Source organism: Mesorhizobium sp. M1066, assembly GCF_040318635.1.
Classification (GTDB): Bacteria; Pseudomonadota; Alphaproteobacteria; order Rhizobiales; family Rhizobiaceae; genus Mesorhizobium.
Genome location: NZ_JAMYMR010000005.1, coordinates 1 through 55353 on the forward strand (window position 1 = coordinate 1; position 55353 = coordinate 55353).

The following is a 55353-nucleotide window of genomic DNA, read 5'->3' on the forward strand; positions in this document are numbered from 1 at the left end:
CCCGCTCGGAACGCTGGTAGCGCTCGAACAGCTCGGTGGAGAAACGACCGGCCCGGTCCTGCGGAACCCGCAGCTCAAGCTTGCCCACCCGGGTGACCAGGGTGCGGCCGTAGTAACCCGAGCGATACCCAAGGCGCTCGGGCGTCCGTTCGCCCTTCGAAGCACCCAGCGCCTCCTCCATCTCGGCCTCGAGAACCTCCTGCATTACTGCACGGATCACTTCGTGCAGCCCCTCCGGGTTCGAAAGCAGAATGTCTTTGACGGCAGCGCTGGTCGATTTACCTTCTGTCTTGGTCATGGTGGCGTTCCTTCGCGGGAATCGGTGACGTTGAACATCACCAGCCTGCCATGACCGCCCTCTCTCAGCGAATTTGCAGAACTCTCAGCACACTACCCAAAAAGGCTGACAGGCCTATGGGACAGCGCCCCCCTCTGCCCTGCCGGGCATCTCCCCACATGGGGGGAGATTACGCGCTCACTCCGCCGTGCCTTCCTCATACTCCGCCGACATGGACAGCCACTTTTCCTCGTGGCCGGCCAGCGTCTGGGCCAGTTGCGAGCGCTCCTTGGCCAGCCGTGTCGCCGTCGAGGGATCCTTTTCGTACACCGCCGGATTGGACAGTTCGTCCTCGATGCCGTCGATGCGCTTGCGAATGCGGTCCATCAGCGCTTCGGTGGCGCGGATCTCCTTGGCCAGCGGCTCGAAGGCGGCGCGGCGTGCCGCTGCATCGCGGCGGCGATCGGCCTTTGACGCCTTGTCCGCCTCGCGCTTGCCGCGGCGGTCGCCGGACACGCCGGTGACCAGCGTCTTGTAGTCTTCGAGGTCGCCATCATACGGGTTGACCGCGCCGTCCTTGACCAGCCACAGCCGGTCGGCGGTCGCTTCGAGCAGATGGCGGTCGTGCGAGATCAGGATGACGGCGCCGGGAAACTCGTTCAGGGCATGGATCAGCGATTCGCGGCTGTCGATGTCGAGATGGTTTGTCGGTTCGTCGAGGATGAACAGGTTTGGACCCTCGAAGGCCGACAGCCCCATCAGCAGGCGCGCCTTCTCGCCGCCCGACAGATCCTTGGCGGCGGTGTTCATCTTCTCGGTCGTGAGGCCGAACTGGGCGACGCGGCCGCGTACCTTCGATTCCGGGGCCTCCGGCATCAGCCGGCGGACATGCTCGTAGGCGTTTTCGTCCGGCCGGAGGTCGTCGAGCTGATGCTGGGCGAAGATCGCCACCTTCAACCCGGGCGCCACCGTCATGGTGCCACTCTCCTGCTTCAGCCGGCCGGACAGCAATTTGGCGAAGGTCGACTTGCCGTTGCCGTTGGCGCCGAGCAGCGCGATGCGGTCGTCGGCGTCGATGCGCAGCGTCATCTTCTTGAGGATCGACTGACCCTCGGTGTAGCCGACATTGACGTTGTTCAGCGCCACGATCGGCGAGGCCACCGTCTTCACCGGCTCGGGGAAGGAGAACGGCCGCACCGAATCGTTCACGAGGGCCGCGATCGGTTTCATCTTCTCCAGCGCCTTGATGCGCGACTGCGCCTGTCTCGCCTTGGAGGCCTTGGCGCGGAACCGCTCGACGAAGGATTCCATGTGCTTGCGCGCGGCCTCCTGCTTGACCCGGCCCTTCTCCTGCAATTCCTTCTGCTCTGTATATTGACGCTCGAACTGGTCGTAACCGCCGCGCCAGAAGGTCAGCTTCTTCTGGTCGAGATGGACGATCGAGTTGACGGCGCGGTTGAGCAGATCGCGATCATGCGAGATCAAGAGCACCGTGTGCGGGTATTTCGATACATAGTTTTCCAGCCACAGCGTGCCTTCGAGATCGAGATAGTTGGTCGGCTCGTCGAGCAGCAGCAGGTCGGGCTCGGCAAACAGCACCGCAGCGAGCGCCACGCGCATGCGCCAGCCGCCGGAGAAGGACGAGGCCGGACGCCTCTGCGCGGCGTCATCGAAGCCAAGGCCTGCGAGAATTGTGGCGGCGCGGGATTCGGCTGAGTGCGCGTCGATATCGGCCAGCCGCATATGGATGTCGGCGATGCGGTGCGGATCGGTCGCCGTCTTTTCTTCTTCGAGCAGCGCCGTGCGTTCGAGATCGGCCTTGAGCACGATCTCGATCAGCGGATCCTCGGTGCCTGGCGCTTCCTGCGCCACCTGGCCGATGCGGGTGCTCTTGGGCAGGCTGATCGATCCTGTCTCTGACGGGAAATCGCCGGTGATGGCCTTGAACAGCGTCGTCTTGCCGGTACCGTTGCGGCCGACAAGGCCAGCCTTGGTGCCAGCCGGCAACGTCAGCGAGGCATGGTCGAGAAGCAAGCGTCCGGCCATGCGGAGCGATAGGTCGTTGATGATCAGCATGGCCGCGCTTTTGCACCGGACATCAACGCTTCGCAAGGCCTTGCGGGCCAGTTGGCCGCACAAGGCCTCGAAACGACGCCCGCGAGGGCGTCGTCAAAGCAGCCGAACAGTGGCCTGCCTGCTCTCAGGCAGTCGCCTTGCGCTTCGTTGCCTTGGCGACAGCGGCCGGCGCTGCTGCCGGCTTGCGGCCAAGTCCCGTCGACTTTGCCAGCGCCGATCGCGTCGCCGAATAGTTTGGCGCTACCATCGGATAGTCCGGCGGCAAGCTCCATTTGGCCCGGTAGTCGTCCGGGCTCAGGCCGTAGTCGGTCCGCAGGTGCCGCTTGAGCGACTTGAACTTCTTTCCATCCTCAAGGCAGATGATGTAGTCGGGAAACACCGACTTCTTCGGATTGACGGCCGGAACCAGGTTTGGGACTTCCGCGACAGCCGCACCGGCGAGCTTGCGAACCGAGGCGCTGACGCTGGCAATCAGCTCGGGCAGGCCGGCAGCCGGAAGCGGATTGTTGCCTACATAGGCCGAGACAATATCGGCCGTCAGCTCGATAACGGTCTTATCATCGATATTTGACAATTCTTTCACCTTATTTGCGACAAAATCATCCACCCCAGCGAAGACTTGTGTCGATGTATCTCTTTAACCGCGTCCCCCAACGGACCGCCAAGCCTCATAAAAGAATCAAGAGTCGGCAAAAATAGCATTCATGCAAAATCGACGCTGTGCAAATTAGAAAATCTAATACTTGGAACCAGAAGACTTAGCGGCAGGACTTTCGTCCAATATCTCCAGAATACGCTTCCACCGGGCGCAACGCGCAAAATCCTTTTGTTCTATCGCCTTTTCGGCCCTCATCGCGGCGTAAAGCGGTGCCTCGGCGCCGAATTCATCGATCAGCCAATTCGCTTCCTGAATAGCCAGACGCTCATTCTCGTCAAACATGGTTTTCGGCCTCCGAACGTTCCACACCGACCGCGACACAACTGCCGATGACGAGGATGGCTCCGACAATGGCCGTCACCGTCAGCCGCTCGCCGGACAAGGTCAAAAGCAGGGTCGAGGCGATCGGCGTGAGATAGGCGACCACCGCGACCCTGCCGCTGCCTTCAAGCTTCAAGGCGCGCGACCAGAAATAGTAGCCCAAGCCCATCGGACCGGCGCCGAGATAAAGGCCGAGAGCCAGGTCCGCGCCGACGGGCCAGGTGAAACCGTCGCGAGCGCTCCATAGAAACGTCAAGGCGACGCCGATCAAGGACGATGGCAGCAACAGGCGATCCGCTGGGGTGGCGACCCGTCCCACCATGATCGAGTAAAAGGCCATGCACAGCGCGGACCCGAATGCGGCGAGATAGCCGGCCAGATCGCCCTGGAGCCAGGATTGGCTGCGTCCTCCCGAAATCACCAGTGCGACGCCGATGAAGCCTACCACCGCGGCGAGACCCAACAGGGCCGGATGCCGCGGATTTTCCAAGGCGATGACTGCCGCCGCGACCATCAAGGGCCAGGTGTAGGCCATCAGATTGGCCTCGATGACCGGCATCGAAGCGAAGGCGATGTATTGCAGCACCATGGTGCCGACCAGACCGATGAAGCCGACCGCGACAGAGATGAGCGCCGCCCCGGGCGTGACCGGTGCTACTCTTTCCCGGCTCATCAATCGGATGGCGGCGAAGACGAGTGCAGCGCCTGCAAATTGCAGGAACTGGACCTGCGACACCGGGTGACTGGCCAGCAGGGATTTGCCGACCAGCGCATTGGTGGACCACAACGCCACCGCACCGGCAGCGAAGACCAACGCGGATATCGAGCCGGATCCCTGCCGAAACAATCGGCATGGGATTCTATTTTGCTGTTCGACCATGATCCTGTCCGAAAACCGGTTCCGACTTTTCGGGATCTTGGTTCATTACCATGATTCCCTGGCGCCGCCCGGAACCGGTGCATCGACGGCGGCGGGCACGGGATGCTCTGCCTCGAACCGACGATAGGCCGGCAACTGGTTGTTCCAGACATCTTCGGCCAGTTCGCTGATCCACTCACGGTCGTGGTCATTGTCGGCGGCGAGATAGAACATTCTGTTGTCGTCGACATAGGGCTTGGCCACCGAGCGCTGGTTGAGCACCAGCGTGACGCGCTCGCCGAACCGGATCGGAGCGGTGCGATGCAGGACGCCCAGGAATTGCCCGAGCGTCGCGTAGTTCATCTTGTGATCGATGCGCATGACACTGTTGCGCGGGATCTCGCGGCCGGCTTCGAGAATGGCGCGGCCGGTTTCGGAGTCGTCGCAGTAGATTTCGAGGTGGCCGCCGACCAGCGGATTGCTGATCGACAATGGAATGAGCTCGGTGACCGGAACGCCATCGCAATGCCACTCCACGGCGCCGTCCTTGGGATTCATGAAGGTGACCGTCGAACCGACGATCGACAGCGGATAGGGCTCCAGCTTGGTGCCCATCATGTCGGACAGCCGCTCCAGGCGCAGCTTGTCATGCAGCAATTCCTTGATCTCGGGGATGAAACGGTCGGCCCCGGTGATGAAGGTCAGATCGAGGTGCTTGTGCACGGCATGGCTGGCCTTGAGCTTCAGGGCAGCCTCCTCGATCGCGGCAAGCAGTGCCGGGTCATAGCCGTGCAGATATTGCGCGACACCGAAACTCGACACTTTCCAGGCGGTTTCATGGCCTATAATGGCTTCGCGGCTCATCGCATAACGCAGTTCGGGAATGGTATGGGCGTTCATTGTACTTCTCCAGGATGGGGGCAACACTTGGTAAACAGTCGATTAATTCACCCACCCCTGTAAAATTAGGAATGCTGGTGCTAGTGTAAGCCAAGCTTAAGGTCGAAACCGTGCGTCTGCTCAGTCAGGTCAACCTCAATTCGCTTAAAATCGTGGAGAGTGCTGCAAGGCACGGTAATTTCACGCGTGCCGGCGAAGAACAGTTCATTACCGCCTCGGCGGTCAGCCAGCGCGTGAAAAGCCTGGAGGATCAGCTTCGTTTCAAGATTTTCCAGCGCGGCGGCAATGCGGTCTCGTTGACGCCGGAGGGTGAGACCTACGTCTCGCGCGTTCGCGAGGCGCTGGAGCGAATCGTCGCCGCCAGCATGGAAGCGACCGGGCAATCGCAGGAGCATGTGCTAAAAATATCGGTGCTGCCGACCTTTGCGGCACGCTGGCTGTTTCCGCGCCTGCCGCTGTTCCAGCAGCAATATCCCGATATCGTGATGCGGGTCTCGACCTCCTACGCGACGCATGAGTTCACTGCCTCGGAATTCGATCTCGAAATCCGTTATGGCGACGGTCACTTTCACGGGCTGCAATCCGATCTGCTGTTTCGCGAAGACCTGACACCGGTGTGCAGCCGCAAGCTGTTCCACGAAGTCCTCGGCGACAAGCGGCTGTCGAAGGTGACACCGGACGACCTCAAGCACTTCACCCTGCTGCATTCCGACACCTGCACCCAGAATTGGCAATCCTGGCTTGGTTTCGCCGGCGCCAGCTTCGTGCTCAGCGAGACCAAGAGCATCTATTTCGACTCGTGCATGATGTCCTACGAGGCAGCCAATTCCGGGATGGGATTTGCGGTGGCCAACCGTGCCTATATGGCCAGCGACATCCGCGCCGAAAGGCTGGTGGCTCCCTTCGCCGTCCACCATCCGAACACGGCTGGCTGGTATTTCGTCTCTCCGCAGAAAGGCCTTGCCGCACGCAAGGTCCAGTTGTTCAAGCAGTGGGTGATGGCGGAAGCGGCTCTGACGCAGTGTCAGCTGGACAGCGAAATCAGGGGCGAAGCTTCGACGGCTGCCTGAATCTCGGGCAAGCATCCGGTGTGCCCGCTAATTTCTGATGTAAAGACAATGCTGCAGCACAAAATGCAGAGATGAGCGCGGGGCTCTTCAACCTCGGACTGACTATGCAAAACGCCACTGGATCAGGCGAAAGCCCTGCCCTCCTCGGTCCGCTGGAAAAGCATCAAATCCAACCCCAGGCTTGGCCGTCCCAGGATGGTCAGAATCGTATGCGCCTGGCCGCGATGGTGGGTCTGGTGGTTGAAGACATGATCCAGCGCCGGCGCCAGCCTTTGCGAGACGGTGCGCATGTCCGAGACGGTCATGTAGGTGAAGCGGCCCGTCAACGCCTTGTCATTGAGGCCGCCGACCCAATCGATGATCCTCCTGTCCTCGGCTTCACGCGCCGCCCGCAGGCCGGCCAACCCCCGATGCAGGATGGCATCCAGTGTCGTCGGCGCGTCGCCCTCGCCGGTGAAGCGCTTCATCCAGATGCGGTCGGCAGTCAAAAGGTGGTTGAGCGTGCCCATCATCGAGCCGAAGAAGGCACCGACATCGCGGTTGAATTCCTCATCATCGAGCTCGGCGGCGGCCTCATAGATGCGGCCATTGGCCCATTGATTATAGGCCGCAAACATCATGAAATGCTGTCTCATGGCTTCCCCTCGGCTCGCGTCGATGCGGGGTCTACCTAACGCTTGAAGGGCCTGCCGCCAATGACCATTCTGCTCTATGATCTCGTCGGACGCGACACCACACGTCCGTTCAGCCCGCATTGCTGGAAGGTGGCGATGGCGCTTGCCCACAAGGGGCTTGACATCTCGACCGTGCCGACGCGCTTTCTCGATGTGCCCGCCGTCGAGGGCGGCGTTTCGAAAACCGTTCCGGTGATCCGAGACGGCGAGACGGTCGTCGGGGATTCCTTTGCCATCGCGCTCTATCTCGATGAAGCCTATCCGGACCGGCCGACGCTGTTTGGCGGTGAAGGCGGCAAGGCGATGGCTCGTTTCATCGAGCGCTGGTCGCAACTGACCATCCATCCCTACGTGACCACCGCCGCGATCATCGACCTCCACACCATGCAGGACGAGGAGAACGCCGCTTATTTCCGCCGGAGCCGCGAGCAACGCTTTGGCAAGACGCTGGAGGACGTCGTCACCGCGCGCGACGCCGGCCTGGCGACATTCCGCGCCGCGCTGGAGCCGCTGCGTTCAATGCTCGGCTATCAGCCATTCATCGGCGGCGCGTCGCCGCTGTTTAGCGACTATATCGTCTTCGGCGCCTTGCAATGGGCGCGCATAGCCTCTCCCTACCAACTGCTCGACGACGGCGACGTGGTGGCGCAGTGGTTCGCTCGCTGCCTCGACCTGCATGGCGGGCTGGGACGAAAGGTCGCCGCCGCGGCTTGACGCCGTAAAGCAGTAACTTACTTGGCCGCCTTCTTTGGCTTGCCGGCCTTCGTGGCAGCCTTTGCCTCCTTGGGGGCGGCCTTTGCCTTGCCTGCGCCAGCTGCCTTCCTGGTTGGCTTTTTGGCTGCCGACTTGCCCGCGGCGTCCTCCTGGTCGACATCGGTGGCCGCCTGATGCCAATGGCGCTCATGATGGCCAGCCGGCTGGCCCTCCTGCAGCCAGATCTGGTGCGCACGGTTGCGAATGCGTTCCTGACGATCGTCTGTCATGGTCATGGTGTCTCCATACGGCCCGACCTCAGCGCGGCGCCGACACGCGACTATAGCAAGCAAAGCGTTGCTGTGCAGCCGTCTGAACGGGGCCGGCTTGCCGCAGAAACGCGCAGCCGTCCGGCCCTTCGCTCTCGCTCCGGGCGTTCGTCACTCGGAAAGCCAAGCAGTTGGCTTTCCGTCCGCTGCGCGGACCGTTCCTCACCCCTTGGCAATGGGCCGGGCGGCTTGTATAGAGCCCGCCACTCTCAATTCCATTCTCAGACAAGGACGACCCATGGCGCTCGAACGCACATTTTCCATGATCAAGCCGGACGCGACCCGGCGCAATCTCACCGGCGCCATCACCAGGATGCTGGAAGAGGCAGGCCTGCGCGTCATCGCCTCGCGCCGGGTCTGGATGAGCCGCCGCGAAGCGGAAGGCTTCTATGCCGTCCACAAGGACCGTCCTTTCTTCGGCGAATTGGTTGAATTCATGTCGTCGGCACCGACCGTCGTCCAGGTTCTGGAAGGCGAGAACGCCATTGCCAGGAACCGCGAAGTGATGGGCGCCACGAACCCGGCCAACGCCGCCGAAGGCACCATCCGCAAGGTTCATGCGCTGTCGATCGGCGAAAACTCCGTGCACGGCTCCGACGCGCCGGAGACCGCCGCCGAAGAGATCAAGTATTGGTTCTCGGACACCGAGATCGTCGGCTGAGCCGACGATCCAAACCCTTGAATTCCGTTAAAAGGCCGGCGTTACGCCGGCCTTTTTTCATGACCCAGCTATCGGGTTCCCTTGCGAACTGCTTTTACTAGGGTGAGACATTGAACTGATGTGACCGACAATGGAGCGGACCTCAGCATGACCAGTGCCATTCCGGGCTTCTTTCAAGGCACAGAGATGCCGGACAGCGGCTGGTGGGAGGCGCTGTGGCCTAACCCTGCCGCGGTGCTTTCGGCAACGGGGATCAAGTCAGACATGGAAGTGATCGATCTCTGCTGCGGCGATGGCTGGTTCACGCTGCCGATCGCCAAAGTGGCCCGCCATGTCGTAGCCATCGATATCGATGCCAACCTGCTCGCAGCCGCCAGACACAGATTGGTCGAAGGCGGCGCGACGAATTGCGACTTTGTCGCAGGCGACGCCTACGAGCTTGCAGGACTTGTGCCTCGACCTGTCGATTTCATCTTCATGGCCAACGCCTTTCACGGCGTGCCTGACCGGCCGCGTCTCGCCCGTGCCGTACGCGCGACGCTTAACCCGGCCGGCCGTTTCGCCATCGTCAACTGGCACCAGTATCCGCGTGACAAAACCACCGTGCTGGACGGACCGCGCGGACCGAAGACCGAATTGAGGCTGTCGCCAGAGGAGACTATAGCAGCCGCCGAGGCGGGTGGCCTCAGGCTTGCCGAACTGGTCGAGGTGCCGCCCTATCACTACGGCGCCGTATTCGAACAAACAAAAGTTTGAGAGGCCCGCCGCCCCTCCGGCGGGTTCTTGGTCATTTCGGCTGGCGATCTTTTACGTTCGCATGGTCATTCGCCGCCGCCGTATCGGTGGCCGGTGTCTGTGTATCCTCACCGGCAAACGGGCTACCCTGCCCAGGCGCGAGGTCGCCGCTGTGGCCGGCCTGGTTGGTCTGGAACGGGTGGCCATCGTCGCTGAGACCATGCTGCAGGGCGTTGACCAGATGGTCGTCCGCCTTTGCGAGGCCGGTGAGAGCAAGGAGCGATGCGCCTGTGACAGCGAGGATAAGCGCGTGCGTTTTCATGTCTGGACTCCTTTGAGTTAAGCCAGAACGAGCCGCAGCAGGTCTGGCGGCTTCAACGAAGGGACATTCGAAAATATCCCTTTGCCTTGCCCGCCATATCTGAGAGAAACGCTTCCCTTGCCCGAATTATTCCGGAAAAGTGTTGGAGATCGAAATACGCTGGACTAGCTCGCGGCGCTAAAGCGCAGGATCTCGCGGCCGTCGTTGTCCGATATGATGAGCTTGCCGGCCTCGACACGGTATGACGCCGCCTTGGCCAGCGCATCGAACAGCGCCTTTTCCTCTGCCATCACTTCGGGCGCGCAAGCCTTGTAGGTCGAACCGATGTCTCTGATCGCGATCGTTTGCCCATCGAGTTTGGCGGTGGCGAAGTAGGTGTTGCAGGGGCCGCTGCCGCCCGCCTTGCCGGCCCCGCTGACCCTGAATGTCGCTTGCGGGGCAGCAATGGCGCCGATGCCGTCGACATAGTCGACCAGCCAGAGCTGGTCGAAGACGGAAGCCGTCGGCTCGGCACTCGGGGTGACCATCTTCAGCATGATGGTCTGCGGCACGTCGGCCAACGGATCGACCTGATGGCGCATATCGGAGATGAACAGGAGCTTGTCATCGACGGTGATGCGGGCTTGCAACGCGTAAGTCATCCGCGACCGGATGACGGAAGGGTCGAATTTGATCTCGAAGCTGATCGGCACCTGGCCGGCCGGCTGCACTTTCTGCTCGCCGATGATGGTGGCAGGCGCATCGGCCAGCGACACATCGGCAAGTTGTACGGAGAGCACGGCACTGGGCGGCAAGGCAATGCGCTCGCGATAGATCACCTCGCCTCTCACGGCCTGTTCGGCGGCAACAGACTGGTCCGGAACGGCCAATATGCCGACGACCAGCGGCACGAAACCGAAGATGAAGAACTCCGCGATCCTGTCCAGCATGACCATCTCCCTCACCCCGGGCTGCCAATGCCCCGGGCTGCCAATGCCCAGGCTGACCAATCCTGCCAATTGGCCAAAGGATTGCGGTCAATGCATGGCTGCGGCGGATCTTATTCGGACTGATACCAGCGTTGCGCGGCCTTTGCATCGGCTTCCTTGGCCTCGACCCAGCCACCCTCCGAGCCGTCAGCGCGATGCTCCTTCTTCCAGAAGGGCGCGCGCGATTTGAGATAATCCATGAGAAAGTTCGCCGCCTCGAACGCCGCCTGGCGATGCGCTGACGCAGCTACCACCAGCACGATGTTCTCGCCGGGCGCGATCTTGCCGTGGCGGTGGATGGCGGTGAGCCCCTGCAATGGCCAACGCTCGACCGCTTCAGCAGCGATGCGGGCGATTTCCGCTTCGGCCATGCCGGGATAGTGTTCGAGCTCGAGCGCCGAGAGCGCGCCCTCCTCGTCGCGGCAAAGGCCTGAGAAGGTCACCACGGCTCCGATATCGGCGCGGCCTTGCGTCAGTCTGGCGATCTCGGCGGCGACGTCAAAATCCTGGCGCTGAATGCGAACCACAGGCAAGACCGCGCCGCTCACGTCAGCCCCCGGTCATCGGCGGGAACAGCGCGATTTCGCGGGCGCCAGCGATCTTCTCGCGGTGCTCGACATGTTCCTGGTTGATGGCGACGCGGATCACGTCGGGATATTGCAGAGCGTGCTCGTAGCCCTCGCCGCGCGATTTCAGCCAGCGCAGGAGATCGGTCACCGTCTCGATGCCGGCAGGCAGGTCGACATCCTCCTCAGCCATGCCGATGCGTTCGCGCACCCAGGCAAAATAGATGAGCCGGGTCGTCATCTCACTCGTCCATGATGTGCTTGAGGCCGGCGCGGAAATAGTCGTAGCCGGTATAGAGCGTCACCAGCGCCGCGATCCACAGCAGTACCAGTCCGGTCTGGGTGGTCAGCGGGAAGATCTTGTCGCCGGCCGGCCCGGCCAAGAGGAACGCTATGGCGACCATCTGGATGGCGGTCTTCCATTTTGCCAGCTGCGTCACCGGCACCGAGACCTTGAGCGCCGCCAGATATTCGCGCAGGCCCGAGACGAGGATTTCGCGGCACAGGATGATGATCGCCGCCCACAGCGACCAGCCGGCGATACCGGCATGGCGATCGGTATCGGCGGCCAGCAGCAGCAGGCAGGTGGCGACCAGCAGCTTGTCGGCGATCGGGTCGAGCATCTTGCCGATGTTGGAGGTCTGCTGCCAGGCGCGCGCCAGATAGCCGTCCAGATAATCGGTGATCGAGGCGAGCAGGAAGATGATCAGCGCCGACCAGCGGGCAAAGTCGCTCGACTTCAGATGTCCTTCGAGAAAAAAGCATAGCACCACCAGCGGCACCGCGACGATGCGGGCATAGGTGAGCATATTGGGCAGGTTGAACGCGCGCTTGGCCATATCTGGGAAACTCTTTCTGCCTGCCTACTCAAATCAGAAGCGAATGTAGGGGGTCAACAGGCGAGAATCGATTGACCAGACGAAAATAGCATCCTTGCTGTCAGCTCTCATGGAAATGATTGTAGACCAGTTTCGCCACCTGCTCGGAAATACCGTCGACTTTCCTCAAATCCTCGATGGCGGCGCGGCTGACCGCCTTGGCGGTGCCGAAGGCTAACAACAAGGCGCGTTTGCGGCCTGGACCGATACCGCTGATCTCGTCGAGCGGGCTCTTGACCATCTCCTTCTTGCGGCGCGCCCGATGCGAACCGATCGCGAAACGATGGACCTCGTCGCGCAGCCGCTGGACGAAATAGAGCACGGGATCGCGAACCGGCAGCGAAAACGAGTCCCTGCCTTTGACGAAGAACCGTTCGCGGCCGGCGTCGCGGTCCTGGCCCTTGGCGATGCCGATGGCAACCACGCGGTCCTCGATGCCGAGATCCGAAAGGATTTTGCGCACCGCGGTCATCTGGCCCTGGCCACCGTCGATCAGGATGACATCGGGCCAGGCCGGAAAGCTGCCGGAGATGTCGTCCTCCATATCGTCTGCCGAACCATCAACCCCATCCCCAGCCGGGACATCGCCATGCTCCTTGAGCAACCGCGAAAAACGTCGCTCCATCACCTCGCGCATCATGCCGAAATCGTCGCCAGGCGTGATCTCGGTCGAGCGGATGTTGAATTTCCGGTACTGGTTCTTCACGAAGCCTTCCGGTCCGGCGACGACCATGGCGCCGACCGCGTTGGTGCCCATGATGTGCGAATTGTCGTAGACCTCGATGCGCACCGGTGGCTTGGCCAGGCCGAATGTCTCGGCGAAACCGGCAAGCAAGCGTCCTTGGGTGGAGGTTTCAGCCAACCGGCGTCCGAGCGCCTCGCGGGCATTCTGCAGGGCGTTGTCGGTCAGGTCTTTCTTTTCACCGCGCTGCGGCACGGAGATCGCGACCTTGCGGCCAGCGCGGGTGGAGAGCGCCTCGGCCAGCAGTTCCTGATCCTCGACGCCATGCGACAGAAGAATGTTCCGCGGCGTCGGCTTGTCGTCATAGAACTGCGCCAGGAACGAACCCAACACCTCGGCTGCTTCCAAGGCCGGATCGGCTTTGGGGAAATAGGCGCGGTTGCCCCAGTTCTGGCCGGTGCGGAAGAAGAACACCTGGATGCAGACCTGGCCGCCTTCCTGATGAATGGCGAAGACATCGGCTTCGTCGACGGTTGCCGGATTAATGCCCTGGTGGCTCTGCACATGCGACAGGGCCGCAAGTCGGTCGCGATAGATCGCGGCGCGCTCGAAATCGAGAGCTTCCGACGCCTGCTGCATGGCGGCCGAGATTTCCGTCTTCACCTTCTGGCTGCGGCCGGACAAGAAGTCCTTCGCCTCATTGACCAGTTCGGCATAGTCCTGGTGCGAAACCTCTCCGGTGCAGGGGCCGGCGCAGCGCTTGATCTGATAAAGCAGGCATGGCCGCGTGCGGTTCTCGTAGAACGAGTTGGTGCAACTCCTGAGCAGGAAGGCGCGCTGCAGGGAATTGATGGTACGGCCAACGGCACCGGCCGAGGCGAAAGGCCCAAAATAATCGCCTTTGCGCGAGCGCGCGCCGCGATGCTTGTAGATGCCCGGCGAGACATGGTCGCCGGTCAAGAGGATATAGGGAAACGACTTGTCGTCGCGCATCAGGACGTTGAATCGCGGCCGCAAGCGCTTGATAAGGTTGGCTTCGAGCAGCAGCGCTTCGATCTCGGTGCGGGTGACGACGAACTCCATCGTCGACGTTTCGCGCACCATGCGGCCGATGCGGGTGGTGTGGAAGCGGCCTTGCGCATAGTTGGTGACGCGCTTCTTCAGGCTGCGCGCCTTGCCGACATAGAGCACATCGCCGGCAGCGTTCATCATGCGGTAGACGCCGGGCGCGTTGGGCAGCCGCTTGACCAGCGTCTGGATCACCTCGGCGCCGATCATGCCTTCCGCGTCGCCGGCATGCGGCGTCCAGTCGATGGCGGTGAAGGCGACATCGGGACCGACGGTTTCAACGATCTCCTCGACCGCCTCGTCCTCGAGGTCGATATCGGGGGGCAGATCGTCGGCGCCGCCGCGCGGCTTGCTTTTGTGGTCTACAGGACTCATTCCGTCATGCCTGTCACATCGGGCGTCTGCCACGCAAGATGCTGGCCGCCATCAAGGGCGATCATCTGGCCGGTGACCGAGCGCGCTTCCCAGAGATAGCGGATCGTGGCGCCGAATTCCGGCAATTCCGGGCCGCGCTTGAGGATCAAGCCATCGACCTGTGCGGCAAAATCGCTGTCGTCCTGACGCGCGTTCTTCAGTGTCGGCCCCGGGCCGATGGCATTGACGCGGATGCGGGGACCGAGCGCTTGCGCCATCATCTGGGTGGCCGTCCACAGCGTCGATTTGGACAGTGCATAGGAGAAGTAGCGCGGCGTCGGCCGCCAGACGCGTTGATCGATCATGTTGACGATCAGGCCCTCCTGCCCTGCCGGCAACGCCCGGGCGAAATTCTGCGCCAGGAGCGCGGGCGCTTTCACATGGACGGCAAAGTGCCGGTCCCAGGCCCGCCAGTCGAAATCCAGAACCGAATCGTCCTCGAACAGCGACGCATTGTTGACCAGCAGCGGGATCGGTCCGAGCGCTGCTTGCGCCTGGCCGACGAGATCGCCAACGGCGTCTATATCGGTCAGGTCGGCGGCGACCACGGCGGCGCGGCCACCTCCGGCGATGATTTCGGCAGCCAACGCATCGGCCTCGGTGCGCGAGCGGTTGCAATGGATGGCGACGGCAAAACCGTGGGCGGCGAGATCCTCGACGATCGCCCTGCCGATCCGCCTGGCCCCGCCCGTCACCAGCGCCGTGACAGTGGCTTTGCTCATATGGTGTCAATCCTCAATTTCGGCCCGAAAAAGCAGTGCCGGCGAAATATGGCCCGGCATGCGTTAAATGGTGTTCGCACCTTGGGCAGCATTGTGGCGAAACGGCCGTTTGGATATCCCGGCCCGCCCTGGACTCAGGTGTGCCCGACCGCAATATAGGGTGCTGGAGTCCTTGCACCAAGCGGTGTGCAGCGCAGCACGGGATGGTTCCTGCCATTTCGCTGTTGCGAAGATGCAACGTCAAGGTTCTGCCTCATTCGTGCCGGGGAATGACCCAAGTTCAGGTTCGCTTCAGCCGCATTTTGACACGACATTTGGAACCGACGAACGCCAGATCCGTTTCACCCCCCGGACGGGTCGATGGCGATCGTGAGAAACAAGCCTGTGTCCTGTGGCTTAAGGAGTAAAGAACAATGCAAGCCAATCTAAAATTCGCACGGCCGCTGGCCGTCGCGCTCGGGCTCTTCGCCCTCAGCGGAACTGCCTATGCTGCTGACGTGGTTTCGGAAGAGCCGCCGGCACCTGCGCCGATCGCTGAACTTCCGGTCGCTTCGTGGGCCGGCCCCTACGCCGGTCTCAACGTGGGCTATGGCTTCAGCGGCCGGACCAAGGAAAAGGATTTCGACGTTGAAACCGATACCAAGGGTTTCGTCGGCAGTGTCTTCGGCGGCTATCAGTGGCAGCAGGAGAACTTCGTCTACGGCGCTGAAGCCGAACTCGGCTACAACGGCGTCAAGGGCGACGACAACGGCATCGACTCCAAGGCCGGCTTTGAAGGTTCGCTGCGTGCCCGTCTCGGCTACGCGGTCAGCCCAGAAATCCTGCTCTATGGCACCGGCGGTCTCGCCGGCAGAAGCCTGAAGGTGGAAGACACCGTCCTTGGGGCCAGCGATCGCGCAACGATGCTCGGCTGGACCGCCGGTGTTGGCACCGACATCAAGTTGACCGACAATGTCTTCGGCCGCGTCGAGTACCGCTACACCGACTTCGGCAGCAAGAGCTTCGACGGCATCGGCAAGGTCAAGGCCACCGACAACCGCGTCACCTTCGGCGTTGGTATGAAGTTCTAAGTCGTTCAAGCCACGACACGAAAAAGCCGGGCCTCGCGCCCGGCTTTTTTATGCCCGCGTGATTTCCCCGGGTGGGCGGTCAACCGGGAATGCAGGGCTTCAGTTCCGGAAACTTCTCGTCAAAGCGCGCAGCCCACCGTGTCAGCCGGGCACGACCCTTCTCCCATTTTCCGGCAAAGCGCAGCGAGAGATAGCCAAGGCAGGCGCGCAGCGCCATCTGGCCGGCGGTGATCTTCTTCGGCAGCTTCGGCGGGTTGGCATTGAGCAGGTCGAGTGCCGCCGTGATCTTCGCCCACTGGCGATCGAGCCAAGGCTGATAGACCATCTCGTCGGGCCGCGTGCGCCGTTCATAGACCATCGACAGCGCGCAGTCGCAAATGCCGTCGGCCAATGCCTCCAGCACTTCCGCCTCGAGCCGCTTGTCGGGATTGCGTGGAAAAAGCGCGCTCTTCGACAAACGGTTGAGATGCTGGGTGATGGCGCGACTGTCATGGATGGAGCGACCGTCGTCGAGCACCAGAACCGGGATCTTGCCGAGCGGGTTGGCGACCATCAAGTCGGCCGGCTTCTCCTCGGTCTTGATCGGCACCAGATCGACAGCGATGCCGGCATAGGCTGCTGCCATTCGTACCTTGGAACTGTAGGGAGAAGACGACGCATAGAGCAGTCTGGGCATGGATCGGTTTCCTGTTTTGCAGGCGGGCAGTGTTGACCGATCGGGCGCGATCGAGCAATGGCCAGAAGCGGAAAACCCAGCCGCCAGCGAGCGGCGCATCGGCCAGGGCCGTTTAGCGAGCGCTCCATGAAGACGGCGCTTCATCACCATGGTCGCCGAGTTGCCGGGATCGCATGGATCAGCCAGCCGACAGGCAGACCGAAGAGCCTCGCGCCGATATTTCATCCGCATGAATGACACAAAAAAGGCCCCACCGGACTTCGCCCTGTGGCGAAGTCCTGGGAGCTGCGAAAAGATATCCTCCGTCCGCCTCTGTTCTCGCCTTCCGACTGCCTAAACAGCGAGCGGGGCGCCTGTCAGGCACCCGCCCTTGACTGTTTCGGCACCGCCCCGGCGAGGGAAGACGCGACTACTTCTTGCCGGCCTTGGCAGGCGCTGCCTTCGGCTTGGCCGCAGGTGCCGCTTTCTTCACCGGTGCTGAAGATTTCGCTGCCGCAGCCTTCTTTGCCGGAGCAGCCTTCGCAGCCGGCTTCTTGGCAGGTGCAGCCTTGGCAGCCGGTTTCTTGGCGGGTGCTGCTTTCTTCGCTGCGGGTTTCGCCGCGGCTTTCGCTGCAGGCTTCTTGGCCGGTGCCGCCTTCGCAGCCGGCTTTGCCGCTGCCTTGGCGGGCGCTGCCTTCTTCACTGCCGGTTTCGCAGCAGCTTTCGCTGCCGGCTTCTTGGCCGGTGCTGCTTTTGCCTTGGCCGCCGCGGCCTTCGGCTTGGCAGCGGGTGCTGCTTTCTTCACTGCAGCTGCGACCTTTGCCGTCGCTGCTTTTGCGGGTGCTTTCTTTGCCGGTGCCTTGGACGCCGGCGCTTTGGATGACTGCTTAGCCATGCGATGCCCCTTCCTTTGTGCCGACGGCCGTAATGACCCGGCACGCTCATGCATATCTGACTCGCGGCTTGCTAGCCAGCGAAGCAATAGACTGATTTTCGCAGCTTAAATTTCGGTTACGATCGGCACATGATCGTGCTGATCGTCGCAGAAATTTACTGCTGATCTTCGACCAATGGCTAGAATGTGCCACCGACATTCTTCACACTCCGCTGGACCGCTCCTCTCGTGAAGCTCCGAAGATCAGCGAGCAGCTTTGGGTGTCGATCGTCGGCGCCGATATCATGACCGCCGCCTCATCGGTGCGATCATCTCCTGCAGGCGCACGATCTATACTGCAATGCGACAGCCGGTCGATGCATCGTCTTGTCAAGCACGATCGCAGACCGGCTTGCTCATGAATTGACAGACAACTCTACATGACAGAGTATTCTGCACAGCATGCCGGAGTACTTCGATGTCGATCGCACAGGAGCAAACGGCGCTGTCGCCGTTCGAGATTGCCAAGACGGTCCGCCACGGCGGCGGCATGGTTGTCGGTGGCCTCCGGCTCGGCTGCACCGGAGCCGTTCGATGAGTGCCGACGAAATCATCCACCAGAGCACTCGGCTCAGGATCATGGCCGCGCTGAACATGCTGGAAAGGCGCCAAACGCTGGACTTCACCGGGCTGAAGGCCATCGTGGACGTCACCGACGGCAATCTCGGTGCGCATCTCGATACGCTGGCCAGGGCCGGTTATGTCGACATCGAAAAGCTGTTCGTCGGCCGCCGGCCGCAGACGCGCGTCAAGGCGACGACGAGCGGACGGCGCGCGTTCCGCGGCCACGCCGCATTCCTGCGCAAGATCCTCGATCAGGCCGAGGCGGCGCCGCGCAGGAAATAGCGTGGTGACCGGGCAATCCTGCGCGATCCGCAGTTCCGTCACGGCTGATAGCCGAGGCAGATGGCGCCGAGCGCGACGATGGCGCAGGCGCCGACCCGCCGCGGCGTCAGCACCTCGCCGAGGAACAGGCGTCCGATGAAGGCCGCGAAGACGACGCTGGTTTCGCGGATCGCGGTGATCGGACCTGCCGGTCCAAGCGCGAAGGCCGCGACCACGACGCCGTAGGCCAGAAGTGCAAACAGGCCTCCGCCCAGCGCCTTCCAGGTTTCCGGCGCGCGCAGGTCGACAATGAGCCGGCCACGGCAGGCGACGAAGGCCGCCGGCAGCAACGCGCCGTAGATCAGCAGGACCCATGAGGTGTAGGCGCCGGCATTTCCCCCCGTCCGAACGCCGAGCGCATCGACCGTCGCATAGGCGGCGATGATCGCTCCCGTTGCCAATGCATAGAATATCGATGTCGTGGCGGCCCTGCCCCTTCCGAGAGAAAGGCCCATGATGCCGCCCGCGACCAGCGCGACACCAACGGTCTGCGGCAGAGTGAGCTGCTGGTTGGCCAGGAAGAACCCGCCGAGCGTGACAAGCAGCGGCACGCTGCCGCGAACGATCGGATAGACCTGTCCCAGTTCGCCATATCTGTAGGCGGCCACCAGAAACAAACTGTAGCCAACCTGCAGGCAGGCCGAGAGCACGATGTAGGACCAGGCCGGTGCTGCCGGAAGGTCGTGGAAGAAGGCGAAGGGGATGGCGAGCGCCGTGCTTGAAAAGCTCATGACGGTGACGGTCCACAGCCTGTCGGCCCCCGTGCGCAGGAACGCGTTCCAGCTTGCGTGCAGGATCGCCGCAAACAATGCGAGCCCGATGACCAGCGGGCTCATTGCGGCCTGCGCGAAGCAGCGACGATGCTCATGGCCGCCTTGCGGGCGTCGCGAATGGCGGCGTCGGCCTGCCCCATCTGCGCCAGCAAGGTCGCGCCTTCGATCAGCATAAGCAGCGTCGCCGCCACGCTCTCGGCGCGGCTGCGCGGCATCACCTCTTCGAGGATAGATCGCATGCGCCGCTTGAGGCCGTTCTTCTGCCTGACAACGGCCTTGAAAACCGGATGCCCGGGATCGCCGAACTCGGCCAGCGCATGTGCGAACAGACAGCCATGGAAATCCGGGCTGCGGAACCAGCGTGCATGCCAGTCGAAGATTCTTCCGATTTTCTGTTCCGGCGGAATGCCCTCTTGGGCGAGCCGGTCGAGTTGGCGGTCGAAACGCATAGCGCGATAGCCAAGCACCTCGACGATCAGTTCGTCCTTGCTGGGAAAGTGGCGATACATCGTCATCTTGGCCACATCGGCTTCGGCGATGATCCGGTCGATACCGGTCGCATGGAAGCCGGCGCGCTTAAACAGCACGTAGGCCGTTTCAACGATGTGCTGGCGCTTATCGGAAACGGGCGATGGTGTCATGCGCTTACCGAGTGGTGAGACAGGTCTGTCTCATAGCTATGCAACGGATCGCGTCTGCTGTCAACGCGGCACAAAAACGCCTGCAGCCGATCAAGCCACAGGCGCGAAAGAGATTGGAAGGGGAAACCGGGTTTAGCGCAGAATGCGGCAGCGGCCGTTGTAGACCATCCAGCGGTCGAAGCCCGAGACGCAGAATTCGACATTGTCGCCGATCGAGGCAAAGCCCTGACCTTCCTCGATCAGGTACCAGATGGTGCGATCGCGGCCGTCGGACAGGCTGACGGTGGCCCCGCAATAACGGCGACCGATCGGCCAGGTATCGTTGGCCGCCAGATAGCGATGCTGGTGAATACGCCGGAAATCGGTGATCTGCACATCAGGCAGATGCGGAACGTGATGCACCTGGTAAGAGAAGCGGCTGGTGATCTTGTTCAGCACCCAGGCTTCGCCACAGACACCGCTGTCCTCATCGGAATAGACAGTAAGATCGGCCGCCTGCACGGCCTTGGTGACGCCGAGAGGCGCGGCGAGCGGGGTGCAGAGCGAAATCAGGGCGGCAAGAGCGGATTTGGCGAAGCGAGTCATGGCAGCCTCTCAAGGTCGATTGCGCACACTGTGCGGATTCGCTCGACGGCGGTCAAGCGGTTGCGTTGACAATGGTTTCCCAGTTTGAAACCGCTTTTTGACCAAAGCCGAATTTGCACGCACCGGAATGGCTCTGGCACGTTCATATCCAGACCCAAGAGAGCACGGTCCCTGGGTCGTCGATGAGTCCGCCTCAAGCCTGCTCGCCGGCCAGCCATTCCAACGACCAGTGCGCCGGCCGCCCCACCGCAAGCAGCCTGTGCAGGGCCGGCAGCAGCGTCCGCAGCTCGCCCTCCAGCGTGAACGGCGGGTTGACCACCAGCAGACCGCTGCCGTCGAGGCTGGGTTCCGAAGAGGCCGGCCTGATCTCGAACTCGATATCGAGCAGCTTCGGAATGCCGGATTGCTTCAGCGCCTTGCGGAAGGCGATGATCGCCTTGCGGTCCTTGATCGGATACCATAGCGCGTAGATGCCGCCGGGCCACCGCTTGTGCGCCCTTATGAGCCCGTCGACGAGGCGTTCGAACTCACCCGCTTCCTCGAATGGCGGATCGATGAGGACAAGGCCGCGCTTTTCCTTCGGCGGCAGATGGGCGCCGAGCGCCAGCCAGCCATCGAGCTCGATGATCCGGGCCTGGAAATCGCCGGCAAAGAACGTCCTCAGCCTCGCGGCATCCTTGGGGTGCAGCTCGATCGCCGTCAGCCGATCCTGCTTGCGCATGAGATGGCGCGCAATCAACGGCGAGCCCGGGTACTTCTGGATGCCACCCTCGGGGTTGAGCGACCGTATTGTCTCCAGATAAGGCGCGAGCAGCGCCGCCACCGGAGCGGCAAACGGGGCATCGATCAGCCTGCCGATGCCGCCTTGCCATTCACCCGTCTTCTGCGCCTCGACGGACGACAGGTCGTAGCGGCCAATGCCGGCATGGGTGTCGACGACCCGAAACGCCTTGTCCTTCTGCTTCAGATACTCGAGCAAGCGTGTCAGCACGACATGCTTGACGACGTCAGCGAAATTTCCGGCATGATAGGCGTGGCGGTAGTTCATGGTTTTGTGCCGTTATGCATGTCGTTGTCCCAAAACCGCTGCACACTTTTGGGCGGCATGCATCAGCCCCTGCCCCAGCGCGGCGGTGGCGGCTGCGGGTTCGGATTTTCCGGCCGGCCGCCACGAGTGCGCAAGGTCAGCAAAAATCCGATCAGGCCGATCGCCATCAGCGCGAAGCCGACCGGCCGTACACGGCTGTCGATCTCGCCGGCGCCGGAACGCAGGATGAGATCGACCGCCCGCATCGGTATGTCGTCGGCATCACCTGGTCCAACGGTGAAGGTATAGGGGCCTGGGCTGACGGTCGCGATCACGCCGGCCTCGTCGCGGAAGATCTTGTCGGGCAGTTGCGGGCTGGCCTGGCGAGGATTGTCGGAATGGTTGAACTGCAGCGTCGAGGCGAGCACCGTGCGGCCATTGCTTGCGGCGGTCAGCGTCAGCACGGTGCGCTGCTGCGAGACGATGCGCTCTGCTCTTGCGGTCAGGTCGACCAGCACCCGCACCGGCGCGTCGCGGCCGGAGAGCGGCACCGTCAGCGGCTTGAAGCGGCCCTGCTCATAGACCCGCCAGGTGCCGATCTCATGGCCGGAGAAGTTGCTCATCGCCCAGGGATAGACGACACCGATGCCGGCGCCGACGAGCAGGATCAGGACAAACAGAAAGCGCATTCACATCACCACATTCCATCGTGACCTTGCCAATAGCGCCCCGACGATCAAAAGGCGATGGCCAGCCGAATCGCCACCCCAGGCGCTCGAGCTAGACGTGCGCAAGCAACAACCCGGTGGCGGCGTGGCCGCGCGCCAATGCGGGTTCTACCTATGCGCTTAAAATTCGTTGCCGAAATGACCGCTCCTCCACTATGGAATGAAGGCGCGCATGCGCTTTTCGGCGGAATGGGCCATCGGCGCGCCTTGCGAACCAGGGGCCTTGATGCGCAAAGATCATGAACAGCGGCACCAAAAGAGGACAAAGTCAAAATTCGTCCCTGTGAATGAATTTGCTTACAAAGTTTTAGTCCTTGCCCTTCTTCCCACGATAGCCAGCTGCGGCGTGCCTACGATAGGTCAAGCCTATGGTATGAATATTCGCGCCCTGGAATTTATATTTGCACTCCGAGCGGTTTCGGGCAGCAATCTCGTTGCTATCTGAAATTTTCCCGTCGCTTGGGTCGTTAAATCCACTTTCGGCTGGATCCATCCCGACCTCGCCCTGAATTGCGCAACCTCTCCTTCATGGCGATCTTGGCTGCCAAGCGCTGATTCGACATAACGAACAGCGTGTGGCGCCGACCGCCAGTGGCCGGACCCAATACCCTGATTCAAAATGAGGAACTGCCCTGGACATCTCCTGGTTCAGCTTCGAGGCCGATGCCGCCTCGTGATTAACCATTCGCAAAAAGATATAGTTAAGAAATATCTAATTTAGTTGACTATGATTTCCACAGGTATATTTTCGATGTGTTGGGATGTGCAATTTGGGCGAGCAATCGACGATGGTGACACCGAGCGTGTGATCGCGATTTCGGGGCGCAGAGAATGCTGAGCGGCAGCACGGAGGTTGTGTAGTCGCACCAGCTTCGCGAAAGCCAAAGAACAATTGACGCACATCAGTGATGGCGGTTCCGCAGATGCGGAGGTTTGCCACGTTCTGAGGAACGTGGCCGGGCGATGCTTTGTCCCGGCCCGGCGGTAGCGTGTGCGGTGCGTATGAGGAAAGCATGAGTAAGCTTGTCAAGGTTCTGAAACTGGAATCCGGCAGCCAAAGGGGCGCCAACCAAAGCCGACGGCGCGCCCTTGTCGCCGGAGGAGCGGGATTTTTAGGATCGCATCTGTGCGAACGTCTTTTGCGGGACGGATACGACGTTGTCGCGCTGGACAATTTCCACACCGGCAAAAGATACAATCTCAATACCCTTCTGCGTAATCCGCGCTTCAGCTGCATCGAGCACGACATCGTCGATGCACTGCCTTCGGATCTTCAATGCGACGAGATCTACAATCTCGCCTGCCCCGCCTCTCCGCCGCACTACCAGGCAGACCCGATCCACACCTTCAAGACAAGCGTGCTTGGATCGCTGAACCTTCTGGAACTCGCGCGACAAAACAAGGCCAAGATATTTCAGGCCTCTACATCCGAAGTCTATGGCGATCCCTTCGTGCATCCACAGCCCGAGAGCTACTTCGGCAACGTCAACACGCACGGACCGCGTTCCTGCTACGATGAAGGCAAGCGCTCGGCCGAAACCCTGTTCTTCGATTATTCGAGGACCTATGGCCTCGATATCCGTGTCGCCCGCATTTTCAACACCTACGGTCGCCGCATGCAGCCCGACGATGGGCGTGTGGTTTCGAACTTCATCGTCCAGGCGCTGCGCGGCGAGGACCTGACCGTCTATGGCAGCGGCCAACAGACGCGCTCGTTCTGCTATGCCGACGACCTGATCGAGGGCTTTATCCGACTGATGAACGCGCCGAGCGCGCCCGCCCACCCGGTCAATCTCGGCAACCCTGCCGAATTCACCATCATGGAACTGGCGACGCTGGTCGTCGATTACACCAACGCCCGATCGAAGATCGTGCATCGGCCGCTGCCCGTCGACGATCCCAGGCAGCGCAAGCCGGACATCTCCTTTGCCAAGGCCGATCTCGGCTGGGAGCCGAAAATCAGCTTGAGCCAGGGGCTCGCGCGTACCGTCGAGTATTTTGATGCCCTGCTTTACGGAAGTCACATCGCCAGAGGAGCTGCCGCTTCATGAGCCGGCCGGCGGTCCTGGTGACGGGTGGAGCCGGTTTCATCGGCAGTCACACCTGCAAGCAGCTGGCGGCCGCCGGCTACATGCCGGTGGTTTTCGACAATCTGAGCCGCGGAAACGAGAGAGCCGTCGCTTGGGGGCCGCTTGTCGTCGGTGATATCCGAGATCAAGATGCACTGCGGCGGGCGATGGAAACGTACCGGCCAACGACCGTGATCCATTTTGCGGCGCTGGCCTATGTCGGAGAGTCCGTTCGCGAGCCGGCCGAATATTATTCGACCAATGTGACAGGCAACATCGCGGTGCTCGATGCCGCACGCGCGAGTTCGATCGAAAACATCATCTTCTCCAGCAGTTGTGCGACCTACGGCGTGCCGGAAGCGTTGCCGGTTCGCGAGACCTCCTCGCAAAATCCGATCAGCCCCTACGGGCGCTCCAAGCTGATGGGTGAACAGATCATCGGAGACTATGCATCCGCGTATGGAATGAAATTTGCGATCCTGCGCTATTTCAACGCTTGTGGCGCCGATCCCGACGGCGAGCTCGGTGAGTGGCATTCGCCGGAAACCCATCTGGTTCCCAGAGTGCTCATGGCCGCATCGGGCATCATCGACGCGATCGAGGTTTTCGGCACCGACTACGACACGTCGGACGGCACCTGCGTAAGGGACTATATCCACGTCACCGATCTGGCCCGCGCTCACCTGAAAGCGCTCATCTATCTCGAGGGTGGCGGGCGAAGTCTTGCGGTCAATCTCGGCACCGGGCGGGGCATCTCCATCAAGGAGATCGTCAAGGCGGTCGGCCGAATGACGTCGAGGCCGGTTCCGGCAGTGCTCAGGAGCCGACGCCCTGGGGATCCGGCGGAGCTCTACGCCGATCCGGGAAGCGCACGCGAACATCTTGGCTTTGTGCCGGAGCTTTCAGACATCGACACGATTGTCAGGACGGCCGCTCCCTTTTTCGGACTGAAGACCAAGCCAATGAAACTGCCGCCAACCAGGGCGGCAGCCTCGGTGGTCGCTCGACGGGTCAGAGATAGCGGGGGTGACAGCTCGCGCGCTGGCCAAATCCGCTAGGGCTGCAGATATAAGGCGAGCCGCCCGAGAACGTGCTGCCATCGCCCGGATTGAACGAGATTTTCACCGGCGCCGGCGTGCTGGCTTTGATCCGTTGCGGCGGTGCAAAGGCGTAGGCACTTTCAGTCCCTATTGTGCTTATCATCTGGATCGGAAGGTCGGCCCGCAGCGAGCGCACCAGAAATCTGGCCTGCACGGGCTGGACCGCAGGCTGACTCCGGACCGGGTGGACTATGGGCCTGATAAGGACCGAACCGGTTTCAGTTGCGTCCATACCTTGACAACCTGCAACCATAGAGCTCAGCGCCACGGCCGCGGCAATAGATACGACATTTTTGCTTGAGCGAAATACGCTCGCGGAATTTCTCATCCTCTGTCCCTTGCTATCAAGTATAAGCCAAGGGCGCGTTGCGACATACTATACTTGGACCGCTTTCACGCCGCATGAGTGACCACTCGCACATCACACATTATATTAGATATCACTAATTATTAAATTTCATCAAAACCGTATGGCAGGCCATCGTCTTGTCGTTTGGGTGATGCAATTGAATGCGACTAGATGCTGAATGCGACTAGATGCGATCGGCGCGCCGACCGCGCCTGCCGAGCCGCTTAAGGCTTAACCATAGGCGATTCGCGGGTTCCGCGACAGGCGCACGGCAAGAACAGCCAGGCCACTGGCTCAGCATGGCTGGAAGCATGGCCTACTTCTTGGCATCGACCAGCTTGCGGGTCTCTTCGAACTGCGCGCCCTTGGTGTCGCCTGCTTCGAATTTCTTGTATTCGTCGGAAGGCTCCTCGGGAGATCGCTTGAAACCGTACCATTCCCCGTCCGGATCCTTGCGTTGCTCGATGTTCCGGCCCTGAATGCGATGGCTGTAGCAGGTGCGGTGCGGCTCGCCGGTGTAGCTCTTAGATCGCCAGGCGAGCTCCATGCACATCTTGCCGTCCTTGGTCACCAGCCATCTGCCCTCCGCGACGGTTGCCGTGTCCTGCCCGGACGTCCAGGCCCTGAGGTGTCGATTGTCCCGCGCGAAATAAGCTGCTCCGTCCTTCCATATCCATGTGCGGCCGGCATACAGAAGCTGTAGTTCGTAAGCAGTCGGAACAGCGGCGGTAACGGGTTCCGCGGTGCTTTTGTCGTTGGCGGCGGCCGCTTGCGCCGCTCCCGAAACAGCCACCTGACCGGAGAGAGCCAGGAGAAACAAAAACTGCATGCAACTTGCGGACCGACGTTGGCGGCGTTTGACGCCAAGCGGCAGCAATCTGGTCGGAGATGTCGGCACAATTGGCGTTCGCATGTCTGTTTGGCCCAGGGCGGCGCTATCAGCGCGACAGCCACGCGACATATTTAACTGCCGCGAGAAGGGTGATGTCAACCTTTGCGAGTGGACGGACAACACACATCTAGACATGCGCGTAACCCGCTGTCATCAAAATTAAGAATTGTGTCATATACTGCGCCAACTCTTACTGCGCCAACTCTGACAATCGCGTAAAAGTAACATCCGCAGGGAGGACGCGGTTTCAAATGACGGACGACCCGGGATTGAATCAGGCCGAAGGTCAGCAATACCTGGAGCAGTCGACCGATCGGGAAACGACTGCTCGCAACTACTCCAGCCCCAACACGGCGATCTTGCTGGGGATCCTGTTCATTGCAGCCCTATTTAGGTTCCACAACATCACCTTGCCGCTGGTCGATGCCTTCAGCTGGCGTGAGACAAGCACGGCAATGATGGCCGACAATTTCCAGCAACGCAGTTGGAACATCTTCTTCCCCGAGATCAGCTGGACCGGACCAGGACCGAGCTATCAGGGCCGCGAGTTCCAGATCGTCAGCTATCTGACGGCTTTGCTCTACGAGGTCTTTGGCTGGCACGACTGGTTTGGTCGCATGGTTGCCGCCCTGTTTGGGCTGGTGACGGTCTTTTCGCTGCACCGGCTGACAACTCTATGCTGGGGCGAAACACACGCGCATGCCGCAGCTTTGGCCTACGCACTGATGCCCGCAACAATCATGATCGATAGCTCGTTTCTTCCCGACCCTTCGATGCTGGCTCTGGTGACCTTGGGCGTCTGGCTTTTCACGAAATACTGGACGGGAGGCCGTGAGTGGCTGCTCCCTCTCGCCACAGCCAGCTTTTCCCTTGGCGTGCTTGCAAAACCACCGGGTTTGGCCGCCGGAGGTATCATATTCTATCTGATGGCTTGCTGGCTTCTGCAAAATCGGCGGAAGCATGCAGCGAAAGTATTCATAAGCGGACTTGTCAGCCTTGCCATCATCGCTGCTTACTACAGCTGGGCCATTTATCTCGGGCGAACCTATCCGCCGTTTCATGTCGCGGGCAGCGGATACATCTGGGATTCCGGATTCTGGGCGTTTTTCAAGGACGATTTCTATTTCGAATCTGTTTGGAATACGTCGGTCTGGTGGTTTTACGGCTATCCGTTCATGGTTTTGATGGCGGTCGGATTCTGGATGCCGCCCCAGCCTATCGCGGAATCGAAAGAACGCGCACTTTCGGCCATACCTTTCATATGGCTTGCGGCGGCCTCTGTTGTTTATCTCGCAGCGGCACGTGAGATCACGACCAATCCATGGAACTATCATATATTCCATGTGCCATTTGCGATGTTTTGCGGCCGTGGCGCGCTCGTCCTGGCGACGCTTGGAGCCAAAACCGTTCTGTCCCCTGGGGTAATTCTGCGGTCGATTTGCATCGCGGCCGCCACGCTTGTCTGGTCGACTTTTCCTCTCGTCAGGACGATGAAGGCGCCCTTCGCCATGAATGGAAAGTTACTTGGCGACGAGCTGGCGCGCAGGGCCCAGCCTGGCGATCTTGTCGTGGCTATCGCTCCGGAGGTGGGGGATCCTGTCGCTGTCTACTACAGCAGGGCACGCGGGTGGGTATTTCCGCCCGGTGGCGGCGATGTCGAGTGGTCCAAGTTCGTCGAGGACGATGCCATCGCGATAGCACAACTTGAGGAACTTCGCACGCAAGGCGCGGATTGGTTTGGCCTGGCAAAGGATGCCGAAGACAGCCAAAGACGGCCGTTTGTCAAGCATCATGATGGGGTGATCGACTATCTCAACAAGATCGGGACCAAGCAGGTGGATTCAGACAACCTCCTGATTTATGAAATCAGCCGGCCTTGATCTAGCCAGGCCGTTGGGCTTATGGGCTGCGGAGCGGATAAACGTTGGAAATTCGGCGACGGTCAGCGACCCTGCGAACCGCCCTCGCCTGCCCAACGCAGCCAGCCAAGCGAGACAAGCCGCCAGCAGGGTCTTATCTCTACGTGGCTGGCGGAATTCGACGGTTGCGACCGGAGGAATTGTTGAAACGAGCGATTTCCATCATTGTGACGCTGGCTTTGCTGGCTTGGCTCGCAAGCGACTCGCGCTGGCGGATGGTCGGCGACGCCTTCGATCGCATAGCCCCCGGCACGTTCGCGGTGGCCACAATCGCGTTTTTCGTCACCTATGTCTTGCGTGCGCTGCGCGTCTGCGACGAGTTCCGCGACGAGGTGCATGGCCGTTTCGGCGCCTGCCTGCGCGTCATTCTGATCCACAATGCGATGATCAACGTCGTGCCCTTTCGCGGCGGCGAGACGGCCTTTCCCCTGCTCCTGCGCCAGGTCTTCGGCGTACCGATCCTGCGCGCCAGCGCCTCTCTGCTGTGGTTCAGGCTGCAGGACGCCTTCGTCGTCGGCGTGCTGGCCCTGGCGGTGTGGCCCGGCCTGCATCCGGCGATAAGGATCGCGGGCGTGGCCGCCCTGATCGCCGCCGCCTGGTACCTGCCGCGCTGGGCGCGCGCGCCGCATGACTGGGCAGGCCGCGGCAAGATCGTGGCGAAACTCGGCAGGCTGCGCGATGTCTTCACCGAGGCGACCGGCCGATCGCGCTATGGCTGGTGGTGGACGATCGCCAATTGGTCGCTGAAGCTCACCGTACAGGGATGGTTGCTGGCAATGCTGCTGGGGACATCCTTTTCGACCGCTTTTCCAGGCGTCGTCGGGGCCGAAGGCGCCGCCATACTGCCGGTACAAGGCGTCGCCGGCTTCGGCACCTACGAGGCGGGTGCAGCGGCGGCGCTGCTCACCTCCGGCATTGCCATGAAGAGCGGCCTTCAGGCAGCGCTGGCACTGCATCTGTTCATCTTCTGCTCGGCAATAGCCACGGGTGCGATCGCCTGGCTGTTTCCCTCGAAATCGACGCTGCCGGGGAACCCGGCCGTCGGCCCTGCAAGGAAACCATCCCTATGAGCGTATTGCCCATCCCTGCTTCGGGACTGCCTGACGGCGCGGTGATGCCGGAGCATACACTGTCCATCGTCGTGCCCATGTACAACGAGGCTGAAAACGTCGAACCCCTGCTGGCACGGATTCATCAGGCGATGGAACGCTACGGCCAGCCCTGGGAGGTCGTGCTGGTCGATGACGGCAGTACCGACGGGACGGTGAGCGAGATCAGGCGCCTGGCGGCGCATTACGGCCCGCATGTGCATGCGGTCGAGCTGGTGCGCAACTACAAGCAAACCGCCGCGATGCAGGCTGGTATCGACGCAGCGCGCGGCGACGTCATCGCCACGATCGACGGCGACCTGCAAAATGATCCCTACGACATTCCGCGTATGGTCTACCGCCTGCTAAGCGAGGATCTCGACCTAGTGGTGGGCTGGCGCAAGGATCGCCAGGAAGGGTTTTTCATGCGCAGGCTGCCCTCGCGCATTGCCAACGCGCTGATCGCGCGCGTCACCGGCGTGCGCCTCAAGGACTATGGCTGCAGCCTGAAGGTCTATCGCGGCAACGTCATCCGCAGCGTCAAGCTCTATGGCGAGATGCACCGCTTCATCCCGGCATGGCTGGCCACGGTGACGACACCCAGACGCATCGCGCAGGAGGTGGTGACGCACCATGCCCGCATCCACGGCCAGTCCAAATACGGCATTTCGCGCACCTTCAGGGTCGTGCTCGATCTGGTGTTCATGTATTTCTTCATGCGCTATCGCACACGGCCCGGGCACTTCTTCGGCGGCATCGGCATCGTGCTTGGCGCGCTGGGTTCGCTGATCCTTGCCTACCTGCTTTGCCTGAAGCTGCTTTTCGCCGAAGACATCGGAACACGCCCGATGCTGTTCACCGGCTTCTTCCTGCTCATCGCCGGGGTGCAGATGGTGACGTCGGGCGTGCTGGCTGAAATGCTGGCACGGGTCTATCACGAAGCGAATGGAGCATCGGCCTATGTCGCGCGGCCACAGCCGGCGTCCAGTGACAATGACGGCTGGCTCCGCCCGGGCCGGCCATCATGAGCTGACTGGAACGCCATGGAGGTTCTGCGCCCATAGCGGTGACCCGAGCAGCGGGCTTCATCGGTAGCCGAAGGTGCCGATCGAGGAAGGACTGGCAAGGTTCGTCGACTGATGTCGCCAGGAACGGCGTCGGAGGGCAAGAGGCAAGGCGCAATGCCTGCGCCAACCTCTCGCCCTCGACTCTCGCCCCCCGGCGAAGACCTGGGCGGCGGACTCTTCAGTCAAATCGCGCCGCCACTTTGGGTTTGAGTTTTCTAGTAACGCGAACGGCAGCTGGCGCGCTGGCCGAAACCACTCGGGCCACAAATCCAGGGCGAATGACCCAGGAACGGGCCGCCATTGCCCGGGCTGTAGGAGACCTTCACCGGCGCCGGCCTGCCGAGCCGCTGCGGTCGCACGAAGGCCGCATAAGCCTCCTCCCTCGTGCGCGTCACGCTGGTCATCTGTGTGAGCGGCTTGCGGTTGATCAGATGCAGCCGCTTGTTCTTGACGTAGTGCACCTTCTTGCCGAGCGCATGAACCGCCGACTTTGTGCCGATCGAGCCGGTCTTGGTCGCGTCCATGCTCTGGCAGCTGGACACCATCGAGATCAATGCAACAGCGGCAAATGCACAGGCATATTTCTTGCCCATTCTTGCCCCTCTTTCCATAAATTTGTTCATCGCCATCCCTGCCACGAAAATAGGTCGCTGGAGCGCGGAGATATATTCTCTCTTATTTGCTTTCCGCGCCATGTGGTTAGCGTATCGCCACTCACATCATGGCCAAATATTAGAGGATACTTATTAAAATTCGTGCAAACGACATGATGAGTGCGGTCTTTCAGCGCTCGATCGGATATTATTAAAATTTTATCTGTCGAGCATGCCTGGCGTTGCCGCAGGTTGCCGGCCGGCTATCAAGGCAAATGCGGTTCAGGGGAGCTATTTTCGCACAGACGCCTCTCGGCGTCAGCGTTGCGGATCCCAGCCGGGGTCAAGATGGAATGTGCGGGTTCCGCTCCCGCCACGCCCAGCCCCGGAAACCGGGTAGGCCACGCTGACGATGCGCACACTGCCTGCGCCCTGCTGGAGCCCATATATGCCCTCCAGTCCGTGGTCATAAAACGCAGCGCCCGGGACGAAGAGCGCAACGCCAGCGAGCGAGGCCTGCAAGGCGAGTTTCGCCACGTTGCGCCGCAACGAAATTCTGTTCTCCGCCAGGTGCCTGGTGATGATTACGACCACAAGCAGCCCGTAGACGAACGCATTGAAGGCAGCGAACCAGTAGAAGCCGGTGGCATCCGACACGCGGTCCACTAGAAGGACCGGCAGCGAAGCTCCGATTGCAAGTGCCACATACGGAACGATGACGCGGGCAGGCAGCAGATTTTTCGGGCCACTGCCCTTGGGGGTAACACGAAAATCCACGAACGACTTGGTCGCATAATCACGGATCGACGACAGCGTGCCCGCCAGCACCCACGGCCAACGCGCGAAGAATGAGAACAACATTCCCTCCCAACTGATCGTCTTGGCAGTGAGCGGGCGCGACAGGTCGAAGGCCTTCAGCAACATCACCAGCATAATCAGGGAAATAGAGATCGGAGTATAGTATAAAAGGAAATCGACATACGTCACATTGGCGAAGCTCTTCCCCGTCAGAAGCGCGTACATAGGCATGACGTACATGACAAGCGAAAACACGGCGAAAAGCGGATACCAGAGCTGGCGAAACAGGAACTGGAACTTCAGCCGCGGCGATAGCTTGGAAAGGTATATGGGCGAGTATTCGAGCATGATCGTCATCAGGCTCCGCGACCACTGGAACTCCTGCGTGACAAGATCGGCAAAGGTTTGCGGGCCGTCGCCATGGGCAATGGCGTCTATGGCATGCACACCGCGCCAACCAGCCGCAATGAACAGCATGGACGTCGAGTGATCTTCGGCCAGTTCCGGGCCAAGGCCGCCGACCTGCTTGAGCGCTGCGGTTCTCACGGCATAATGCGAGCCGATGCAGAGCGGCGTTCCGTCGCCCGTATGGCCGGACTGCAAGGGTCCGTGGAACATCCCTTCCGGGAACAGCCGGCCGCGTGCCGACCAGCTTTCAGCGGCATTGTTGTCACATATGCTCGGCGCCGATACATAGCCAACCGCCGGGTCGGCAAAGGCGATCAGGATTTCCCTGAGATAGGTCGGTGTCGGAACGTGGTCCGCATCCATCTGAGCGACGAAGTGATAGCGTTCATAACCATAGTGGTCGTAGAAGAACGCCAGATTCCCCTCTTTGCAGCGCGTCCGGCGGGGCCACACCTTGCGGTGATAATCTTCCCGCCCGCGCCGAGTCGAAATCATGACGTTATGGGCATCGCACCAGGCAATCGTTTCCTCGGACGGGTCCTCGTCGGCCAGCCAGGTATCATGCGGACAGTCCTGCGCCAGCATCGCTTCGAGCGTTCGCGCGACCACCGAAAACGGTTCGGACGGAGCCTTGGTCACCACCATCGCGACCCGCGAACGCTCCGGGATCGTGTGAAGCCTGGAGGGCTTTTTCATCGCATGCACGTTCAAGAGAAAATACATCGGCATGAACGTCAGCCATACGAGCGTCAACGTCGCCAGCATGTATGGAATGACGTGTTCGATGTGCCCGGGTTGCAGCCACCAGAACCAGAAAAATCCGAACGTTACCGACCAGCAGGCAAGTCCCAGCTTCCAGATCCACTGTTGGGTGGCCGACAGCACCGGCACCAGAAAAGGAGGCTTCTCCGCCGTCTTCCCTGGAACCGCCCCAAGCCCCCGTTTCGGCATGGTCTTGCCGCTGGTGATCCCCACGTCCGCGGAAACACTCATACACGTACCGCCACCCGAGCATCAGCCGAATGACGGCTGACGAGCCTTGAAAACCCGACCTTAGAATCCACCCGGGTGTCTTAGAGTCAACTAAATTAAGCGTTGGTTAACTATACTTCTTGCGAATTGGTTAACTTAACATCTTGAATCGGGAGGGTAATTTCGTCGGCGCCTGCCCCGATCAGCACTGCAATCAACGGCCGGCAAAAGTTTCAGCGTTGGAGAATCCGTCGAAGGGAGCCGAGGCTATCCGCAGGAAGACCCGCTCAAGGCAGCGTTAACCATGTTGCGAGCATCATGGTTAAGCAACCATTAATTGCGCTTGACTCTTTGGTCCGTCCGGCTCTTAAATTAGCCAGGGATGATATATCGGAATATTGACGCGAATTTGTGAGTATCGCGGCGAAACTCTCTCGACGGCTCTTTCTGTGTTGGCGCCTTGAGAAGTAATTTTGGGTGGGCTTCGTGCGAAGGTTCGCACAACCACCAATGATCGCTCCGAAATCCCGCAGATTCCGCCAATAGACCCGATAGGTTTTTGGGTAGCCGTGTCGATCAGGCATCGATGCGCACGGGCGAAGCCTTAACTTCCGCGAGAAGTCGAGGCTATGGGAGAATCTATGATGACACACTCCGCAGCAAAGGCACTTGCAATCGCGCTGGTATTGGGCGGAAGCGCCGCCTTTCCTACTGCAGGAGGGGCCGGCTCCGTAACCGCGACCGACCCCGTTCAGACGAGCAGCGCTGCGTCGGCGTTCGGTTCCTATGATCCCTACGGGGACTTCAGCACCGACAAGAGCGCCAGCATCGAAGAGCTGTTCCTGCCCTGGGAAGACGTCGATCTGTCGACGCTGCCGCTTGCCGACGCTTACGCGCTGCAGCGCGGCCGTTCGCTGCTGATCACGATTGAGCCGTGGACATGGTCCAAGGACTGGCGCATCACCCCGCCCGAGTTGCGTGACGGCATTTTGAGCGGCAAATATGACGCCAACATGCAGGCGATCTGCGACCTGGTGGGACAGATGAAGAGCCCGGTGACCATTCGCTGGGCGCAGGAAATGGAAGACAAGAACGGCCGCTTCACCTGGGCTAACTGGGCTCCCAAGGACTGGATTTCCGCTTACAAGCGCGAAGTCGACATCTGCCGCAAGGCTGCCCCCGCCGCCAAGTACATGTGGTCGCCCAAAGGCGAAGAGGGTTTGGAAAAATACTACCCCGGCGACGACTATGTCGACGTCATCGGCCTGTCGGTGTTCGGCCTGCAGAAAAAAGACGATGACGAGGCCGGTCGTGACCGCACCTTCGCTGAGCTGCTGAAGCCCGGCTATGACCGCGTTGCAGTGTTCAACAAGCCGATCGTCGTTGCGGAACTCGGCTATGTCGGAAAGCAGGACTATGTCTCGAAGTGGCAGGACGATAGCCGCAAATCCTACGCGGAGTTTCCGGCGCTGACTTCGGTCGTCTACTTCAACCAGAAGGAAGTGTGGCCGTGGCTGGGTGGCTATGGTCTGCCCGACTGGAGGGTCACCCAGCACGTCCTGCCCTAAACGCATCGTGCTGATCCATCCCGACGCGATCGGGATGGGTCTCCATCTCCTTGTTTGATCGTGATCTATCCCGAACTAGCGGTTCGGGATGATGCTCGAGGCGTGGCGTAAATCAGTCCGTGGAGTAGTTTTCGTGAAACGAGTAGTGGGAAATTGTCTCGGAGCGGCATTCGCCTGCTCCGTTCTTGTTCTTGCATTCCAGGTCCCTGCGACAGCCAAGACGGCGACGAAAATAGCCGAGCAGGCACATAAGGGCACAGTGGTTCCTGACGAAGGCGTCTACCAGATCTATCAGAACCATTCGTGGCTGTGGGGCAAGAAGGGCGCCGGGTTCTTTGCCGTCAAGCAGCGGCAGTTCGACGCCTGGACCCATGACAAAGGCAAGTCGGGCTATGGCGACGGCATGTGGTTCATTCCCGGCGGCGGCAAGTTGTGCTGGCGCGCGAAATGGCACGGCTCCTGGGGTGTGAAAGGCTCGATGACCTGTTTCGAGCATCGCCAGGCAGGCAAGGTGATCTACCAGCGCAAGGCTCCGGATGGTGACTGGTACGTTTTCAAGAGATTGAAACACGGCGACTACGTCACCCGGAAACAGAACCGGATCAAGGCAGAATTGTAGACTGTGTCATCCACGACAAGCGGCTAGTCTAAGGCGGGTCGCGTCTGAGCGTTTCAGGCGACCTGGGCGACCTGCCTTAAGCCTTGCGCTCCCAACGGCGATCTGGCGTCTGTTGCCAGTAGGTGACGGCGTGGCCAGCGCTCTTCATCACCTTCCAGTGCCCTCGCGCCGCCTCGAGCTGAGCGGCATCGTGGCCATCGAACAGGAACACGGCGCGCTCGTAGCCGCCAAGGTCAGGCGGCACCGCGCCGTCGACCAGGAACCTTATCTTGGCGTCGTTGGGATTGCCGTCGCCGGTGGTCAACAGAATCGGCTGTTCGCCGGGATGAGCCTCACGATCGGTTGCGTGCGCCAGGAACGAATCGTCCCGGAAGGTCCAAAGATGCTGGTCGAGCGCATCGCGGCGTTCCTCGGTGCCTGTCTGCACCACGGCGCGCCAGCCACGGTCGACGCTGCGCTCCAGGAGGCCTGGCAGCGCATCCTCCAGCGTCGATTCGGTCAGGTGGTAGAACAGGACGTCGGCCATCGCTTCAGCCTATAGTGATTGAACCGTTCACTGCTCATAATTGTCGCGCACCAGCCGGTCGAGCAGCCTGACGCCGAAACCGGAACCCCAGGACTGGTTGATCTCGTTCGACGGCGCCCCCATCGCCGTGCCGGCAATGTCGAGATGGGCCCATGGCGTATCCTTGACGAAGCGCTGCAGAAACTGCGCCGCGATGGTGGCGCCGCCAAAACGGCCGCCGATGTTCTTCATGTCGGCGTTCTTGGAATCGATCAGCTTGTCGTATTCGGCCCCCAGCGGCATGCGCCACAGCCGTTCCTGCGTCGCCTGCCCCGCCGCCGCCAACTTTTCGGCCAGTTCGTCATTGTTGGAAAACAGGCCGGCATAATGTTGACCGAGCGCCACCATGATGGCGCCGGTCAGCGTCGCCAGATTGACCATGAATTTCGGCTGGAAGCGGTCGTTGCAGTACCACAACGCATCGGCCAGCACGAGGCGACCCTCGGCGTCGGTATTGAGCACCTCGATGGTCTGGCCCGACATCGAAGTGACGATATCACCGGGACGCTGGGCATGACCGTCGACGGCATTTTCGACCAGTCCGATGATACCGACGACATTGGCTTTCGCCTTGCGGGCCGCCAGTGCATGCATCAGGCCGGTAACGGCGGCGGCACCGCCCATGTCGCCCTTCATATCCTCCATGCCCGAGGCCGGCTTTATGGAATTGCCGCCGGTGTCGAAAGTGACGCCCTTGCCGACGAAGGCGATCGGGCTGTCCTTCGGCTTGCCGCCGTTCCACTGCATGATCGCCATGCGGGCGCCGCGCGGCGAGCCTTGCGCGACACCAAGCAGCGAGCCCATGCCGAGCTTCTTCATTTCCTTCTCAGCCAATATCTCGACCTTGACGCCTAGCGCCTCGAGTTCCTTGGCGCGGGCAGCGAACTCGACCGGCCCAAGCACGTTTGCCGGTTCGTTGACAAGGTCGCGCGCCAGTAGGACGCCGTCGATCACCGCCTCGGCATCGGCGAAGGCCTTCTTCGCAGCGGCCGGATCAGCGGTGTGGATGGTCACCTTGACCGGCTTCTTCGGCTCCGCCTTGCCGTCGTCCTTGTCCTTCCTGGTCTTGTACTTGTCGAAGGAATAGCTGCGCAGGAGAATGCCCGCGGCAAGGCTTGCCGCGTCCTTCGCACTCGGCGAGGCGCCGGCCACATCGAGGACCACCGCCACTTCGGTCGCCTTGCGCAGCGACGCGGCAACGGTGCCGCCAAGCTTCAGCCACGCATATTCGTCCAGTCCCGATACCTTGCCGGCGCCTATCGCCACCAGTCTGTCGAGCGATGCTCCCTGCGGCGCCAGAACTTCCACCGTGCTGGCGAACTTGCCCGTGAACTCAGCCACGGGAAAGGCCCGCTCCAGTGTCTTGCCGGGATCACCGGCCTTGGCGACGTCGCTCAGGCCGCCCTCATCCGCCGCGAGCACGAAGACCGTGCCCTTCTTGTTCACCGCGCTCTGGGACCCGGAAAATTTGGCGAAGGCGATCGACGGTCTTTGATTCATCATGTCCTGCTTTCAGGGAATGCGCGATTTTTGGGGAAGCGGTTCGAAACGATGCGCGACATTTGGTCGTTTTCCGGCATTTGGCAAGACTTTGCCGAATTGGCATCCCATATGACCTATGGAATCGATGACGATTCGTCGCGGCACGGCCCCGCTTTTTGCCGCAACCTGTTGTTAACCATCGATGTTCGCCCTTTCTTATCCATTCCCGCCGACACTCCGCCCAGCCGGGGGGCGTGATGTGGGACAGAACCCGGAGACCATCTGATGAGCCAGTTGTGCAGGCGCTGCCGGACAGCTACCTTGTTCGGTGGCATGATGCCGTTCGAAAGAATCGAGAAAAGCCTTCATGAAGGTCGTTGAACGCTACATCATGCGCCGCGCTTTCGTGGTCTTCATGGCCGCTCTTGTGTGGACGCTGGCGATCGTATGGACGACGCAGGTGCTGGCAAAGATCGATCTGGTCACCGACAGCGGCCAGTCGGCGCTCACCTTCTTCGAAGTCGCCGCCCTCATCCTTCCGTCCATCATCCCGATCGTGGTGCCTTTTGCCCTGGTGGTAGCGGTCGCACAGACACTCAGTGTCATGAATTCGGATTCCGAACTCGCCGTCGTCAACGCCGCGGGGGCCTCACGCTGGACGATCGTGCGGCCGATCATGTTGCTGGCTCTCGCCGCCGCCGTTTTTTCCTTTGCCGTCGACAACGGCATCGACCCTTACGCACGGCAGAAGAACCGGGCCCTGGTGGCGTCGTCGCGCGCGGATCTGTTGTCGCTGATCATCCAGGAAGGCACCTTCCGCAAGATTGACGACGGGTTATTCCTGCAGATCGGCGAGCGCCTTCCCAACAATCGGCTGGGCGGCATTTTTGTCGCCGATTCGCGCGAAGAAGGCGTCAACCTCGTCTACTACGCCAAGACCGGAAGCATCATCGAACGCGGCGGTGAAAAGGTGCTGATGATGAACGACGGCGTCATCCATCGCAAAACGCTGACCGGCGATCTCTCCGTCATCCGCTTCACCTCCTATGCCTTCGACATGTCGGCCTTCATGGCGGCGGCTTCGGCGGTGACGCTCCTGCCCAAGGACCAAACGACGCAGTACCTGCTCAACCCGGGCGCCAATGACAAGTATTATCAGCAGAACCCCTACGAATACCGGGCCGAGGTCAACCAACGGTTCTCGGAATGGACCTATTCCATGGTTTTCGCGCTGATCGCGCTTGCGGTCGCCGGGGATGCGCGCTCGCACCGCGAGGCGCGCGTCAATCCGCTGATCACGGCGATCACGATATCGCTGTTCGTGCGTTGGCTGGGCTTTTTTGCCGCCAGCAAGGCGGATGAGGTCCCGCAATATGCGTATATGGTCTATGGCGTGCCGATCGTGGCTTCCGCGGTGGCGATCTGGTTCATCGTCTCCAACCGGACACTGGAACTGCCCGTGACCTGGGCGGACTGGATGACAAACTTCGCCACGCGCATCGCTGACAGCTGGAATGCTTTCAAATTGCGTTTGTCCAGGCGCGGCGCATCAGGCCAAGGGGTCGGCTGATGGGCTGGACACTGGGCCGCTATTTCTTCTTCCGCTATGTGACGATCACCATCTGGTTCTTCATCGGCCTCCTGGCGCTGGTGTTCCTGATCGATTTCACCGAGTTGTCCGGACGCACCACCGGCCTGCCCGGCTTCACCTACGGCACGGCGGTAGCCATTTCAGGCCTCCGTATGCCGATGATCATGCTGCAGACGGTGCCGTTCGTCGGTCTCTTCTCGGCAATGGCGACGCTGGTGTCGCTGAACCGGCGCTACGAGCTGGTCATCGCGCGTTCCGCCGGTGTTTCCGCCTGGCAGTTCCTCTTGCCCTGCTGTGTCGGAGCCTTGCTGTTCGGCGTCCTGTCGGTTGGCGTCATCAATCCACTCGCCGCGCACGCATTCTCCTGGTCCGAGCAGATCGAAACCCAGCTGCGTTCCGGCAAATCGAATACGGTCTCGGCCGATGCCGCGCCCTGGATCCGGCAGAAAACCAGTTCGGGGGACACCATCATCGGTGCGCGGGCCATCCTGAACCAGGGCCTGGAAATGGCCGACGTCGTGTTTTTCATTCTCGACCCGCAAGGCAACATCGTCGCGCGCAAGGACGCCACCCGTGCCTTCCTGCGCGACGGCTATTGGGAATTGCAGGACGTCAAGACGTTCCAGAACGGCACGATCCAGGCATTGGCAACCGATCGCGTACCGACCAATTTGAAGCCCGAATTCGTGCAAGAGCGGCTGGCGCGCCCCGAAACCATCCCCTTCTACGACCTGCCCGGAAAGATCGAGGTTGCCCGCTCCTTCGGCCTCAAGGCAAATGCCTTTGCCATGCAGTTTGATTCGCTCGTAGCGTTGCCGTTCCTGCTCGTCGCCATGACGCTGATCGCGGCAACGGTTTCAATGCGATTTGCCAGGATGGGACAGTCGGCGACGATGATTCTGGGTGGCATCATCGCTGGCTTTCTGCTTTATGTCGTTTCGGTGCTGGTAAAGGCATTCGGCGTGGCGGGATTCGTGCCGACTGTCGTAGCCGCCTGGGTACCGGTCATGGTGGCTATGTTCTTCGGGGTGACTTTCCTGCTATACAAGGAAGACGGCTAGTGAGGGAGGCGTTTTTGCCCAGCAACAGGCAGGCCGGTTTGGCGCGCCTCTATGCGGCGACCGCCTTGGCGTGCGTGCTTGCCTACGCCGTTCCGGCACCGGCGCTCGCGCAGGACGTCGGCGACATGGCGACATCGGTTCCCTCCGGCTCGCAAATGCTGCTGGCGGCCGATACGCTGGTCTATAACAACGACAATCAGACCGTGACCGCCGTTGGCGGCGTGCAGATCGACTATGGTGGCAATCGCCTTGTCGCCCAGCGGGTCGAGTACAACCGCAACACCAAGCGGATGGTGGCGAGCGGCAACGTCGAAGTCATCAACAGCGACGGCACCAAGATCAATTCGCAACATATCGACATCACCGATGACTTCGCCGACGGCTTCGTCAACGCCTTGCGGGTCGAGACCATCGACAAGGCCTATTTCGCCGCCGAAAGCGCAGAACGCATGGGCGGCGTGCTGACCACTTTCCACAATGGCGTCTACACCGCCTGCGAGCCGTGCGAGGATAAGCCGGACAAAGCGCCGACCTGGCGCGTAAAGGCCAAGAAGATCATCTGGAACGGCGAGAAGAAGACGGTTCGCTTCGAGAATGCGAATTTCGAGTTCTTCGGTTTTCCGCTTGCCTATCTGCCTGCATTCGAAATTGCCGACCCGACGGTGAAGCGCAAGAGCGGCTTCCTGATCCCGAGCATCATCTACAAGAGCGATCTCGGCGTCGGCGTGAAAGTCCCCTATTATCTCGCATTGGCGCCGACCTACGACCTGACCGTCACCGGCACCGGCTATACCAGGCAAGGCTTCCTCGGTGAGGCCGAGTGGCGTCAGCGCTTCGACAACGGCGAGTACAGCCTGAAGATCGCCGGGATACACCAGCAGAATCCCGACGCCTTCCTCGACACCACTGCCTTCCCATCCAGCTCTGGCCACAACGTCAATTCGGGCAGCGCCGGCGATCCCAACAAATTCCGCGGCATGATGGGTACCCAGGGGCAGTTCGCCATCAACTCACGCTGGAACTTCGGCTGGGACGTGCTGCTGCAGACCGACAAGAACTTCTCGAACACCTACGGCATCGACAAGTATAATAGCAGCGTCCACCAGTCGTCGGTCTACTTGACGGGTCTCAACGGCCGCAACTATTTCGACGTGCGCGCCATGCATTTCGATGTGCAGGAAGATACGCCTGACGACAATATCTCTGCGCGAAGCGGACAACAGCCGTGGGTGCTGCCGTCGCTCGACTACGCCTATATTCCTGATGCGTCGGTGGCCGGCGGCCAGCTGTCGCTCAATGTCAACGCGCGTGTCATCCGCCGCGACGAACTCGATGACACGTTCTCCACCCCCACACAGCGTGTTCCCGGTATCGAAGGTGAATCGGGCCGTCTCACCGCCGAGGCCGAGTGGAAGCGGAGCTTCGTCACCGATGGCGGGCTGGTGCTGACACCATTGCTCGCGCTGCAGGGCGACGTCGACTATCTCAACGCGTCGTCGGCTTCGCTAGACGCCGTCAACCAGATGGCGGCAAATTTGGGCGAGCAGGCCGATATGCGCTCGTCATTTGCCCGTTACATGGCAACCGCGGGTCTCGAGATGCGTTGGCCGGTGCTGTTTTCCATGGCCAGCGGGTCCAGCCACGTGATCGAGCCAATGGCGCAGGTCTTCATGCGCCCGAACGAGCAATATGTCGGCGGCCTCTCAGTGCCCAACGAAGACGCCCAAAGCATGGTCTTCGATGCGACCACCTTGTTCGAGCGCGACAAGTTCTCTGGTTACGACCGCGTCGAAGGCGGTTCGCGCGCCAATGTCGGCTTCCGCTATTCCGGCTCGTACAACAATGGCTGGGGCACCAATGCGATTTTCGGCCAATCCTATCAGATCGGCGGCGAGAACTCCTTTGCCGCGCCGGATCTGGTCAATGTCGGCGCCAATTCCGGCCTCGACACGACCAAGTCCGACTATGTCGGCCTGTTCGGCATCAACAGCCCCAACGGCTTCGCGGCCTCGGTCAGCGGCCGTTTCGACGAACAGAGTTTCGAGGTCCGCCGTGCCGAGGTGAAGGCCGCCTATTCCGGCCTGCCTGTGTCGCTGAGCGCCAAATACGCCTTCATCCAGGCCCAGCCGCTGTACGGTTTCACGGAAGACCGCCACGAAGTCACACTTGGTGCATCCACGCATCTGGCCGAAAACTGGCGCGTCTTCGGCACAGGAACCTACGACCTGCAGCAAAGCCTGCTGGTCAAGGACGGTGTCGGCTTCGCCTACAACGATTCCTGCTTCACTTATCTGATGACCTACTCGCAGTCGCGCGATCTGAACACCAGGGAGGTGTCGCAGACCATCGGCTTCAATCTGTCGTTCCGCACCCTCGGCGAATTCGGCTCGTCGACCAGTGCCATCGACACGATCCAGTAACAATCGGCGACATCGTTTCGCCGCATAGGGCTGGCACGGATTTCGCGCACCTGGAAAGATGAAATTGGGCGGGACCGGGATAGAATTGGGATACCAACGATGAGGAAATACCTCTTTTCAGCAGGTTTCGCGTTGCTCGTGGCGGCAACGTCGGTGTCGATCACCGCAATGACGCCGCCGGCTTTCGCCAGCGAGATCAAATACGTCGTCAACGACATTCCGGTCACCACCGGCGACATCGCCCATCGCGCCGCCTTCCTGAAGCTGCAGCGCAAGAAGGGCGATGCCGGCCAGGAAATGATCGACCAGACGCTGCGTATGGCCGAGGCCAAGCGGCTTGGCATCCGCATCAGCGACGCACAGGTCGAGGCGGCGTATCAGCGCTTTGCCTCGAGCAACAAGATGCAGCTCAGCCAGCTTGACGGCGTCATGGAGAAGTCAGGCGTCACCAAGAGCCACTTCAAGGAATTCATCCGCGCCCAGATGGCCTGGAACCAGGCCTTGAGCGCGCGCTACCGTTCCGGCGACGGCACAGGTGCCGTCAGCGAGCAGGATCTCGTGAGGAAGATGCTCGAAAAAGGCGGCGCCAAACCGAGCGCCACCGAATACATGCTGCAGCAGGTCATCTTCGTGGTGCCGGCGGCTGAACGCAGCGCGACGCTGGGCAAACGCAAGCGCGAGGCCGACGCCATGCGCGCCCGCTTCAACGGCTGCAACACGACGCGCGAATTCGCCAAGGGCCTGATCGACGTCACCGTTCGGGATCTGGGCCGGGTGCTGGCGCCGCAGCTGCCGCCGGACTGGGCCGAGCAGATCAAGGCGACCAAAGTCGGCGGCGCCACCGCCACGCGCGAAACCGAACGCGGCGTCGAATTCATCGGCATCTGCTCGTCGCGCGAAGTGTCCGACGACAAGGTCGCCCAGATGGCGTTCCAGGCCGAAGGCTCCGGCGGCGACAAGGATGCCGACGCGCTCAGCAAGAAATATGTCGACGAGCTGAAGGCAAAAGCCCGCATCGTCAAGCGCTGACGTGGGCAACGCAGTGAGTGCGCTCGCGTTGAGCGCCGGCGATCCGTCCGGCATTGGGCCGGAGATCGCCATCGCCGCCTTTATGGCGCGCGAAGCTGCCGCCCTGCCCCCCTTCTACCTGCTCGCCGATCCGGCGCTGATCGCCTCCCGGGCACGCCTGCTCGGCATTTCGCTGCCGGTCGTCGAAACGACATCAGCGCAAGCGGCGCAGGTCTTTGCGCGCGCCTTGCCGATCGTTCCGCTAGCCGCCCGCTGCATCGACAGTCCCGGCCGGCCGGATCCGGCCAATGCGGCCGCCACCATCGAGGCGATCGACCGCGCCGTCGCCGATTGCCTTGCCGGCGAAGCCTCGGCCGTGGTCACCTGCCCCATCGCCAAGAAGCCGCTCTACGATGCCGGCTTTCGCTTTCCCGGCCACACCGAATATCTGGCGCATCTGGCGGCCCGGCACAGCGGCGTCGAGGCGATGCCGGTGATGATGCTGGCAGGACCCGACCTGCGCACCGTTCCCGTCACCATCCACATCGCGCTGGCCGAGGTGCCGAAGGCACTGACCACCGAACTGATCGTCGCCACCGCGCGCATCACCGCTGCCGATCTCACCGGCCGCTTCGGCATCGCCAAGCCGAGGCTGGCCATTGCCGGGCTCAACCCGCATGCCGGCGAAGGCGGCGCCATGGGCCTCGAGGACGAGCGGATCGTGCGCCCGGCGGTCGACATCCTGCGTGCCGAAGGCATTGACGCTTTCGGCCCTTTGCCGGCCGACACGTTGTTCCATGTCCGGGCGCGGGCGGGCTACGACGCAGCCCTTTGCATGTATCACGACCAGGCGCTGATCCCGGCCAAGGCGCTGGCTTTCGACGAGGCGGTCAATGTCACGCTCGGCCTGCCCTTCATCCGCACCTCGCCCGACCACGGCACGGCCTTCGACATCGCCGGCAAGGGTGTGGCGCGGCCCGACAGCTTGATAGCGGCGCTGAAGCTTGCCCGGCGGCTGGCCGACACGAACACGAAGGCAATCGCCGTATGAGACCTCGGGCATGAGCATCGACGGGCTGCCGCCGCTACGCGAGGTGATCGAGCGTCATGGGTTGCAGGCGAAGAAGGCGCTCGGCCAGAATTTTCTGCTCGACCTCAACCTCACCGGCAAGATCGCGCGCACCGCCGGCGACTTGTCCGATGCAACAGTAATCGAGGTCGGTCCTGGTCCCGGCGGGCTGACCCGCGCCTTGCTCAACCACGGAGCGCGCCATGTGATCGCCATAGAGCGCGACGAACGTTGCCTGGCTGCTCTTGCCGAAGTGTCCGACCACTATCCCGGCCGGCTGGAGGTTGTTTCCGGCGATGCGCTGAAAACGGATTTCGTGGCACTAGCCAGCCGAGCGACCGGAAACGGCGGTCCGGTCAAGATCGTGGCCAACCTGCCCTACAACATCGGCACGGAGCTGCTGGTGCGCTGGTTGACGGTCAGCGACTGGCCGCCCTTCTACACCTCGATGACTTTGATGTTCCAGCGCGAAGTGGCCGAGCGCATCGTCGCGCCCGCCGGCAGCGACAGCTATGGCCGGCTGGGGGTTCTTGCCGGCTGGCGAACGGAGGCGAGGATCGCCTTCGACGTACCGCCACAGGCATTCACGCCGCCGCCAAAGGTCACCTCCTCGGTGGTGCATCTGGTGCCGCGCCCGACCCCTCTGTCCGCCGAGGTAAAAAAACTCGGCCGCGTCACCGAAGCCGCGTTCGGCCAACGTCGCAAGATGCTGCGGCAAAGCGTGAAGAGCCTCGGCGGCGAGGCCCTGCTCGAACGCGCCGGCATCGATCCGACACGCCGCGCCGAAACGCTCAGCGTCGAGGAGTTCGTGCGGCTGACCAATGCGGTGTAAGAAGCTGCCGATCTCCCCCTCGTGGGGGAGATTGGCGCTTCACCGCCTCAGCCAGTCTTCTCGTCCAACAGTCCAGAGACGAAATCGAACAGGCCTGGCCGGCGGTCGCGTCTTAGCCGCTCGGCGACGACGATACCGCGCACTTCGGCGAAGGCGCGGTCAAGGTCGTCATTGACGATGACGAAATCATATTCCTTCCAGTGCTCGATCTCGTTGCGGGCGTTTTTCAGCCGCGTCTCGATCACCGCCTCCTGGTCTTCAGCGCGACGTTTCAGCCGCGCCTTCAACTCCTTCATCGATGGCGGCAGGATGAAGATCGAGACAATGTCGGCGCGCATCTTCTCCTTGAGCTGCTGGGCACCTTGCCAGTCGATGTCGAACAGCATGTCGCGCCCCTCGGACAGCGCCAGTTCGGCCGGTTCGCGCGGCGTCGCATAGCAATTGCCATGCACCTCGGCCCACTCCAGCAGTGCGTCGGAATCACGAAGCCGCTCGAATTCGCGCATCGTCCGAAAATGATAGTGGACGCCTTCGATCTCGCTTCCGCGGCGCGGCCTGGTGGTGACCGAGACCGACAGTTCGAGGCTGGAATCGCTTTCCAGAAGATTGCGCGCGATCGTCGACTTGCCGGCGCCGGATGGCGACGACAGGACGAGCATCAGGCCCCGGCGGCGAATGCGGGACCCCAAATCCTTGGCAACCATCGGCTACTCCAGATTCTGGATCTGTTCACGAAACTGGTCGACCACCGCCTTCAGATCCAGCCCGATCGCGGTGATGGCGGCGGCATTCGACTTGGAACACAGCGTATTCGATTCGCGGTTAAATTCCTGTGCCAGAAAATCGAGCTTGCGACCGACCGCACCGCCGCCCAACAGCAGAGCCCGGCCGGACGCGACATGCGTTTTCAGCCGGTCGATCTCTTCGCGAATATCGGCCTTGGTGGCCAGGAACGCCGCCTCCATGTGCAACCGGGTGGCATCCAGGTTGGCGGAAGTGTCCATCAGCAGCCTGACCTGCTCGGCGATGCGTTCGCGGATCACCGCGGTCTCGCGGGATGGATCCACTTCTGCCCGCAACGTCAGCGCCTCGATTGTGTCGATATGGCCCGACAGCAGCAAAGCCAGCGCAGCCCCTTCGCCCTGCCGTGCCTGTTCGAGCCCATTCAAGGCCACTTCGAGCGCGGCCATGATCGCGGCATCGAGCGCGGCCCTCGCCTCATCGGTTTCGACAGTTTCGGGAATATCGAGCACGCCGCGCAGCGAAAGCAATCCATCTGACGTCGCCGCGGCAACGCCGAATTGCTCCTGCAGCCGTTTGGCGAGCCCAGCCAGGTCCTTCAGGAAGGCTTCGTTGACGACCGGCTGCGCCTGCGCGCCAACGGCACGGCCGATGGTCAGCGTCGCCTGGAAATTGCCGCGTGCAAAACGCTTCTGAAGTACCTGCCGGACAGCCGGTTCCAACCGCTCGAAGCCTTGCGGCAGCCGCAGCCGTACTTCGACGCTCTTGCCGTTGACGGACTTGACCTCCCAGGCGATCGAGGTGCCTTCGTGCTCGGCGACGGCACGTGCAAAACCGGTCATGCTCTGCAAATTCATATCGCCCACACGTCCCTGGCACATCGCCCCGAACCGGCTTTCCGGACAGGGCAAGTGCGGCTTGAAAATGACTGCGCCGCAGGCGCGTCGAAATCGGACGCGCGGCGCTCTTCCAAATGTCAGGGCGTCGCCTGTCGGGCAACGCCTTTCTTCATTCTACTGGGCAGCGCCCGCGTCACCGCCGCTGTCGTCGGCACCGTCAGCCGGCCCACTGTCAGCCGGCCCGCCGTCAGCCGGCTTGACGGCATTGCTGTCGCCGGCGCCGGTCGTCTTGGCGGCTTTGGCGGCATCATCGGCCTGCTTCTTCAGCAACGCGCGATAGCGGGCGACATTCTCGTTGTGCTCGTCCAGCGTCGCGGCAAAGACGTGCCCGCCGGTGCCGTCGGCAACGAAATAGAGGTCGGCGGTTTTCGACGGATTGGCCACCGCCTCCAGCGCTGCACGACCCGGATTGGCAATCGGCGTCGGCGGCAAGCCATTGATCACATAGGTGTTGTAGGGAGTCTGTTTCTGGATGTCCGACTGGTAGATCGGCCGGTCCGCCGGCTTTCCCTTGCCGCCGAACAGCCCATAGATGATGGTCGGATCGGATTGCAGGCGCATGCCCTTGGCAAGCCGGTTCAGGAAGACGGCGGCAACTCGCGAACGCTCGTCACCCTTGCCCGTCTCCTTCTCGACGATCGAGGCCAGCGTGACGAACTCCTCGACGTTGGCCAGCGGCAGGTCAGGCGCGCGCCGCTCCCAGACATCGTCAACCAGCTTCTTCTGATCCGCCAGCAGCTTGTCGACCATCTGCTGGCGTGTCGCGCCGCGCGTGAAGCGCAGCGTGTCGGTGGCGAGGCTGCCCTCCGGCGGCGTGGTTGCCGGCATGTCGCCGCTCAAGGCAGTCTCCTCGGCGATGCGCTGCAATGCCTGGTCGACCGTCAGTCCCTCAGGAATGGTCAGCGAATACATCACCGACTTGCCGCTCTTCAAAAGCTCCATGATATCGCGCATGGAAGCCCTGGGCTTGATCTCGTACTCGCCGGCTTTCAGCGCGGAATCATTGCCGAAGGCCCGCACGCCAAGACGGAATACCCGGGCGTCGCTGATCAGCCCCCGCCGTTCGAGCTGGTCGGCGATATCCTGAACGCCGGTGTTCGGCTTGACCAGGAAGGTGTCGCCATTGGCCGAGGGGCCGGGTTCGGTGAATTCCTGCTTGCCGAAATAGACCGCGACGCCGGCGGCCAGAACCACCAGCATCACCGAGGAGATGACGAAGTTCATGAACACGACGACCTGGCTGCGTGACGCACGCGAGCGCTTCGGCGGCGGCGTGCCAGCCTCCGGCCGCAACGCCTCGCTGGCCGTTTTCGGCACGATCGGGCCGGATGTCGGCGGCCGTTGCCCGAATTCTCCGCTGCCTGCCGGATTTGTGTTCATTTCGCCCTACCGTTTGATCGCCCAACGAATCCCCAGCGGCAGAGTAGGGGCGAATATGGCAAAATTGACGGCACGCCAAAGCGCCGCCCGGCAGCCGGACGATCAGCCATTGTAGCGCTGGAAGACCAGCGACGCGTTGGTCCCGCCAAAGCCGAAGGAATTGGACAGCGCCACGTCGATCTGGCGGGCACGCGGCTTGTTCGGCACCAGATCGATCGCGGTTTCGCGTTCCGGGTTATCGAGGTTGATGGTCGGCGGCGCGACATTGTCTCTGATGGCAAGGATAGAGAAGATCGCTTCGGCGGCACCCGCCGCTCCAAGCAGATGGCCGATCGACGACTTGGTTGACGACATCGAAATCTTCGATGCGGCATTGCCGACAAGCCGCTCGACGGCACCGAGCTCAATCGTGTCGGCCATGGTCGAGGTGCCGTGCGCGTTGATGTAGTCGACATCGGCCGGCGTCAACTTGGCCCGGTTCAGTGCCGCCGTCATGCAACGGAAGGCGCCATCGCCATCCTCGGCGGGCGCGGTGATGTGATGCGCATCGCCGGTGAGACCATAACCCGTCACCTCGGCATAGATCTTGGCGCCGCGCGCCCTGGCATGTTCGAGCTCCTCGAGCACGACAACGCCGGCGCCCTCGCCCATGACGAAGCCGTCGCGGTCCCGATCATAGGGTCGCGACGCCGTTTGCGGCGAATCATTGCGTTCCGTCGACAGTGCCCGGCATGCGGCAAAGCCGGCGATCGACAGCCGCGTCACCGGCGCTTCGGCTCCACCGGCGACCATCACGTCGGCATCGCCCCACATGATCAACCGGGCAGCATCGCCAATGGCGTGCGCGCCGGTCGAACAGGCCGTGACGACGGCATGGTTCGGGCCTTTCAGCCCGTGCCGGATCGAAACCTGCCCGGAGACGAGATTGATGATCTGGCCCGGGATGAAGAAAGGGCTGATGCGGCGCGGGCCGCGCTCCTTGAGGATCATCGCGTTCTCGGCGATGCCCTCGATGCCGCCGATGCCGGAGCCGATCAGGACGCCGGTGGCACACCGCTCTTCATGCGTCTTGGGTTCCCAGCCGGAATCCTTCAGCGCCTCGTCGGCGGCGGCAATCCCGTAAAGGATGAAGTCGCCGATCTTGCGCAATTCCTTCGGCTCGAGCACGGCCTCGGGATTGAAGGTGGCATTGCTGCCGTCACCACGCGGAATGACGTGGGCGATCTTGCAGGCAAGATCCTCCACCTCGAACTCAGTGATGCGCTTGGCAGCGCTGCGGCCGGTCAGAAGTTCCTTCCAGCTGTGCTCGAAGCCCATGCCGAACGGCGACAGCAACCCAAGGCCCGTGACGACGACACGCCTCATCGCAGGTCCTCCCCGGTAGTGACTGCGGAAAGCGTCAGGCCGAAGCCTTGTCGATGTACTTCACGGCATCGCCAACGGTCAGGATGGTCTCAGCCGCATCGTCGGGAATTTCGACGCCGAATTCTTCTTCGAACGCCATGACGAGTTCGACCGTATCGAGGCTGTCGGCGCCCAGATCATCGATGAAGCTCGCCTGCTCCGTCACTTTGTCGGCATCGACGCCAAGGTGCTCGATGACGATCTTCTTGACGCGCTCTGCGGTGTCACTCATTTGGGCATCCTCGTCTTTTGTTTGTCTGTCTTCGTTAGCGGGCAGAATGCCGCTAATCAAGCTGAAAGATGGTCCTGCCGGAAACGCAACGACTACGGACCGGTTTTTGCCCGAACCGCCGGGTTGCGGGCCGCATTACACGAAAAATAGCTGAGGTCCAAGCCGAAATGGTCTCTTTTCACAACCCGCCGGACCTAGTTCAGAATTCGCCCTGCCGAGTCATATGGTGCGGTTTTCGAGAACCGGAGCGGAGCGTACTTTCAGTACGCGAGCACCGGAAGCGCAGATAACCGCGGCAGATGGCCGGCAGGATAGAATTATCAACAAGGTCCGTCAGATCATCGCCATGCCGCCATTCACGTGGATGGTCTGGCCCGTGACGTAGGCGGCTTCGTTGGAGGCGAGATAAGCGACGGCGGACGCGACTTCAACGCTGGTGCCCATGCGCCGCGTCGGGATCGCCGTCATGATCGCCTCTTTCTGCTTGTCGTTGAGCTTGTCGGTCATCGCCGATTCGATGAAGCCCGGGGCGACGCAGTTGACGGTGATGTTGCGGGTGGCGATCTCCTGTGCCAGCGATTTGGAAAAGCCGATCATGCCGGCCTTTGAGGCGCAGTAATTGGTCTGGCCGGGATTGCCGGTGACGCCGACCACCGAGGTGATGTTGATGATGCGGCCATGGCGGCGGCGCATCATCGGATGGGTGAGTTCGCGGGTCAGCCTGAACACGGCGGTCAGGTTGACTTCGAGCACGGTGTCCCAGTCGGCATCCGACATGCGCACGAACAACCCGTCCTTGGTGATGCCGGCATTGTTGACCAGGATGTCGACGCCTTCGAGATCGGCCTCGGCTTTCTGGCCGAGCGCCTTGACCTCGTCACGGTTCGACAGGTTGGCCGGGAACAGCTTGACCCGGTCGCCAAGCTCGCTGGCCAGCGCTTCCAGTTTCTCGACGCGGGTGCCATGCAGGCCGACGATCGCGCCCTGCGCATGCAGCATCCTGGCGATCGCCTCACCGATGCCTCCCGATGCGCCGGTGACGAGCGCCTTGCGGCCAGTCAATTCGAACATGTCTTTTCCTTCTCTCAAACCGGATAACGGTTATCTGTAGACATCACAGCCCCAGAAGTCGTCGCCTTTCATAATACCTTCCTCGCCGCTCCTGATCCGTGCCAGCACCTCGGCGGCAAGGTAGTAGTCTTCTACGTCCTCAAGGCCGCGCTCAATGAACTCACGCATATGATAGGCTTTGCTGCGCCCAGTCTTGGACGCGAGAACATCCAGGCGCAGCCTGATCTCAGGAGAAAGACGGATCGATGTGGACATGCCGCACCTTAGTTGCGATGCACGTATTCATGTGGCCGCGCATCAGCGAATTCAAGTCAAGCCGTTCAACCAAGCGCCGCCAACGCCGCCTCGACCTCAGCCGCGGAGCCGACCGAAGCGGTGGCGATGTCGCGGTTGATGCGGCGCGCCAATCCCGAAAGCACCTTGCCGGCGCCAATCTCGTAAAGCGTGGTGACGCCGTTTGCGCCGAACCATTCCACCGTCTCGCGCCAGCGCACGCGGCCTGTCACCTGCTCGACCAGACGCCGCGCAATCTCGTCCGGATCGCTCGACGGCGTCACCGACACGTTGGCGACGACCGGGACGACCGGTGGGTTCTTTGTCACGCCCGCCAGGGCTTCGCGCATGACGTCCGCGGCCGGCGCCATCAGCGCCGAATGGAAGGGCGCGGACACCTGCAGCATCAGTGCGCGCTTGGCGCCCTTTTCCGTGCACAGTTTTGCGGCCAGTTCGACCGCGGCTTTGGCGCCGGAAATGACCAGTTGGCTGCCGCCATTGTCGTTGGCGATCTGGCAGACAGAGCCTTTGCCTGCCTCCGCGCAGGCGGCTTCGACATCGGCCTGCTCCAGTCCGATGATCGCCGCCATCGCCCCCTCGCCGGCCGGCACCGCCGCCTGCATGGCATTGCCGCGGATGCGCAGCAGCCTGGCGGCATCGGCAACCGAAACAAAACCGGCAGCGGCCAACGCCGAATATTCGCCCAGCGAATGGCCGGCGACATAGGCGACCTTGTCTCTCAGCGAGAAGCCACGCGATTCCAGCGCCCGGATCGCGGCCAGCGACACCGCCATCAGCGCCGGCTGCGCGTTGGCGGTCAGCGTCAACGTCTCTTCCGGCCCTTCCCAGATCAGCTTCGACAGGTTTTCGCCCAGCGCGTCGTCGACTTCCTGGAAGATCCTGCGCGCTTCGGGAAAGGCGTCGGCGAGATCCTTGCCCATGCCGACTGCCTGGCTGCCTTGTCCAGGAAAGGTGAATGCGACGGCCATGCGAGGGCTCCCAAGGGCTGGTTTTGCTTGCCTGAAGACGGGTTTTTCTTGCCTGTGAGGCATGGCGGGGCGCCAAGTCAAGCCCGGTTCGACCCTGCCCGACGGCCGCCTCATCCGCCGAGTGCCTGTTCCGAAAGGCTTTTTGGCGATCACTCCTGATGAAAACCGCTCACGATTCGTTTGCTGGCTCTTCTTATTTTGGCCACAGGCGCTAGCTTTGCGTGACAATTCCATGACAATCGAGTGACGTGTTTGTCGCTGGGTGGGGAAGTTTAAGTGGCAAAGAGTTACAAACGCGCCGGCAAGCCCGCGCCACAGTTCCTGGAAGACGACCCCTCCACCGGCTATCTGCCGGGCAGGAGATGGCCGGTCGTGCGCTATGGGCTTGTCAGCCTGGCGATCGCGGCCGTCCTGGTGTTTGCGATCGAACTGATCGTGCGCGGCGATTTTGCTGGCACCGTCTCCTTCTTCCTGCAGCCGCTGAAGCCCGGCTGGACCACCATCGTCGTCTTCGCGCTGATCCTGATCGGCCTCGATGCGGTGCTCGGCCGCAGCCATCAGAGCCTGATGATCGTCGCGCCGCTGACGCTATCCCTTGCCTTCGTCGGCCACCAGAAGTCGCATTATCTCGGCGATCCGCTCTATCCCACCGATTTCCTCTATGCCCGCCAGATCTTCGCGCTGCTGCCGCTTTTGGTGCGCGACCGGCCGATGACCGCGCTCGCCATGGTCGTCGGCATCGTCGCCGGCCTGTCACTGCTCGTCTACGGCTGGCGGCTGTGGCGCCGCAAGGTTCCCGCGCTCAGCCGCAAGGGCCGCCTTGCCCGGCTGACGCTGGCCGTGCCGCTGCTCGCCTTCTTCGTTTCGATCATGGACTACGCCACCTTCTCCTGGACCAGGGACCGGCTGCAGATCATCCCGATCATGTGGGACCAGAAGGAAAACTATGCCTCCAACGGTTTTGCGCTGGCCTTCGCCCTCAATGTGCCGATGGCGCATGTCTCGGCGCCGCCAGGCTATACCGACAAAGCGATCGCGGCGATCGGCAGACCTGATGTAACCGCCTCGGTGCCGGCCGAGAAGCCCGACATCATCATCGTCATGAGCGAATCCTTCTGGGATCCGACCAAGCTGCCCGGCGTCACCATCACGCCCGATCCGATCCCCAACGTGCGGGCGCTGCGCTCGGGCTCAATGTTCTCGCCGGAATTCGGCGGCATGACCGCCAACATCGAGTTCGAGGCCCTGACCGGCTTTTCCAACGCCTTCCTGCCGGCCGGCAGCATCCCCTATCAGCAATATGTGCGCACGCCGACGCCTTCGCTGGCAACCTTCCTCAAGAGCCAGGGTTACCGGGCGCGCGCCATCCATCCCGGCACCAACTGGTTCTGGAACCGTGGCGCGGTCTACGCCGATTTCGGCTTCAACGACTTCAAGTCGGAAGAGACGCTGCCGCCCATGCAAAAACGCGGGCCGCTGGCATCGGACGCGGCGATGACCGACGAGATCATCAGCGAGGCCGACGCCAGCGACGAGCCAGTGTTCTTCTTTGCCGTCAGCCTGCAAAACCACGGTCCTTACGAGCCGAACCGCTATTACAATCCGACGCATAGGGTGCAGGCGCCGATCAGCCAGTGGGCGCGCGAATCGCTGCTCAGCTACGCCGAGGGCTCAGCCGATGCCGATCGCGGTCTCGAACGCCTCGTCGAATGGGCAAAGACACGCTCCCGCCCCACCGTGATCGCCTTCTTCGGCGACCATCTGCCGCCGCTGGGGCCGGTGTATGTCGAAACCGGCTTCCTGAAGGACAATGTCGCGCCGCGCAAGGAAGCGTCGCCCGAGGCTGCCCTCGAGCATCATGAGACGCCGCTTGTCATCTGGTCGAACCGCACCGGGCCGGCTGAGCACATGGGTGCCGTCAGCCCAGCCTTCCTGCCCTATCATATCCTGAAGACGGCCGGCATCAGCCATCCCTACTACACCGGCTTCCTGGGCGAGATGAACGAACGCTACCGTGTCGTCGACCGCAATTTGCTGCTGACGCCGGCTGGCGAGGCCACGCCCGATTGGGCGCGGCAGAAAGACATCGACCCGGCGATCCGCGATTTCCGCCTGTTGCAGTACGATATGATGTTCGGCAAACGCCACGCCGCGCCCGACTTCTTCCCCGAAACCGTCGACAAGATTGTCGCCCATACGAGTTGAGATCGCCTTTAGTTCGTCAATTGCAGCTTCGAGAACTTGTTTGCAATCTGCTGGAAGACATCCGGCAATTTGGTCGGATCGTTGACTGCGTAATAGCCGCTCGGATCAGAGGCGCATGCGCTGTAAAGCGCGCGGTTGGCTGCGGTGTCGGATTGCAGCACCATGGTGTAGATTTGCACGCCCTCGTCCTTCAATTGCGTGCAGACGCTTTTGGTCCAGCCGTCGACATTGCGCGCAGCGGTCGTCTGGTTATCCGATCCGAAACGGCCGCCGGCCAGATAGCCATATGATGTGTAGTCAGACTTCGTCGGCTGTTGGCTGGCGCCATAGACGACGTTCTCACCGTCGGTGAGCAGCAGCACGATCTTGCTGATGCCGGGCGTCTTCCACGGCGCTCCATCGGTGTAGGGCGCGGTGGGCGACAGCACCCGCATACCCCATGACAGGCCCTCGGAGACATTGGTGCCCGAACCGTTCCACTCGGTCATCTGACTGGCTGCCTTGCGCAGCTTGTCGAA

Annotated in this window: 58 protein-coding genes (1 of these 58 only partly in view); 22 read left to right on the forward strand and 36 right to left on the reverse strand. The window is 61.7% G+C overall.

Going from position 1 to position 55353, the window contains the following annotated elements; genetic code table 11:
• The 6 genes from NKH52_RS09480 to NKH52_RS09505 form a co-directional block, all read right to left on the reverse strand.
• Nucleotides 1-298: transposase (locus tag NKH52_RS09480; RefSeq protein ID WP_352730146.1), on the reverse strand; the 298-nt coding region annotated here is incomplete at its 3' end.
• Between the two features lie 177 nt (nucleotides 299-475).
• Nucleotides 476-2353: an ABC-F family ATP-binding cassette domain-containing protein gene (locus tag NKH52_RS09485; RefSeq protein WP_352735541.1), complete on the reverse strand. Its 1878-nt coding sequence runs from the start codon at nucleotides 2351-2353 to the stop codon at nucleotides 476-478.
• A gap of 124 nt (nucleotides 2354-2477) precedes the next feature.
• Nucleotides 2478-2927: a Ros/MucR family transcriptional regulator gene (locus NKH52_RS09490; RefSeq protein ID WP_127289180.1), complete on the reverse strand. Its 450-nt coding sequence runs from the start codon at nucleotides 2925-2927 to the stop codon at nucleotides 2478-2480.
• A 162-nt stretch (nucleotides 2928-3089) separates the two neighbouring features.
• Nucleotides 3090-3293 (reverse strand): hypothetical protein, encoded by a 204-nt coding sequence (locus NKH52_RS09495; RefSeq protein ID WP_352735540.1) that lies wholly within the window; start codon nucleotides 3291-3293, stop codon nucleotides 3090-3092.
• On the reverse strand, nucleotides 3286-4212 hold the full coding sequence (locus NKH52_RS09500; protein ID WP_352735539.1) for a DMT family transporter: 927 nt from the start codon (nucleotides 4210-4212) through the stop codon (nucleotides 3286-3288). The genes NKH52_RS09495 and NKH52_RS09500 overlap by 8 nt, the downstream gene beginning before the upstream one ends.
• Nucleotides 4213-4257: 45 nt before the next feature.
• Nucleotides 4258-5091, reverse strand: a complete 834-nt coding sequence (locus NKH52_RS09505) for a hypothetical protein (RefSeq protein ID WP_352735538.1) — start codon at nucleotides 5089-5091, stop codon at nucleotides 4258-4260.
• 110 nt (nucleotides 5092-5201) lie between these two features.
• Between NKH52_RS09505 and NKH52_RS09510 the strand changes: the two genes are divergently transcribed.
• The gene (locus NKH52_RS09510) at nucleotides 5202-6161 is read left to right on the forward strand and encodes a LysR substrate-binding domain-containing protein (RefSeq protein ID WP_023812620.1); all 960 of its coding nucleotides are present in this window, start codon (nucleotides 5202-5204) and stop codon (nucleotides 6159-6161) included.
• 122 nt (nucleotides 6162-6283) lie between these two features.
• Here NKH52_RS09510 and NKH52_RS09515 read toward each other — a convergent pair whose 3' ends face one another.
• On the reverse strand, nucleotides 6284-6796 hold the full coding sequence (locus NKH52_RS09515) for a DinB family protein (protein WP_352555312.1): 513 nt from the start codon (nucleotides 6794-6796) through the stop codon (nucleotides 6284-6286).
• Between the two features lie 60 nt (nucleotides 6797-6856).
• Between NKH52_RS09515 and NKH52_RS09520 the strand changes: the two genes are divergently transcribed.
• A complete protein-coding gene (locus NKH52_RS09520) occupies nucleotides 6857-7549 on the forward strand; it encodes a glutathione S-transferase family protein (protein WP_352735537.1) in 693 nt (230 codons plus the stop codon).
• Between the two features lie 17 nt (nucleotides 7550-7566).
• On the opposite strand, the gene NKH52_RS09525 is transcribed toward NKH52_RS09520, so the two are convergent.
• Nucleotides 7567-7824, reverse strand: coding sequence for a DUF2934 domain-containing protein (locus tag NKH52_RS09525; RefSeq protein ID WP_127289194.1), 258 nt, complete (start codon nucleotides 7822-7824; stop codon nucleotides 7567-7569).
• Between the two features lie 271 nt (nucleotides 7825-8095).
• Here NKH52_RS09525 and ndk point away from each other — a divergent pair, with 271 nt between their 5' ends.
• Both ndk and NKH52_RS09535 read left to right on the forward strand, forming a co-directional pair.
• Complete coding sequence (gene ndk, locus NKH52_RS09530) at nucleotides 8096-8518, forward strand: nucleoside-diphosphate kinase (protein WP_013532476.1); 423 nt, start codon at nucleotides 8096-8098, stop codon at nucleotides 8516-8518.
• Between the two features lie 147 nt (nucleotides 8519-8665).
• Nucleotides 8666-9274, forward strand: a complete 609-nt coding sequence (locus tag NKH52_RS09535) for a class I SAM-dependent methyltransferase (protein WP_127289196.1) — start codon at nucleotides 8666-8668, stop codon at nucleotides 9272-9274.
• A gap of 31 nt (nucleotides 9275-9305) precedes the next feature.
• Here NKH52_RS09535 and NKH52_RS09540 read toward each other — a convergent pair whose 3' ends face one another.
• The 7 genes from NKH52_RS09540 to NKH52_RS09570 form a co-directional block, all read right to left on the reverse strand.
• Nucleotides 9306-9575, reverse strand: coding sequence for a hypothetical protein (locus tag NKH52_RS09540; RefSeq protein ID WP_352735536.1), 270 nt, complete (start codon nucleotides 9573-9575; stop codon nucleotides 9306-9308).
• Between the two features lie 164 nt (nucleotides 9576-9739).
• Nucleotides 9740-10504, reverse strand: a complete 765-nt coding sequence (locus tag NKH52_RS09545) for a YbaY family lipoprotein (protein WP_352735535.1) — start codon at nucleotides 10502-10504, stop codon at nucleotides 9740-9742.
• 110 nt (nucleotides 10505-10614) lie between these two features.
• Complete coding sequence (locus NKH52_RS09550; protein ID WP_352735534.1) at nucleotides 10615-11091, reverse strand: molybdenum cofactor biosynthesis protein MoaE; 477 nt, start codon at nucleotides 11089-11091, stop codon at nucleotides 10615-10617.
• A gap of 1 nt (nucleotide 11092) precedes the next feature.
• Nucleotides 11093-11350 (reverse strand): molybdopterin converting factor subunit 1, encoded by a 258-nt coding sequence (gene moaD / locus NKH52_RS09555; protein ID WP_352555307.1) that lies wholly within the window; start codon nucleotides 11348-11350, stop codon nucleotides 11093-11095.
• A 1-nt stretch (nucleotide 11351) separates the two neighbouring features.
• Nucleotides 11352-11948 (reverse strand): CDP-diacylglycerol--glycerol-3-phosphate 3-phosphatidyltransferase, encoded by a 597-nt coding sequence (gene pgsA / locus NKH52_RS09560; protein WP_023673449.1) that lies wholly within the window; start codon nucleotides 11946-11948, stop codon nucleotides 11352-11354.
• Between the two features lie 100 nt (nucleotides 11949-12048).
• A complete protein-coding gene (gene uvrC, locus NKH52_RS09565; protein ID WP_352735533.1) occupies nucleotides 12049-14112 on the reverse strand; it encodes an excinuclease ABC subunit UvrC in 2064 nt (687 codons plus the stop codon).
• Nucleotides 14109-14873: an SDR family oxidoreductase gene (locus NKH52_RS09570; RefSeq protein ID WP_352735532.1), complete on the reverse strand. Its 765-nt coding sequence runs from the start codon at nucleotides 14871-14873 to the stop codon at nucleotides 14109-14111. The genes uvrC and NKH52_RS09570 overlap by 4 nt, the downstream gene beginning before the upstream one ends.
• 413 nt (nucleotides 14874-15286) lie before the next feature.
• Here NKH52_RS09570 and NKH52_RS09575 point away from each other — a divergent pair, with 413 nt between their 5' ends.
• A complete protein-coding gene (locus NKH52_RS09575) occupies nucleotides 15287-15943 on the forward strand; it encodes an outer membrane protein (protein ID WP_023812630.1) in 657 nt (218 codons plus the stop codon).
• A gap of 79 nt (nucleotides 15944-16022) precedes the next feature.
• On the opposite strand, the gene NKH52_RS09580 is transcribed toward NKH52_RS09575, so the two are convergent.
• Nucleotides 16023-16619 carry a glutathione S-transferase family protein gene (locus NKH52_RS09580; protein WP_352735531.1) on the reverse strand — a complete coding sequence of 199 codons (597 nt, stop codon included), beginning with the start codon at nucleotides 16617-16619 and terminating at the stop codon, nucleotides 16023-16025.
• Nucleotides 16620-17028: 409 nt separating this feature from the next.
• Nucleotides 17029-17493 (reverse strand): hypothetical protein, encoded by a 465-nt coding sequence (locus NKH52_RS09585; protein ID WP_024504297.1) that lies wholly within the window; start codon nucleotides 17491-17493, stop codon nucleotides 17029-17031.
• A 573-nt stretch (nucleotides 17494-18066) separates the two neighbouring features.
• On the opposite strand from NKH52_RS09585, the gene NKH52_RS09590 reads away from it, so the two are divergent.
• The gene (locus NKH52_RS09590; RefSeq protein ID WP_352735530.1) at nucleotides 18067-18378 is read left to right on the forward strand and encodes a transcriptional regulator; all 312 of its coding nucleotides are present in this window, start codon (nucleotides 18067-18069) and stop codon (nucleotides 18376-18378) included.
• Between the two features lie 38 nt (nucleotides 18379-18416).
• Here the strand turns inward: NKH52_RS09590 and NKH52_RS09595 are convergent, their stop codons facing one another.
• The 5 genes from NKH52_RS09595 to NKH52_RS09615 all read right to left on the reverse strand — a co-directional run bounded on the left by NKH52_RS09595 (nucleotide 18417) and on the right by NKH52_RS09615 (nucleotide 22132).
• Nucleotides 18417-19253 carry an EamA family transporter gene (locus NKH52_RS09595; RefSeq protein ID WP_352735529.1) on the reverse strand — a complete coding sequence of 279 codons (837 nt, stop codon included), beginning with the start codon at nucleotides 19251-19253 and terminating at the stop codon, nucleotides 18417-18419.
• Nucleotides 19250-19831, reverse strand: a complete 582-nt coding sequence (locus tag NKH52_RS09600; RefSeq protein WP_352735528.1) for a TetR/AcrR family transcriptional regulator — start codon at nucleotides 19829-19831, stop codon at nucleotides 19250-19252. Before NKH52_RS09600 ends, NKH52_RS09595 begins: the two co-directional genes overlap by 4 nt.
• A gap of 132 nt (nucleotides 19832-19963) precedes the next feature.
• Nucleotides 19964-20416, reverse strand: a complete 453-nt coding sequence (locus NKH52_RS09605; RefSeq protein WP_352735527.1) for a hypothetical protein — start codon at nucleotides 20414-20416, stop codon at nucleotides 19964-19966.
• Between the two features lie 193 nt (nucleotides 20417-20609).
• Complete coding sequence (locus NKH52_RS09610) at nucleotides 20610-21464, reverse strand: 23S rRNA (adenine(2030)-N(6))-methyltransferase RlmJ (protein WP_352735526.1); 855 nt, start codon at nucleotides 21462-21464, stop codon at nucleotides 20610-20612.
• A gap of 62 nt (nucleotides 21465-21526) precedes the next feature.
• Nucleotides 21527-22132 (reverse strand): hypothetical protein, encoded by a 606-nt coding sequence (locus tag NKH52_RS09615; protein ID WP_352735525.1) that lies wholly within the window; start codon nucleotides 22130-22132, stop codon nucleotides 21527-21529.
• Nucleotides 22133-22343: 211 nt separating this feature from the next.
• On the opposite strand from NKH52_RS09615, the gene NKH52_RS09620 reads away from it, so the two are divergent.
• The 3 genes from NKH52_RS09620 (at nucleotide 22344) to galE (ending at nucleotide 25298) form a co-directional block, all read left to right on the forward strand.
• Nucleotides 22344-22616 (forward strand): hypothetical protein, encoded by a 273-nt coding sequence (locus NKH52_RS09620; protein WP_352735524.1) that lies wholly within the window; start codon nucleotides 22344-22346, stop codon nucleotides 22614-22616.
• 568 nt (nucleotides 22617-23184) lie between these two features.
• Complete coding sequence (locus NKH52_RS09625) at nucleotides 23185-24222, forward strand: UDP-glucuronic acid decarboxylase family protein (RefSeq protein WP_352735523.1); 1038 nt, start codon at nucleotides 23185-23187, stop codon at nucleotides 24220-24222.
• Nucleotides 24219-25298 carry a UDP-glucose 4-epimerase GalE gene (galE, locus tag NKH52_RS09630; RefSeq protein ID WP_352735522.1) on the forward strand — a complete coding sequence of 360 codons (1080 nt, stop codon included), beginning with the start codon at nucleotides 24219-24221 and terminating at the stop codon, nucleotides 25296-25298. Before NKH52_RS09625 ends, galE begins: the two co-directional genes overlap by 4 nt.
• Nucleotides 25299-26005: 707 nt before the next feature.
• Here galE and NKH52_RS09635 read toward each other — a convergent pair.
• Nucleotides 26006-26518 carry a DUF995 domain-containing protein gene (locus tag NKH52_RS09635; protein WP_352735521.1) on the reverse strand — a complete coding sequence of 171 codons (513 nt, stop codon included), beginning with the start codon at nucleotides 26516-26518 and terminating at the stop codon, nucleotides 26006-26008.
• Nucleotides 26519-26832: 314 nt separating this feature from the next.
• On the opposite strand from NKH52_RS09635, the gene NKH52_RS09640 reads away from it, so the two are divergent.
• The 3 genes from NKH52_RS09640 (at nucleotide 26833) to NKH52_RS09650 (ending at nucleotide 30616) form a co-directional block, all read left to right on the forward strand.
• Nucleotides 26833-28461 carry an ArnT family glycosyltransferase gene (locus tag NKH52_RS09640; RefSeq protein ID WP_352735520.1) on the forward strand — a complete coding sequence of 543 codons (1629 nt, stop codon included), beginning with the start codon at nucleotides 26833-26835 and terminating at the stop codon, nucleotides 28459-28461.
• Nucleotides 28462-28643: 182 nt separating this feature from the next.
• Nucleotides 28644-29570: a lysylphosphatidylglycerol synthase domain-containing protein gene (locus NKH52_RS09645; RefSeq protein ID WP_352550524.1), complete on the forward strand. Its 927-nt coding sequence runs from the start codon at nucleotides 28644-28646 to the stop codon at nucleotides 29568-29570.
• Nucleotides 29571-29614: 44 nt separating this feature from the next.
• Nucleotides 29615-30616 carry a glycosyltransferase family 2 protein gene (locus NKH52_RS09650; protein ID WP_352550962.1) on the forward strand — a complete coding sequence of 334 codons (1002 nt, stop codon included), beginning with the start codon at nucleotides 29615-29617 and terminating at the stop codon, nucleotides 30614-30616.
• 254 nt (nucleotides 30617-30870) lie between these two features.
• Here NKH52_RS09650 and NKH52_RS09655 read toward each other — a convergent pair whose 3' ends face one another.
• Together NKH52_RS09655 and NKH52_RS09660 are read right to left on the reverse strand one after the other, a co-directional pair.
• Nucleotides 30871-31278 carry a hypothetical protein gene (locus NKH52_RS09655; RefSeq protein ID WP_352550526.1) on the reverse strand — a complete coding sequence of 136 codons (408 nt, stop codon included), beginning with the start codon at nucleotides 31276-31278 and terminating at the stop codon, nucleotides 30871-30873.
• A gap of 288 nt (nucleotides 31279-31566) precedes the next feature.
• Entirely contained in the window at nucleotides 31567-33447 is a 1881-nt protein-coding gene (locus NKH52_RS09660; RefSeq protein WP_352735519.1) for a glycosyltransferase family 2 protein, read from the reverse strand.
• Between the two features lie 623 nt (nucleotides 33448-34070).
• Between NKH52_RS09660 and NKH52_RS09665 the strand changes: the two genes are divergently transcribed.
• Together NKH52_RS09665 and NKH52_RS09670 are read left to right on the forward strand one after the other, a co-directional pair.
• Nucleotides 34071-34994: a glycoside hydrolase family 26 protein gene (locus NKH52_RS09665; protein ID WP_352735518.1), complete on the forward strand. Its 924-nt coding sequence runs from the start codon at nucleotides 34071-34073 to the stop codon at nucleotides 34992-34994.
• Nucleotides 34995-35085: 91 nt separating this feature from the next.
• Nucleotides 35086-35613: a DUF995 domain-containing protein gene (locus tag NKH52_RS09670; RefSeq protein ID WP_352966991.1), complete on the forward strand. Its 528-nt coding sequence runs from the start codon at nucleotides 35086-35088 to the stop codon at nucleotides 35611-35613.
• Nucleotides 35614-35689: 76 nt separating this feature from the next.
• Here NKH52_RS09670 and NKH52_RS09675 read toward each other — a convergent pair whose 3' ends face one another.
• On the reverse strand, nucleotides 35690-36139 hold the full coding sequence (locus NKH52_RS09675) for a DNA polymerase III subunit chi (protein WP_023813773.1): 450 nt from the start codon (nucleotides 36137-36139) through the stop codon (nucleotides 35690-35692).
• 27 nt (nucleotides 36140-36166) lie between these two features.
• A complete protein-coding gene (locus tag NKH52_RS09680) occupies nucleotides 36167-37678 on the reverse strand; it encodes a leucyl aminopeptidase (protein ID WP_127289425.1) in 1512 nt (503 codons plus the stop codon).
• Between the two features lie 349 nt (nucleotides 37679-38027).
• Between NKH52_RS09680 and lptF the strand changes: the two genes are divergently transcribed.
• From lptF to rsmA, 6 genes are all read left to right on the forward strand, one after another.
• A complete protein-coding gene (gene lptF / locus NKH52_RS09685) occupies nucleotides 38028-39230 on the forward strand; it encodes an LPS export ABC transporter permease LptF (protein WP_128305684.1) in 1203 nt (400 codons plus the stop codon).
• Nucleotides 39227-40312 carry an LPS export ABC transporter permease LptG gene (lptG, locus tag NKH52_RS09690; protein ID WP_352735542.1) on the forward strand — a complete coding sequence of 362 codons (1086 nt, stop codon included), beginning with the start codon at nucleotides 39227-39229 and terminating at the stop codon, nucleotides 40310-40312. Before lptF ends, lptG begins: the two co-directional genes overlap by 4 nt.
• Nucleotides 40312-42732, forward strand: a complete 2421-nt coding sequence (locus NKH52_RS09695) for an LPS-assembly protein LptD (RefSeq protein WP_352735516.1) — start codon at nucleotides 40312-40314, stop codon at nucleotides 42730-42732. The genes lptG and NKH52_RS09695 overlap by 1 nt, the downstream gene beginning before the upstream one ends.
• 99 nt (nucleotides 42733-42831) lie before the next feature.
• Complete coding sequence (locus tag NKH52_RS09700; protein ID WP_352735515.1) at nucleotides 42832-43761, forward strand: peptidylprolyl isomerase; 930 nt, start codon at nucleotides 42832-42834, stop codon at nucleotides 43759-43761.
• A gap of 13 nt (nucleotides 43762-43774) precedes the next feature.
• Complete coding sequence (gene pdxA / locus NKH52_RS09705; RefSeq protein ID WP_502908017.1) at nucleotides 43775-44791, forward strand: 4-hydroxythreonine-4-phosphate dehydrogenase PdxA; 1017 nt, start codon at nucleotides 43775-43777, stop codon at nucleotides 44789-44791.
• Nucleotides 44792-44801: 10 nt separating this feature from the next.
• On the forward strand, nucleotides 44802-45641 hold the full coding sequence (rsmA, locus tag NKH52_RS09710; RefSeq protein ID WP_352735513.1) for a 16S rRNA (adenine(1518)-N(6)/adenine(1519)-N(6))-dimethyltransferase RsmA: 840 nt from the start codon (nucleotides 44802-44804) through the stop codon (nucleotides 45639-45641).
• 47 nt (nucleotides 45642-45688) lie between these two features.
• On the opposite strand, the gene gmk is transcribed toward rsmA, so the two are convergent.
• From gmk to mltG, 3 genes are all read right to left on the reverse strand, one after another.
• Nucleotides 45689-46345, reverse strand: a complete 657-nt coding sequence (gmk, locus tag NKH52_RS09715; protein WP_013532512.1) for a guanylate kinase — start codon at nucleotides 46343-46345, stop codon at nucleotides 45689-45691.
• Nucleotides 46346-46348: 3 nt separating this feature from the next.
• A complete protein-coding gene (locus tag NKH52_RS09720) occupies nucleotides 46349-47239 on the reverse strand; it encodes a YicC/YloC family endoribonuclease (RefSeq protein WP_352735512.1) in 891 nt (296 codons plus the stop codon).
• A gap of 156 nt (nucleotides 47240-47395) precedes the next feature.
• Entirely contained in the window at nucleotides 47396-48505 is a 1110-nt protein-coding gene (mltG, locus tag NKH52_RS09725; protein ID WP_502908018.1) for an endolytic transglycosylase MltG, read from the reverse strand.
• On the opposite strand from mltG, the gene NKH52_RS09730 reads away from it, so the two are divergent.
• The gene (locus NKH52_RS09730) at nucleotides 48504-48776 is read left to right on the forward strand and encodes a hypothetical protein (RefSeq protein WP_352442176.1); all 273 of its coding nucleotides are present in this window, start codon (nucleotides 48504-48506) and stop codon (nucleotides 48774-48776) included. The two genes, mltG and NKH52_RS09730, sit on opposite strands and share 2 nt — an antisense overlap.
• On the opposite strand, the gene fabF is transcribed toward NKH52_RS09730, so the two are convergent.
• From fabF to fabD, 5 genes are all read right to left on the reverse strand, one after another.
• Entirely contained in the window at nucleotides 48764-50026 is a 1263-nt protein-coding gene (gene fabF, locus NKH52_RS09735; protein WP_127273339.1) for a beta-ketoacyl-ACP synthase II, read from the reverse strand. The genes NKH52_RS09730 and fabF overlap by 13 nt on opposite strands.
• A gap of 34 nt (nucleotides 50027-50060) precedes the next feature.
• The gene (locus NKH52_RS09740; protein WP_006203723.1) at nucleotides 50061-50297 is read right to left on the reverse strand and encodes an acyl carrier protein; all 237 of its coding nucleotides are present in this window, start codon (nucleotides 50295-50297) and stop codon (nucleotides 50061-50063) included.
• Between the two features lie 333 nt (nucleotides 50298-50630).
• Nucleotides 50631-51368, reverse strand: coding sequence for a 3-oxoacyl-[acyl-carrier-protein] reductase (gene fabG / locus NKH52_RS09745; protein ID WP_352735510.1), 738 nt, complete (start codon nucleotides 51366-51368; stop codon nucleotides 50631-50633).
• A 30-nt stretch (nucleotides 51369-51398) separates the two neighbouring features.
• A complete protein-coding gene (gene relB, locus NKH52_RS09750) occupies nucleotides 51399-51623 on the reverse strand; it encodes a type II toxin-antitoxin system RelB family antitoxin (RefSeq protein WP_023813761.1) in 225 nt (74 codons plus the stop codon).
• Between the two features lie 65 nt (nucleotides 51624-51688).
• On the reverse strand, nucleotides 51689-52630 hold the full coding sequence (gene fabD / locus NKH52_RS09755) for an ACP S-malonyltransferase (RefSeq protein ID WP_352735509.1): 942 nt from the start codon (nucleotides 52628-52630) through the stop codon (nucleotides 51689-51691).
• 276 nt (nucleotides 52631-52906) lie between these two features.
• On the opposite strand from fabD, the gene NKH52_RS09760 reads away from it, so the two are divergent.
• Nucleotides 52907-54835 (forward strand): LTA synthase family protein, encoded by a 1929-nt coding sequence (locus NKH52_RS09760; RefSeq protein ID WP_352735508.1) that lies wholly within the window; start codon nucleotides 52907-52909, stop codon nucleotides 54833-54835.
• An 8-nt stretch (nucleotides 54836-54843) separates the two neighbouring features.
• Here NKH52_RS09760 and NKH52_RS09765 read toward each other — a convergent pair whose 3' ends face one another.
• On the reverse strand, nucleotides 54844-55353 hold the 3' portion of the coding sequence (locus tag NKH52_RS09765; protein ID WP_352735507.1) for a pilus assembly protein TadG-related protein. The gene runs 1149 nt beyond the window's last position; 510 of the gene's 1659 nt are visible here — the last part of the coding sequence; the start codon falls outside the window, past its right edge — the gene reads right to left on this strand; its stop codon occupies nucleotides 54844-54846.

Excerpts from the sequence above, each read along its gene's own strand:
- NKH52_RS09485 (WP_352735541.1), bottom strand. The coding sequence starts at position 2,353 with ATGCTGATCATCAACGACCTATCGCTCCGCATGGCCGGACGCTTGCTT.
- NKH52_RS09495 (WP_352735540.1), bottom strand. The coding sequence starts at position 3,293 with ATGTTTGACGAGAATGAGCGTCTGGCTATTCAGGAAGCGAATTGGCTG.
- NKH52_RS09500 (WP_352735539.1), bottom strand. The coding sequence starts at position 4,212 with ATGGTCGAACAGCAAAATAGAATCCCATGCCGATTGTTTCGGCAGGGA.
- NKH52_RS09505 (WP_352735538.1), bottom strand. The coding sequence starts at position 5,091 with ATGAACGCCCATACCATTCCCGAACTGCGTTATGCGATGAGCCGCGAA.
- NKH52_RS09515 (WP_352555312.1), bottom strand. The coding sequence starts at position 6,796 with ATGAGACAGCATTTCATGATGTTTGCGGCCTATAATCAATGGGCCAAT.
- NKH52_RS09520 (WP_352735537.1), top strand. The coding sequence starts at position 6,857 with ATGACCATTCTGCTCTATGATCTCGTCGGACGCGACACCACACGTCCG.
- NKH52_RS09525 (WP_127289194.1), bottom strand. The coding sequence starts at position 7,824 with ATGACCATGACAGACGATCGTCAGGAACGCATTCGCAACCGTGCGCAC.
- ndk (WP_013532476.1), top strand. The coding sequence starts at position 8,096 with ATGGCGCTCGAACGCACATTTTCCATGATCAAGCCGGACGCGACCCGG.
- NKH52_RS09535 (WP_127289196.1), top strand. The coding sequence starts at position 8,666 with ATGACCAGTGCCATTCCGGGCTTCTTTCAAGGCACAGAGATGCCGGAC.
- NKH52_RS09540 (WP_352735536.1), bottom strand. The coding sequence starts at position 9,575 with ATGAAAACGCACGCGCTTATCCTCGCTGTCACAGGCGCATCGCTCCTT.
- NKH52_RS09545 (WP_352735535.1), bottom strand. The coding sequence starts at position 10,504 with ATGCTGGACAGGATCGCGGAGTTCTTCATCTTCGGTTTCGTGCCGCTG.
- moaD (WP_352555307.1), bottom strand. The coding sequence starts at position 11,350 with ATGACGACCCGGCTCATCTATTTTGCCTGGGTGCGCGAACGCATCGGC.
- pgsA (WP_023673449.1), bottom strand. The coding sequence starts at position 11,948 with ATGGCCAAGCGCGCGTTCAACCTGCCCAATATGCTCACCTATGCCCGC.
- uvrC (WP_352735533.1), bottom strand. The coding sequence starts at position 14,112 with ATGAGTCCTGTAGACCACAAAAGCAAGCCGCGCGGCGGCGCCGACGAT.
- NKH52_RS09570 (WP_352735532.1), bottom strand. The coding sequence starts at position 14,873 with ATGAGCAAAGCCACTGTCACGGCGCTGGTGACGGGCGGGGCCAGGCGG.
- NKH52_RS09575 (WP_023812630.1), top strand. The coding sequence starts at position 15,287 with ATGCAAGCCAATCTAAAATTCGCACGGCCGCTGGCCGTCGCGCTCGGG.
- NKH52_RS09580 (WP_352735531.1), bottom strand. The coding sequence starts at position 16,619 with ATGCCCAGACTGCTCTATGCGTCGTCTTCTCCCTACAGTTCCAAGGTA.
- NKH52_RS09585 (WP_024504297.1), bottom strand. The coding sequence starts at position 17,493 with ATGGCTAAGCAGTCATCCAAAGCGCCGGCGTCCAAGGCACCGGCAAAG.
- NKH52_RS09590 (WP_352735530.1), top strand. The coding sequence starts at position 18,067 with ATGAGTGCCGACGAAATCATCCACCAGAGCACTCGGCTCAGGATCATG.
- NKH52_RS09595 (WP_352735529.1), bottom strand. The coding sequence starts at position 19,253 with ATGAGCCCGCTGGTCATCGGGCTCGCATTGTTTGCGGCGATCCTGCAC.
- NKH52_RS09600 (WP_352735528.1), bottom strand. The coding sequence starts at position 19,831 with ATGACACCATCGCCCGTTTCCGATAAGCGCCAGCACATCGTTGAAACG.
- NKH52_RS09605 (WP_352735527.1), bottom strand. The coding sequence starts at position 20,416 with ATGACTCGCTTCGCCAAATCCGCTCTTGCCGCCCTGATTTCGCTCTGC.
- NKH52_RS09610 (WP_352735526.1), bottom strand. The coding sequence starts at position 21,464 with ATGAACTACCGCCACGCCTATCATGCCGGAAATTTCGCTGACGTCGTC.
- NKH52_RS09615 (WP_352735525.1), bottom strand. The coding sequence starts at position 22,132 with ATGCGCTTTCTGTTTGTCCTGATCCTGCTCGTCGGCGCCGGCATCGGT.
- NKH52_RS09620 (WP_352735524.1), top strand. The coding sequence starts at position 22,344 with ATGCGCTTTTCGGCGGAATGGGCCATCGGCGCGCCTTGCGAACCAGGG.
- NKH52_RS09625 (WP_352735523.1), top strand. The coding sequence starts at position 23,185 with ATGAGTAAGCTTGTCAAGGTTCTGAAACTGGAATCCGGCAGCCAAAGG.
- galE (WP_352735522.1), top strand. The coding sequence starts at position 24,219 with ATGAGCCGGCCGGCGGTCCTGGTGACGGGTGGAGCCGGTTTCATCGGC.
- NKH52_RS09635 (WP_352735521.1), bottom strand. The coding sequence starts at position 26,518 with ATGCAGTTTTTGTTTCTCCTGGCTCTCTCCGGTCAGGTGGCTGTTTCG.
- NKH52_RS09640 (WP_352735520.1), top strand. The coding sequence starts at position 26,833 with ATGACGGACGACCCGGGATTGAATCAGGCCGAAGGTCAGCAATACCTG.
- NKH52_RS09650 (WP_352550962.1), top strand. The coding sequence starts at position 29,615 with ATGCCGGAGCATACACTGTCCATCGTCGTGCCCATGTACAACGAGGCT.
- NKH52_RS09655 (WP_352550526.1), bottom strand. The coding sequence starts at position 31,278 with ATGAACAAATTTATGGAAAGAGGGGCAAGAATGGGCAAGAAATATGCC.
- NKH52_RS09660 (WP_352735519.1), bottom strand. The coding sequence starts at position 33,447 with ATGAGTGTTTCCGCGGACGTGGGGATCACCAGCGGCAAGACCATGCCG.
- NKH52_RS09665 (WP_352735518.1), top strand. The coding sequence starts at position 34,071 with ATGACACACTCCGCAGCAAAGGCACTTGCAATCGCGCTGGTATTGGGC.
- NKH52_RS09670 (WP_352966991.1), top strand. The coding sequence starts at position 35,086 with ATGCTCGAGGCGTGGCGTAAATCAGTCCGTGGAGTAGTTTTCGTGAAA.
- NKH52_RS09675 (WP_023813773.1), bottom strand. The coding sequence starts at position 36,139 with ATGGCCGACGTCCTGTTCTACCACCTGACCGAATCGACGCTGGAGGAT.
- NKH52_RS09680 (WP_127289425.1), bottom strand. The coding sequence starts at position 37,678 with ATGAATCAAAGACCGTCGATCGCCTTCGCCAAATTTTCCGGGTCCCAG.
- lptF (WP_128305684.1), top strand. The coding sequence starts at position 38,028 with ATGAAGGTCGTTGAACGCTACATCATGCGCCGCGCTTTCGTGGTCTTC.
- NKH52_RS09700 (WP_352735515.1), top strand. The coding sequence starts at position 42,832 with ATGAGGAAATACCTCTTTTCAGCAGGTTTCGCGTTGCTCGTGGCGGCA.
- rsmA (WP_352735513.1), top strand. The coding sequence starts at position 44,802 with ATGAGCATCGACGGGCTGCCGCCGCTACGCGAGGTGATCGAGCGTCAT.
- gmk (WP_013532512.1), bottom strand. The coding sequence starts at position 46,345 with ATGGTTGCCAAGGATTTGGGGTCCCGCATTCGCCGCCGGGGCCTGATG.
- NKH52_RS09720 (WP_352735512.1), bottom strand. The coding sequence starts at position 47,239 with ATGAATTTGCAGAGCATGACCGGTTTTGCACGTGCCGTCGCCGAGCAC.
- NKH52_RS09730 (WP_352442176.1), top strand. The coding sequence starts at position 48,504 with ATGAACACGACGACCTGGCTGCGTGACGCACGCGAGCGCTTCGGCGGC.
- mltG (WP_502908018.1), bottom strand. The coding sequence starts at position 48,505 with ATGAACTTCGTCATCTCCTCGGTGATGCTGGTGGTTCTGGCCGCCGGC.
- fabF (WP_127273339.1), bottom strand. The coding sequence starts at position 50,026 with ATGAGGCGTGTCGTCGTCACGGGCCTTGGGTTGCTGTCGCCGTTCGGC.
- NKH52_RS09740 (WP_006203723.1), bottom strand. The coding sequence starts at position 50,297 with ATGAGTGACACCGCAGAGCGCGTCAAGAAGATCGTCATCGAGCACCTT.
- fabG (WP_352735510.1), bottom strand. The coding sequence starts at position 51,368 with ATGTTCGAATTGACTGGCCGCAAGGCGCTCGTCACCGGCGCATCGGGA.
- relB (WP_023813761.1), bottom strand. The coding sequence starts at position 51,623 with ATGTCCACATCGATCCGTCTTTCTCCTGAGATCAGGCTGCGCCTGGAT.
- fabD (WP_352735509.1), bottom strand. The coding sequence starts at position 52,630 with ATGGCCGTCGCATTCACCTTTCCTGGACAAGGCAGCCAGGCAGTCGGC.